The organism is Tsukamurella sp. TY48, assembly GCF_019656655.1.
Taxonomy (GTDB): Bacteria; Actinomycetota; Actinomycetes; order Mycobacteriales; family Mycobacteriaceae; genus Tsukamurella; species Tsukamurella strandjordii.
Window position 1 is genome coordinate 620,756 of record NZ_BPMV01000002.1, and the last position, 57,671, is coordinate 678,426.

Sequence of the window (57,671 nt, forward strand, 5' to 3'; positions counted from 1 at the left end):
CACCCACTCGCCCAGGGCCAGCTTGTTCTTCAGGCCCATCTCCCGCAGCGTCGGCGGGTGCAGGCGGATCGCCTTCTTCGCATCGGCACCGAACTCATCGGCCACGTGCGCGGCGAACTCGGCGTCCTGCGTGAGGCGGGCCACCTCGTACTCGTCCTTGTAGGCCATGAGCTTGTGCAGGTAGTGCGCCACGGCGGCGGTGAGATCCTCGGTGCCCCAGCGCTGCTCGGCGCGCAGCACGCGGGCCACATCGTCCACGTAGCGGGTGGCGTAGGACTTGTCCTGGTAGGCCACCAGCTCATCGACCCGCAGGCCGACCATGCGCGCCAGCTCTTCGGAGACCTCCCCGAGGCGCGCCGTCTGCCGGGCGGCGAACGGGCTCGGCTCCACCGGAGCAGGAGCGGGATGCAGCGCGTCGATCGCCGCGGTCACGCCGGCCGCATCGGCCACCGACTGGCGGCCGCGGCGGAAGGCCTGCAGGTTCTTGTCCACGGCCACGCCGTTGAGCTCGATGGCCCGCTCGATCGACGCCGAGGTGATGGGCAGCGCGCCGGTCTGGAAGGCGGCGCCCACCATGAACATGTTCGCGTACTGCTCGTCTCCGAACAGGGCCAGCGTGAGCGCGCCCGGATCGAGGTACACCGACCGCAGCGAGGCCCGGTCGATCGCCTCGTGGATGCTCCCCTGATCCGGGTAGCCCACCGCGGTGTCGATCACCATGGCGCCGGTGGGCACCTTGGTGGTGGAGACGATCGAGGTGGTGCGCTCGGGCGAGGCCACCTTGAGGTTCGCCGGATCGACACCCACGAGCCCGTCGCAGGAGAGGTACACGTCGCAGTCGCCCGAGGCCACCTTCGCGGCCTGTTCGACGTAACCGGCCGACACCTTGACGTCGGAGACCACAGCGCCGCCCTTCTGCGCCATGCCGGTCATGTCGACGGTGCGCGCCACGTGCCCGTCGAGCACGGTGGCCGTCGCCAGGATCTGCGAGACCGTGACCACACCCGTGCCGCCGATGCCGGTGACCCGGATCGAGAAGCCGTCGGCCTCGCGCCGCGCCTTCACGGGCTGCGCGACCGCGTCGGCGCTGATGTCCGGGACCGACTTGCGCACCTTGCCCGTGGCGCCCGGCGTGACCGTGACGAACGACGGGCAATCGCCCTTGAGGCACGAGAAGTCGAGGTTGCACGAGCTCTGGTCGATGCGGGTCTTACGGCCGAACTCCGAATCCACCGGGTGCACCGAGAGGCAGTTGCTCTTCTGGCCGCAGTCGCCGCAGCCCTCGCAGATCCGCTCGTTGATCACCACGCGCTGGTCCGGGGTGGGGTACTTGCCGCGCTTGCGCTTACGCCGCTTCTCGGCCGCGCAGTGCTGATCGTGCACCAGCACGGTGACGCCGTCGAGTTCGGCCAGCTCGCGCTGGATGTCCATCATGTCGGCGCGGTCGCGCACATCCACACCGGCGGGCATCCCGAGGGCCCTGGTGCGCTTCGGATCGTCGGAGGTGACGACCACCTTGGTGACCCGCTCGGCCAGCAGCAGGGTGCAGATCTGCGGCAGCGTCATCTCGCCCACCGGATCCTGGCCGCCCGTCATGGCGACGGTGCCGTTGAACAGCAGCTTGTAGGTGATCCGCTCCCCCGATGCCACGGACTGGCGCAGCGCCAGCGAGCCGGAGTGCATGAAGGTGCCGTCGCCGATGTTCTGCACGAAGTGCTTCTGGGTGACGAACGGGGCCATGCCCACCCACTGCGCGCCCTCGCCGCCCATCTGGCTGACGCCGGTCACATCGCCCACCTGCTGCGGGTCCATGAGCAGCACCATGGCGTGGCAGCCGATGCCGGCGCCCACCAGCGTGTCGTCGGAGACCTTGGTGGAGCTGTTGTGCGGGCACCCCGAGCAGAAGTACGGGCTGCGCACGGCGAGCGGCAGTTCGATCCGGGTGCGCTGGCGGGCCTTGCGGTCCAGCCAGTCCTTCGCGGCGGGCACCTGGTGCACGCGTGCGAGCCGGGAGGCGAGACCGCGGGTCACCGAGTCGACGTCGAGCTCGCCGAAGCGGGAGAACAGAGTGGAGCCGTCCTCGTTGGCCTTGCCGACGATGTTCGGCGCGCCGGGGTGCCGGAACAGGATGTCGCGCATCATGGTCTCGAGGAAGTCGCGCTTCTCCTCGACCACGATCACCTCGTCGAGCCCGTCGATGAACTCGTGCAGGATCTGCCGCTCGAACGGGTAGACCATGCCCATCTTGAGGATGCGGATGCCGAGCCTGTTCAGCTCGTCGTCGCCGATGCCGATGAGCCGCAACGACTCCCGCACATCCATGTAGGTCTTGCCGGCGGCCACGATGCCGATCCGGTCGTCGGCCGAGCCCACCTCGATGCGGTTGAGCCGGTTGATCCGGGCGTACTCGGTGGCGCGGGGCATCCGCACGGTGAGCTGGTTCTGCTCCAGCTCCATGAGATTGGCGCCCAGCAGCTTGCCCGACGGGACGTGTGGGCTGGTGCCCAGATCACCGTAGACGGGCAGGATGCGGTCGGGGTGCACATCGGCGGTCGAGGCGCCGTCGGCGACGTGCGCGGAGATCTTCAGCGAGGTCCACAGCCCCGAGACGCGGGACATGATCGCGGCGTGCACGCCGAGGTCGAGGATGTCCTGCGAGTCGGCCGGGTAGAGGATCGGCATGTACAGGTCCGCGAGCGCCATCTCGGAGGCGCAGGGCACCGTCGAACTCTTGGCACCCGGATCGTCGCCGACGAGGGCCACCGCGCCGCCCGTGGGGTGCGTGCCGATGAGGTTGGCGTGGCGCAGCGCGTCGGTGGCGCGGTCGAGGCCGGGGGCCTTGCCGTACCAGTAGCCGACCACACCGTCGACCCCCTCGGTGAGGTTGCCCACCTGGGCCGCGACCTGCGAGCCCATCACCGAGGTGGCGGCGAGCTCCTCGTTGAGGCCCGGCCGGTGCACCACGTTGTAGTCGCTGAGGTACTTGCCGCGCTTGGCGATCTCCAGGTCGTAGCCCGCGAGCGGCGAGCCCTCGTAGCCGGAGATGAACGAGGCGGTGCGGAGGTTCTGGCGGCGGTCCAGCCGCGCCCGGTCGCGCACCATGCGCACCAGCGCCTGAATGCCGGTGAGGTAGATCGTGCCCTGCTCGCGCGTGTACCGATCGTCGAGCGAAAAGGATTCGACGGAGGCCGATTGCCCGCCCCGGGGGTCCGCATCGTGGTCGCCCGCCAGGTCCCGTTCGGTGTTGCCACCGGGGAGCTTGTTGATCGGCGAGTTGGCGTCAAGGGTCACGGAAACCACCAGGCTTTCTGTTGTGCACTGCGATCCAGGGGTGGCGGATCGAGCGACGGGCTGTGTCGGTGGTCACAGCATAACGTGCAGCCGGGGAGAAATCACACGCCGCGGGGCCCCTCCCACGCGCCTGTCCGGGGTGACCGCCCGGGCCCGATACGCTCAGTGATCGTGAATCGCCGTACCGCTCGGATCGTCGCCGTCGTCACCGGCCTGGTGGGCCTGCTGCTCGCGATCGCCACGCCGCTGCTGCCCATCAAGCAGACCGCCGTGACGATCGACTGGCCGCAGGCCGGCTCGCCCGCCTCGGTGACCGCGCCGCTGACGATGTACAAGCCGCTCGACATGCGGGCCACGGTGCCGTGCGCGCTCATCGCCGCGCAGCCGATGGACAAGGAGACGGTGCTCCTCGCCACCACTCCGCCACCGGCGGGCGACCGGGCGCGCACCGTCGGTCTGTGGGTGACGACCGATGCCGAATCGGTGACGGTGCGCTCGCGCGGCGCGCTCGTGTACACCGTGCCGCGGCAGGACGCGGCCCGGTGCGGCGACCTGACGATCACCGTCGACGATCAGGCGGCGACCGCGAGCGCGGCCGGCCTGCCCGATCGCGGCGAGGTGCGCGGCGACTTCCGGCCGCAGGTAGTGGGCGTCTTCAGCGATCTGCCGCCGACGCAGGCCGGCCCACTGCCGAACGTGCACATCAACGTGGACTCGCGGTACACCTCCACACCGTCGCTGCTCAAGGGCCTCGCGATCGTGATCGGCGTGCTGTGCGTGCTGATCTCGATCGTCGCGCTGGCCGTGCTGGATCGGGCCGACGGTCGCAAGCGCCGCCACCTGATCCCCGGCCACTGGCTGCGTTTCGGGCTCGCCGACGCCGCCGTGATCGGCAGCCTGCTGGTGTGGCACATCATCGGCGCCCCCACCTCCGACGACGGCTACATCCTGGGGATGATCAAGGCGGCCCTGCACTCCGGCTACATGCCCGAGGTCTTCCGCTACTACGACGCGCCCTACGCCCCCTTCGGCATGCCCTTCTACGTGGTCGCCTGGATGAGCGAGCTCAGCGTGTCCAGCCCGTGGCTGCGGCTGCCGGCGCTGGTGTCGGGCATCATCGCCTGGCTGCTGATCTCCCGCGAGGTGCTCCCCCGGCTCGGCCTGAGCAAGCGCCGCGCGCCCCGCGATCACGCCCGCGGCCTGTGGGCGGCGGCGGCCGTCTTCACCCTGTTCTGGCTGACCTACAACCCCGGCCTGCGCCCCGAGCCGATCGTCGCGCTGGGAACCGTGCTCACCTGGTGCTGCGTGGAACGCACCATCGCCACCCAGCGGCTCGCGCCCGCGGGCGTCGGACTGATCGTGGCAGGGCTGACCCTGTCCGCCGCACCCACCGGCAGTTTCGCCTTCGTGGTCTTCCTCGTGGCCGCGGCGCCGCTGTGGAGGGCGGTGCGCGCCCACGTGGCCGCGAACGGCTACGCCGGCTCGCTGCTGCCGCTCGCCGCCGCCGGCGCCTCGGTGCTGTTCCTGATCTTCGGCGATCACGGGCTGATCGAGATGATCCAATCCACCAAGCTGCTGAGCACCGTCGGTCCGGCCGAGCCCTGGCACCGCGAGATCATCCGGTACGAGACCCTGTTCCAGCAGAACCCCAACGGCTCGGTGGCACGGCGGTTCTCGATGCTCGCGATGTTCCTCGCGGCGGCGGCCACCGCGGTCGCGCTGCTGTGGCGCCGCCGCATCCCGGGGATCGCCACCGGGCCCGCACGGCGGATCGTGGCCGCCATCGGCGTCTCGCTGCTGGTGATGGCCTTCAACCCCACCAAGTGGACGCATCACTTCGGCGCCTTCGCCACGCTCGGCGCCATGGTGGCCGCGGTGGCGGCCGTGGCCATCGGCCCGCGCGTGGTCCGGCGGCTGCAGTTCCGGCTGCTCTTCCTCGCCGCCGCCTCGGGCGCCGCGGCACTGGCCTTCGAATCGACCAACGGCTGGTTCTATCCCGGCAACTTCGGCATCCCCTGGGGCGGCGAAGAGCCGTCGATCGCGGGCATCAAGCTGGCCAGCGTCTTCGTGGCGCTCACCGTGGTGCTGCTCGCGGCCGCACTGGTGGTGCACGTGACCGGGTGGACGCCGCCGCCGTCGACACCCTCGGTGCGCCTGCCCGGGTGGGCCACCCCGATCACGCTGGTGGCCACGCTGATCATCGCGATGATCGGCGCGACCAACGCCGCGTCGATCCTGGTACAGCGGCCCGCCTACTCCTACGGACAGCAGAACCTGCAGTCGCTCGCGGGCAATCCGTGCGGCATGGCCGACGAGGTGCTCGCCGAGCGCGATGCGAACGCCGGTGTGCTCACGCCGATCGGGAACTCACCGCAGCCGCTGGTGGGCGAGGAGAACGAGAACTTCACGCCGAACGGTCTGGCGGGCGATCTCAACACCACCTCCCGCGGCGCAGCCGACCTGCTCAACACCGGCGACGCCGACACCACCGCGTCGAACACCGGTGGCACCGGCGGCGGCACGCTCACCACACCGGGCGTCAACGGCTCGACCGCGGCCCTGCCCTTCGGACTCGATTCGGCGCGCGTCCCGGTGGTGGGCAGCCGCCAGCAGGGCGCCAGCCAGCGCTCCGCGAAGGCCGTCTCCAGCTGGTACGCACTGCCCGCGGGCGGGGTGGACAAGCTGCTCACGATCAGCGTGGCTGGCCGCTTCGACCCGAGCAACCTGCAGCTCGAATTCGGTACCGGCACAGGAACGATCACACCCGTCGGATCGGTCACCCCGATCGACATCGGCCCCCCGCCGGCGTGGCGGAACTTGCGGGTGCCCGCCGACCAGGTGCCGCGCGGCGCCACGGCGGTGCGGGTGCGCGCGGAGGTCACGGCACCGTCGGAGCGCACCTGGGTGGCGTACACGCCGCCACGGGTCCCGCAGCTCACCACGCTGCAGGACCTGATCGGCGACGATCCCACGCTGGTCGACTGGGGCGCCGGCATCGGCTTCCCGTGCCAGCGGCAGTGGCGCGAGTTCGGCGGCATCGCCGAGCAGCCGCGGTGGCGGATCCAGCCGGAGCGCGATCTGGCCGCGGCGGCCACCACCACGTGGCAGGGCGGCGACGCCGGCGGTCCGCTGGGCTGGGCGCTGCTGCTGGCCAAGGCGCAGACCGTGCCGACCTACCTCGACAACGACTGGGGCCGGGAGTGGGGCGCGCTGGAGCGGTACCTGCCGTACGTGTCGGCGCCGCCCGCCGCCTACGGCCGCACCGACGTCACGCGGCAGGGCTGGTGGACGCCGGGACCGACGCCGGTGTAGCTACCGGCGGCTCGTGGGCACGTCGGGGTCGGGGCAGTGTCCCCGTCCCGGCGGAGGCCCGGCTACCAGCGGCTCTTGGGCACGTCGAACTCGGAACACAACGCCCGCCAGACATCGCGCGGGTCGACGCCGGATTCGATGGCCTCGTCGCCGGTCATGCCGAACTCTGTGAGCCGGTGGTCGCGCATCAGGGTCTCGCCCCGGAGGGTGCCGAACTCGGTGACGAGCAGTTCGCGGAAGTCGGTGAGACGCACCGGACCAGGCTACCGGTAGGCCTCGCACACCTGCACCGGGTCGGCGACCCGGTGCGCGGAGGAGGCCGCCGCGCGCGCGGCTGCGGCGTACGCCGGATCGCCGAGCACCGTGCGCACACCGTCGCGGATCGCGCCGGGGGTCGCGGGACGCACGAGGACGCCGCTCCCCTGCCGCGCCACCCGGTTCGCGAGTTCCCATTGATCGCCGCCGCCGGGCACCAGCACAACGGGGCGCCCGGCGGTGAGGGCCTTGGTGAGCATGCCGTGGCCGCTGCCGCACACCACCGCGTCGGCCTGTTCGAGCAGACGGTCCTGGCGGCCGAAGCCGCTGGCGACCCACGGCAGGTCGAACGCGGGCGGGTTGAGTCCGGAGACGGCGATCCGCACGCCTGCACCGTCGAGTCCGGCCACGGCGGTCTCGGCGAGGTCCTGCTCCCCCGTCGCCGCGGTCGACGGTGCCACCATCACCAGCGGATCGTCGCCGTCGGGAACCGGGCAGAGTTCCTCGGTGGGTTCGAGGGTCAGCGGCCCCACGAGGTGGGTCCGCGCGGGCCAGTCGGGCCGCGGCACCTCCAGCGCGGGAATGGTGGCGACGAGCCTGCCCTCGGGGCCCGGATCGCTCGCGGGAAGGCCGATTCCGGCGCGCGCCGCTTCGCGCTGGCGACGCCCGTTACGCAAGTCGCGAGCGGTGAAAGCGCGTAGGACGCAATCGCGGAGCAGTTCGCGCGGTGTGTTCCCCGGTGCGAGCCCGGCGCCGATCGGGGGCAGGCCCTTCGAGGGCAGGTACAGCGGGTGCGGGCTCAGTTCGAGCCACGGCAGGCTCAGGAGTTCGGCCGCCATCCCGCCGCCGGGCGTGAGGATGTCGGCCACCACGAGGTCGGGTTCGGCGGCGGCGAGCTCGGGCAGCAGGCGGGTGGCGATGTACGCGGCGCGGTCGTGGATCTTCGCGCCGGCGTCACCGTCGTCGTCACCGGGCCGGGCGGCGAGCCCCGGCAGTTCCCGGGTGTCGATTCCGCGGTGGGCGCCCACGCCCGCCCATTGCCGGCCGGTGAAGACCACCGCGGTGTGTCCGGCGGCGTTCAGCCGGAGAGCGAGCGCGAGGCCGGGCAGTGCATGCCCGGCCTCGGATCCGGCGACGATGGCGACGCGCACCCGCACTCCTTCCGTGCGGGCGGCCCCGCGGTCACAGGGTGGTGGAACTCTTCTTGCCCGAGCCCAGCCACTTGACCACCGAGACGATACCGATGATCACCAGTGCGATGAGGGCGAGTGGAAGCAGCGACTTGATGATCGCCGAAGCCACCATGAGGGCGATCCAGATGACGACGATCGCGCCGATGATCTTCCAGAACATTGCGGGTCCTTTCGATGGTGTGTGCGCCAGTTCTTTCACCATCCATACTGCCTCCGCCCGAGCGGGGAAGTCACGCGCTGAGCTGGGAGTTCGGGGAAAGATCGGGGTGAACCCTGAGCGGATCTACCAGCGATGCGGGTCGGGCACCGGGGGCAGCGCCTCGATGCCGTAGGCCCAGGCGCGGAGCCGTTCGGCGGTCTCCTGCAGGCGTGGCGTGGCGCGACTGAGGTCGTCGAAACGCGACGGTGAGCCCAGCGACTGCCGCGCGGCGGCCACGGTGGACGCGGCGGACCGCACCATGTCCTGGTAGGTGAGAATGCCCTCGTCGAGGCTGCGCAGCCCGTCGTCGAGGACGGCGCGCAGCATGATCGCGGACTCGCCCCCGCCGCTGATGGCGCGCTCCATGTCGACCAGTTGCTCGCTGTAGGAGATGATCGCGTCGGCCGAGGCCTCGGCGTCGTCGTCGAGCTCGGAGAGCGCATCGGGCGGGAGGGCGCCCGAGCGGTAGAGCACCGAGACCAGGGCGAGGAACTCCTGTTCGGCGTCGGCCAGGCGACGCACGGGGTCGTGCAGCGCGGACGACGCCGCGGGGATGGTGCGCCGGGCATAGGTGCGCGGCGGTACCGGGGTCTTGCGCAGGCGACGCAGCTTGCGCACCGCGTAGGCCGCGGGAACCACGATCACGGCGGTGATCGCGGTGGCGGTGCCGCCGACCACCGGTGCGGCAGCGGCGAATCCGCCGACGGAGACGACGGCCGACGCCGAGGTGGTGGCGGCCCAGCCGTTGACGGTGTGCCGCGCGTTACGGATGGCGCGCTGGTGCGCGATCTTCGGGTCGCGCCGCCGGGCCGCCTTGTCGCGGGCCTCGTCGACGGCGCGGGCGGCCGCCTCCATCGCGGTCGCCGAAGCGCCGATCGCGGAGGTGGCCATCCGTGCAGCGGAGGCCGCCACCGCCGAGAAGTCGGTGCGGTAGCGGCCTCCCTGGGAGCTCACGGCGCCCTTACTGTCCGGCGGGGTTCGGGCCGGCCTGGCCGGGCGCGGCCTGCGGTGCGGGGGCGGCCTGCGGTGCCGCGGGGGCACCGGCGATCTGACCGTTGGCCTGCATCGAAGCCCGGATCTGCTCCAGCCGCGAGTGCCCGGCCATCTGCACGGTGGCCTGCTGCACCTCTGCCATCCGGCCCTGGACCGAGTTCTGCGCGAGCTCGGTGGAGCCGAGGGCGTTGGCGTACCGCTTCTCGATCTTCTCCCGCACCTCGTCGAGGTTCGGGGTGTTGCCGGGCGCCGACAGCTGACCCATCTGGTTCAGCGAAGCGGAGACCTGCTCCTGCATCTTCGCCTGCTCCAGCTGGCTGAGCAGCTTGGTGCGCTCGGCGAGCTTGTTCTGCAGCTGCAGAGCGTTCTGCTCGACGGCGCGCTTGGCCTGGCCGGCGGCCTGCAGGGACTGATCGTGCAGGGCCTTGAGGTCCTCCACGCTCTGCTCCGCCGTCACCAGCTGCGCGGCGAAGGCCTCGGCCGCATTGGTGTACTCGGTGGCCTTGGCGGCGTCACCGGCGCCGGCGGCCTGATCGGCCAGCTGCACGGCCTGGCGGGTGTTGGCGGACAGCTTCTCCACCTCGGCCAGCTGGCGGTTGAGCTTCATCTCCAGCTGCCGCTGGTTGCCGATCACGGCTGCGGCCTGCTGGGACAGTGCCTGGTGCTGCCGCTGGGCGTCCTCGATCGCCTGCTGGATCTGCACCTTGGGATCGGCGTTCTCGTCGATCTTCGCGTTGAACAGCGCCATGAGGTAGCGCCAGCCCTTGACGAACGGGTTAGCCATCGGTCTACTACGCCTCCGTGTCGAAGTGTGTCCGGTCGGGTCGGCGCGGGCCCGAGTGGGCGACGTACCGACGTGATGTCCAATCTATCGGGTATCCGGGCCGTTGTGCGGCCCCGGACCGCGGGTTCAGGGATTTCCCCCGTACCCGCGGCCCGTGATCTCGGGTCAGGCGGCCGCCATGGCGGGGGCCGGGATGACCAGCTTCGGGAACGGCCGCATCGAGACGCTGGCCTGTGCCACCAGTTCGGCGACCTCCACGTCGAGTGCGCCGCAGATGGCGGCCAGCAGTTCGCTGGACGCCTCCTTCTGGCCGCGCTCGACCTCGGACAGGTAGCCCAAGCTGACCTGGGCCGCCGACGACACGTCCCGGAGCGTGCGTGCCTGGCGGACCCGCGTCTTGCGCAGATTCTCGCCGATCGCTTCGCGCAACAGTAGAGCCATGCTCACCTCCGATTCGTCGTTGAAACTTGATATCTGTTCACTCAACGCTGAGGAGGCCCGGTTGGTTCCCGTTTGCGGAATTTCCTTACGGATTCGGGTCGAGGACCCGGTCCCGGAGCTCCCGGAGCGCCGCGGAGACGGCGCCGTGCCGGACGGCGGAGCGGTCACCGTCGAGCCGCAGGGCGGTGACGGACGTGCCCGACGGTCCCGCGATGCCCAGGTAGACGGTGCCCACGGGCACGCCGTCCTGTTCGGTGGGGCCGGCCACCCCGGTGAGGCCGACGCCCCAGTCGGCACCACAGCGATCGCGGGCGCCGTCGGCGAGGAGGCGGGCGGTGTCCGGGTGCACGGGTCCGCATCGGTCGAGCACATCGGCCGGCACCCCGGCCAGGGTCGACTTGAGATCGGTGGCGTACACGATGAGGCCGCCGCGGAGCACCGCGCTGGCGCCGGGGACGTCGGCGATCGTGGCGGCGAACAGTCCGGCGGTGAGCGATTCCGCGGAGGCCACGGTCTGCTCGCGCGCGGTCAGGGCCGCGACGAGGCCGGCCGCCTCAGGTGCGGGCACGCCACCAGCTCACGAGGTAGTCGATGCCGGTCCACACCGTGACGATGACTGCGGCGCCCATGACGACTGCCTTCGGGAGGTCCATCCACGCGGGCAGCGGCATGAGGTAGAGGCCGATCGCGATCGTCTGCAGCATCGTCTTGAGCTTGCCGCCGCGACTGGCCGGGATCACGCCGTCACGGATCACGGCGAACCGGAAGACGGTGATGCCGAGTTCGCGGATCAGGATCACCACGGTCACCCACCACGGCAGATCGCCCAGCATCGACAGGCCGATCAGCGCGGCACCGGTGAGGGCCTTGTCGGCGATCGGGTCCATGAGCTTGCCGAAGTCGGTGATGAGGCCGTAGCGGCGAGCGATCTGGCCGTCCACGCGGTCGGTGAACATGGCCACCGCGAAGACGATGAAGGCGATCCACCGCCAGTGCGGATCGTGGCCGCCGTCGGCGAACAGGGCCACCAGGAAGACCGGCACGAGTACGATCCGAAGCACCGTGAGGGCGTTCGCCACATTCACATTGGAGACACGTGTGTCCGTGGGACTCACGCCATCCGGTGCACTCACGGCGCTAAGCCTATCGGGTCCGGGGATCGGCCCCCGCGCGCGCTAGTGTTTGGCGATGACCACCTCCGCCGCCGACGAGTTGCGTCGCGCCCGGACCTCCGACGTCCCCGCGATCAAGCGCCTCATCGACGTCTACGCGGGCCGGATCCTGCTGGAGAAGAACCTGGTCACGCTGTACGAGTCGATCCAGGAGTTCTGGGTGGCGCAGGTGGGCGGCGAGATCGTCGGCTGCGGTGCGCTGCACGTGCTGTGGTCGGATCTCGGTGAGATCCGCACGCTCGCGGTGGATCCGGCGGTCAAGGGGCACGGGATCGGGCACAAGATCGTGGCGCGCCTGCTCGACGAGGCGCGGTTCCTGGAGTTGCAGCGGGTGTTCGTGCTCACCTTCGAGACGGACTTCTTCGGGCGGCACGGCTTCGTGGAGATCGACGGCACGCCGGTGAGCGCCGAGGTGTACGCCGAACTGTGCCGCAGCTACGACCAGGGCGTCGCCGAGTTCCTCGACCTGAGCTACGTGAAGCCGAACACCCTCGGCAACACCCGGATGCTGGTGTCCCTCTAGCCCCACCCCGGCTCGACGGTGGGCCGGGTCGCTCCGGGGCCGCGCGTGAGCACGTCGATCAACCACCCGACGAGTATCGGGATCACCCAGGTGAACACGGCGAAACCGACCTGCATCGCGGCCGGCGCCCACTGGGTGACCGCGCCGAGCACCTGCTCCCCGACCACGTACTGCCACAGCGCCCAGGTGCCGATGCCCACGGGAACGGAGGCGATCCAGGCGATCCCGTCCCGGCGGGCGAGCCCCCACCCCGCGACCCCGGCGACCGTCATCACCACGCCGGTGAGCACCACGATCGCGTCGATGAAGCGATGGACCTCGCCCCGCGTGAGGGCCAGCCACAGCGCCACACCGGTATCGGTGAGTGCCACGAGCGTCCACGCGCCCACACCGGCCAGCCTGCCCGTCAGGCCCCTGCCGACCGCCGCGAGATACGCCAGAATCGGGAGGTACGGGAGGAGGGTGGCGGCCCACACCGTCGCCGCGGAGGCCGACGAGGGCATGCGATCCGCCACGACCGCGGCCACCGCGACGGACAGGATCGCGACCGCGCCGGAGCCGATCGCGACGGCCGGCCCCGTCGGACCGGGGCGTGCCGGGAGGGCGCGCGGGGGCGGCGATCCGGACGGTCCCGCGGGCGGAAATCCATAGGCGTTCACAGCCCGAAGTGTATGGCCGATTCGGTGAACCATGATTGACTCTTCGGGTGGACGTGATCGACGAATTGCGAGCGGCGGGTTGCGTGTTCGCCGACCAGGAAGCCGAGCTGCTCGCCTCGACCGCGACCGGCGCGGAACTCGAGGATCTGGTACGGCGACGTTGCTGTGGTGAACCGCTCGAGCACCTGCTGGGCTGGGTCGAATTCCGGGGTCGCCGGCTGGCCGTGGGCCCCGGAACCTTCGTGCCGCGCCGGCGCACCGAGCTGCTCGCCGAGCTCGCGGACGACGCCCGTCCGGCTGTCCTGGTCGAGCTGTGCTGCGGCGTGGCCCCCGTCGCCGCCACCTGCGCTGCGGAAGAGGCCTACGCGGTCGACATCGACCCGGTGCCCCTCGAATACGCCAGGCTCAATGCGCCCGGCGCCACGGTGCTCACCGGCGATCTGTACGCCTCACTCCCCCGCGAGCTGTCCGGCCGGGTGGACGTGATCGCGGCGAACGCCCCGTACGTCCCCACGGCGGCGATCGCGACGATGCCCGCCGAGGCCCGCGAGCACGAGCCGCGCGTGGCCCTCGACGGCGGCGCCGACGGATTGGCGGTGCATCGCAGGATCGCCGCCGAGGCGCGGATGTGGCTCGCGGACGGCGGCGTCGTCCTCATCGAGACGGGCCGCTACCAGGCCGAGTACACCGAGCGGCTGCTGCGCGCCGCCGGATTCGCCGCGCGCGTGGTCACCGATGCCGATCGCGGTTCCACGGTGGCCGTCGGCGTGCTCGAACCCGCGCACTGACCCGACTGCGCACCGAGACGACCGCGCGCCGAAACGACGAAGCCCGCCGGTCACCGTGGTGACGGACGGGGCTTCGCGCTGTCGGCCTACTCGGAGCCGGCGTCGATCGACTTCTTGTCGTCGTGCTTGGACTTGAGCAAGGACGCGATCGTGGTGATCGCGAGGACACCCATGATCACTGCCAGCGACAGGCCGGTCGAGATCTCCGGGACGGCCAGCGGCTGTCCACCGTTGATGAAGGGCAGCGTGTTCTCGTGCAGGGCGTGCAGCACCAGCTTCACGCCGATGAAGCCGAGCACGATCGACAGGCCGTAGGACAGGTACACCAGGCGGTCGAGCAGTCCGCCGATCAGGAAGAACAGCTGGCGCAGACCCATCAGCGCGAAGGCGTTGGCCATGAACACCAGGTAGGGCTCCTGGGTGAGGCCGTAGATCGCGGGGATCGAGTCGAACGCGAACAGCAGGTCGGTGAAACCGATCACGACCAGCGCCAGCAGCAGCGGCGTGGCGACCTTCTTGCCGTCGATCTTGGTGACCAGCTTGTCGCCGTCGTACTGATCGGTGGTGGGGACGATCTTCTTGAACAGCGAGGCCACGCGGCTCTCGCGCTTCTCCTCGTCGTCGATCGGCCCCTCGGGCGACGCGGCCTCCTTGACCAGCTTGAAGGCGGTGTAGATGAGGAAGATGCCGAACAGGTAGAACACCCAGCTGAACGCGGAGATGGCGGCGGCGCCCACGGCGATGAAGATGCCGCGCATGACCAGCGCCATCACGATGCCGATGAGCAGCACCTTCTGCTGGTACATCTTGGGAACGGCGAACTTCGCCATGATGATGACGAACACGAAGAGGTTGTCGACCGATAGCGCCTTCTCGGTGACGAACCCGGCGAAGAACTCTCCGCCGTACTGCGGCCCGGACACCACCCAGACGCCGATGCCGAAGATCACGGCCAGGCCGATGTAGACGGCGGTCCAGAAGCCGGACTCCTTCAGCGTGGGCTCGTGCGGGGTGCGCACGTGGGCGAAGAAGTCGAAGACGAACAGTCCCAGAACCACCAGGATGGAGACGACCCAGACAAGGGTTGAGACGTGCATTGCATATACCTCCGGTACAAGATCCGGAGGTCTCTCCCCACCCGACGATGCGGGTTCAGCGCGCCCGGGCGGATATCGATCCACCGTGATGACGATCGCGCTGCGAGCGGGATACTCCCCTCACAAATGCATGATCACTATAACAGTTAGAAGTCCGGTTCGCCGTCCGAGTCGTCCGCGCCGGCGTCGCCGCCGCCGCGCAGCACCATGAGCAGCCCGGGCAGCTCGTCGGGCGTGACGAGAACGTCGCGCGCCTTCGACCCCTCCGACGGGCCCACGATGTCGCGGGTCTCCATGAGGTCCATCAGACGGCCGGCCTTGGCGAAGCCCACGCGCAGCTTGCGCTGCAGCATCGAGGTGGAGCCGAACTGCGAGGTGACCACGAGCTCCACGGCCTGCAGGAAGACGTCGAGGTCGTCGCCGATGTCCGGGTCGACGTCCTTCTTCTCGACCTTGGTCTCGGTGACCCCGTTGGTGTAGTCGGGCTCGGCCTGGTTCTTCACGAAGTCGACGATGGAGCTGATCTCCTCGTCGGTGATGAAGGCGCCCTGCATGCGGGTGGTCTTGCCGCCCATGGGCAGGAACAGCGCATCGCCCATACCGATCAGCTTCTCGGCGCCGGGCTGGTCCAGGATGACCCGCGAGTCCGTGAGTGAGGACGTCGCGAACGCCAGGCGTGAGGGCACGTTGGTCTTGATCAGGCCGGTGACCACGTCGACCGACGGGCGCTGCGTGGCCAGCACCAGGTGGATGCCGGCGGCGCGGGCCTTCTGCGTGATCCGGACGATCGCCTCCTCGACGTCGCGCGGGGCGGTCATCATGAGGTCGGCGAGCTCGTCGACGATGGCGACGATGTAGGGGTACGGCCGGTACACGCGCTCGCTGCCGAGCGGGGTGGTGATCTCGCCCGACTTCACCTTCCGGTTGAAGTCGTCGATGTGCCGCACGCGCGAGGCCTGCATGTCCTTGTACCGCTGCTCCATCTCCTCGACCAGCCAGGACAGCGCGGCGGCCGCCTTCTTGGGGTCGGTGATGATGGGCGTGATGAGGTGCGGGATGCCCTCGTAGGGGGTGAGCTCGACCATCTTGGGGTCGATGAGGATCATCCGTACCTCGTCGGGCGTGGCCCGCGCGAGCAGCGAGACGAGCATCGAGTTCACGAAGCTCGACTTACCGGAGCCGGTGGAGCCGGCCACGAGCAGGTGGGGCATCTTGGCGAGGTTGGCGTTGACCATTTCGCCCTCGATGTCCTTGCCGAGGCCGATCACCAGCGGGTGCGTGTCCTTGCGGGTGCTGTCGGCGGCGAGGACGTCGGCCAGGCGCACCATCTCGCGGTCGGTGTTGGGCACCTCGATACCCACGGCCGATTTGCCGGGGATCGGGGCCAGCAGGCGCACGTTGTCGGTGGCGACCGCGTACGAGATGTTGCGGTGCAGCGCGGTGACCTTCTCCACCTTCACGCCGGGTCCGAGTTCCACCTCGTAGCGGGTCACGGTGGGGCCGCGGGTATAGCCGGTGACGGCGGCGTCGATCTTGAACTGCTCCATCACGCCGGTGATCGCGTCGATCATCGCGTCGTTGGCGCTGGTTCCGGCCTTGGCGGGCTCGCCCTCGATGAGGAGGTCGGCCGGGGGCAGGATGTAGTTCTCGTTGTCGATGGTGCGGGCCACGGTGAACTCGGCCGCCTTGGGGGCGGGCGGGGGCGTGTTGTCCTTGACCACGGGGGCGCGACGGGGCTTCGACGCGGCCTTCGGCGGAACCTCGACGGTCGGCTCGTCCGACGGTGCGGGATCGGCCCCGATCGGCGCGGTCACCTGGTCGGACAGGGCCTCGTCGGGCTCGGCTGGGGCGGTCTTGCGGCGGCTGCGCTTCGGCGGCGCGGGGTCCGCCGGGTAGTTCTCGTACGGGTCGCCGTAGGGCGACGCGGCGAGGCTCGCGGTGTCGGCCGGGCCGGAGTCGAAGGCGAAGGGCGAATCGAGATCGTCGTCGTCGAGCGGCTCCTCGTCGTCGCCGTACTGGCGGTCGAGGTCGACCCCGAAGTAGAACTTGAGGCGATCGATGATCTCGCGCACCGTCATTCCGCTCACCAGGAGCAGACCGAAGAGGGCGACGAGCACCAGCAGGGGCACCGAGATCCAGGCGGTGAAACCGTCGGTGAGCGGGCCGCCCACGATGTAGCCGAGGTATCCGCCCGCGGCGGCACGGTCGTCGAACTCGGCGGGGCGGCCGGCGCCGATGTGCAGCAGCCCGAGGAAGGCGAGAACGATGAGGGCACCGCCCACGCGGTGCCGCACGCGGGCTCCGGGGTTGTCGGGCCGGCGCATCATGATCACGCCGAGCGCGATGGCGAGCACCGGCACGAGCACCGAGAACCAGCCGACGACGGCGCGGACGGCGGTGGAGAAGAACGAGCCCACGGGCCCGCCCGCGTCGAAGTAGAGGGCGGCGCCGAGCACGATCGCGATGGCGAACAGCCCGAGCGCGAGCCCGTCACGCGAGTGGGTGCCGCTGTTGCGCGGCGTGCCCTCCGGGCCGGCGGTGGCGCTGAGCACCTCGGTCTCGGCGGTCTCCGACGGTGCGCGGCGCCCGCTGCGGACGGCGCCACCGACACCCCTGGCCAGCAGTTTCCAGCTGGCACCGAGTCCGCGGCCCACTCCCCTACCGGCGCTGGCGGCCAGGCCGGGGCCCTGCTTGGCGTTCTGCTTGGTCTGCTTCGCGGGGGTGCGCGGCGCGGTCTTACGGCCGCCGGCCGAGCTCGCGGCGCGGCCGCGGCTGCTCCCCGAACGGGAGTTCGCGGCGCTGCGCGCACGGGTGGTCGTCTTCGCTGCCATGGGGGCAGTCTATCGACACCTGCCCCATCTGTATCAAGTGCAACACAAGTAACAAGGTGGACGGCGCGTCGTCAGAGCGACCGCGCCACCGAACCGAGCCGGTCGATGTGCGGATCGTCGCCCTCGAAGGTGACCAGCGCCTCATCGCGCCCGTAGGCCCACATCGCGATCTCGCCGATCGCCCCGATCACGGCGACGTCGGGCCCCTTACCCGCGGTGACCAGCGTTCCGGCCTCGGTGGTGAGGCTGATCCGGAGCGGCGCACGCCGCAGCGTAAGCGCGGCGATCCGGGCGACGGCCGCGGCGAGGCCCTGTTCCACGCCGGGGTCCAGCCGGCGTGGCTTCCATCCCGGGGCGGCGCGGCGGATGTCCTCGGTGTGCACGAAGAATTCGCCGAGATTCGCCTGCTCGTCCACGAGCCGCAGCGGTGACAGCCGCGGCGGCCCGCCCGCGACGGTGGCCAGCAGGTCGTCGAACGGCCGGGCGGCGATGCTCTCCTGAACGCGGGCGGTGTGCCGGGCGAGCGGGCGCAGCAGGATGCCCGCCGCGGCGTCCGGGCGGGACTCGCGCAGGATCAGGTGGGCGAGCAGGTCCGTCACCGTCCAGTCGCCGCAGAGCGTGGGCGCGTCCGGACCGGCCGCGCGGGCCGCTTCGACGAGGGCGGCGCGTTCGATGCGTGCGGGCTTCACGCGGCCAACCCTAATCCTCATTGCGGGGCGGCATCGGGCCGCCGCCGAAGCGCCGCCCGATCGCGCCCCCGACGTTCCCCGATCTTTCACCTGACGCAATGAACTATGTCGTAGGATCCGTGGCATGACTGTGAATACCGCACGGGCTCGTCGCGCCCGCTTGGCCTCCGCCGGGGCGTTCGTCGCCGCGATCGCCACCGTCGGCACACTCGCCGCGCCCGCCGCGTCGGCGGCCCCGGTCAGCACCAACCTGCTGCTCGGCCCGGCGCAGTTCCCGGCCGGCTCCACCGACTACCGGGTGGACCCGAACGCGGCCACCGCCAAGGTGAAGATTCCGGAGTCCTCTCCCGCGGATTGCCGCGCGGCGGGCGATGGTCTCAACGCCACGCTGGCGTCGGTGAACGGCGCCGAGGCCACCGCACGCAACGGCTACTCGTTCATGTCCTCGGCCGTGCTGTCGCCGGTGGTCACCAACCAGTGGCGCGCTGTGGTCGAGCGCTGCGACGGCGGACAGCTCGCGACGCCGCCCGATCTGGTCCGGTACTCCCCCGTCGTGATGACGGCGCGCGAGGACGGCCGCATCGGCGCGGTCCAGGGCTTCGCCGACGTCAACGGATACACCGTGAACGTCTACGTCGAGGGCCTCAGCGCGACACCGGCGAACACCGATCGCTTCTGGGCCGTCTTCCGCGCACAGATCCAGAAGGTCCAGACCGGTCGCTGACCGGCTTCATCGATCCCAGGGGGGAACCAATGAACACTCGTCATCTCGTCGCCGCGGCCTCGATCGCCGGCGCCGTCGTCATCGGCCTGCCGGCGGTGGCTCAGGCCGCGCCGGTCGTGCCCGCGCAGGCGATTCTCGCGGCGAACGAATTCCCTTTCGGCAGTGTCGAATACAAGGTCTCGTCCGATATCGGGGCGCCGCCCGTGAAGGTCACCGGGGACTCTTCCTGCGAGCGTGCCTCGTACGATCTGGACAAGCGACTCGAAGGCGCGAAGAGCACGGACGCCGAGGCCGTGCGAGGCTCCAGCAAACTCGAAGCCAGCGTGAACGATCGTCCGATGGCCGACGCGATGCGCACCGTCTTCCGTGTGTGTGGAGCCGAATTGGGAGTGCAGCTCGCTATCGCGCCGCTCCCTGCCGACCTGAGTAGGTACAACGGATTCGTCTTCCTCTCGGAGTCCCGGGATTCGGCCATCGGCGTCGTCGACGTTCGTGGCGCTGCCGTCGGCGTCTCCGTGGACGGTCGTGGGAACCAGCCTGCGGACACCGACGCGTTCTGGCAGATTCTTCGCGCGCAGGTCGCCAAGGTGGAGCGGCAGCCGTGATCGTCCGACGGTTCGCCGCCGTCGGCGCCCTGACCTTCGCCGCGCTGTCCATCCCGGCGCTGGCGCAGGCGGCGCCGATCGTGCCCGCGCAAGCTGTCCTCGCCGCCAACGAATTCCCGCTCGGCAGCACCGGCTACAAGACCGACGATGCGACCATCGATTTCAACGGCGACGAGTCTGCGAACACCGCGTGCGACCGTGCGGTCCGCGACGCGGTGAAGTCGATCTCCGGTGTGAAAGCCGTGAGCGCAGAGGTCCTCCGAGGTACGACGAAGATCGAGTCGGGTGTGGTCGGTCGCGCGTACACCGCGCGAGTCGCCGAGATCGACGTGACGTGCGATGCCGATTCCAGCGGTAACGCACGGCCGCAGAAGCTCGCGGCGCCGCCCGACCTCGCCCGCTATCGGACCCACATCACCACCTACCGGGGCTCGTCCATCGACAGCTGGGTGGACGTACGCGGCGTCACGGTGTCCGTCCAGGCGCACGGGACGGACGGAACGCCGGTGGACGCGGACGCGTTCTGGCAGACGCTGCGCGCGCAGGTCGCCAAGGTGGAGCGGCAGCCGTGACGATCCGCTCGGTTCTCGCCGGCGGATCGGTCGCGGTCGTCGCGGCCGCTGCACTTCCAGCGATCGTGCAAGCGGCACCGGTCGTGCCGAAGGACGCGGTCCTCACGGCGCAGGAGTTTCCACCCGGCAGCCATGACTACAAGGCGTTCCCGATGACCTTTCCCGCGGTCGGCACCCGCCCCGCGAACAGCTCTCGCTGCGCGGTCAAGACCCACGAGCTGCAACAGCGGCTCGCAGGGTCGAGCGCAGTCGAGGCCGAGGCCTGGCGAGGCGACACGATGTACTACGCGTCGGTGTTCGGCCGCCCGGTGGCGGAGGTCCTCGGCGAGCAGAACGTGGCGTGCGACATGTCGCCGCGGGAACGGCGCGTCCCTGCACCCGCGGATCTCGCCCGCGTCAATCCCACGGCCTTCCGATCCGGATCGCAACGGATCGAGGCGACCGCCGAACTGCACGGTGTGACAGTCGGAGTCGTCGGCACGTCGCCCGACGGCAAGGTACTCGACACCGACACCTTCTGGGAGATCCTGCGCGCCCAGATCGCCAAGATCGAGCGCCAGTGACGCTACGGCGCCGAGCTGCCGTACCTCTGATCGCGTGTCTCGTCTTCGCGGGTTGCTCGGACAATGAGGAGCCGAAGAATCCTGTGGCCGGCCTCGCCCTCGACCAGGCGGAACTGCCGCCAGGAACAACGATTTCGATACGGCAGGACAGCTCCGCCTGGGGAAGCGGTACCACGTTGGGCGGCCCGGAACCCTGCTTCACGGCCACGAGGAACAAGGAGCGGGCGACCACCGGCACCTACTCTTCGTTGACCACCGGCATCTGGGACAACCTGAGCCTGGAGGGCGAGGTGTACGCGGAACCGCTCACGGCCGAATCGATTGTGCGCGCGCAAGCGTGCGTGCCCCAGGGGATGACGCTGTTCGTCGTGTCGCTCCCCGACGATCTTGTGCGCAAGCGCGCCAGCGTCTTCGAGTACCGCACACCGCAAAGCCGACTCGCCTCGATGAGCGGTTTCATCGAGGTCGAAGGCCGCTCCGTCCGATTCACGTCGGACAATGCCGCGTTACTCTACGGATCCGAGGGCGTCATCCCGCGGGAGGTCGATCGCGACCAGTTCTGGGAGCTCTTCCGTGCACAGATCGCGAAGGTGGAGCGGGCCCGCTAGCGAGCCCGCCCGGGGAGTCCTACTCCCCCACCACCATCACGGTCGGCACGATCATCGGGCGGCGCCGGTAGGTGTTGGAGACCCAGCGGCCCACGGCGCGCCGCACGGCCTGCGCGATGCGGTGCTGATCCTTGATGCCCTCGGCGGCGAGCTGCGCGATCGTCTCCTCGACCAGCTTCTCCGCCTCCTTGAGTGCGGTCGGATCGTCGGAGAAGCCGCGTCCGCTCACCTCGGGGGTGGTCACGGAGTTGCCCTCTTCGTCGATCACGATGCTGATCGCGATGAAGCCGCCCTCGCCGAGCACGAGGCGGTCCGACAGCGTCGACTCGCCCACATCGCCCACCGATGAGCCGTCCACGTACACGTGACCCACGGGCACCTGTCCCACGATCTTCGCGACACCGTCGACCAGGTCGACGACCACGCCGTCCTCGGCGAGCATGATCCGGTCCTTCGGAACGCCCGTGGCCTCGGCCAGCGCGGCGTTGGCGCGCAGGTGGCGCCACTCGCCGTGCACCGGCATCGCATTGCGCGGACGCACCGCGTTGTACAGGTACAGCAGCTCACCTGCGCTGGCGTGGCCGGACACGTGCACCTTCGCGCTCTGCTGCGTGACCACGGTGGCGCCCAGCTTCGCCAGGCCGTTGACCACGGCGAACACGGAGTTCTCGTTGCCCGGGATCAGCGAGCTCGCGAGCACCACGAGATCCTGCGGGGAAATGGTGATGTTGCGGTGCTCGCCGCGGGCCATCCGGGACAGCGCGGAGAGCGGTTCGCCCTGAGATCCGGTGGACACCAGCACGATCCGGTGATCGGGCAGCGAGGCGGCGGTGTCGAGATCGACCTCGACACCCTCCGGCACCCGCAGATAGCCCATGTCCTGGGCGATCTGCATGTTGCGCACCATGGAGCGGCCCACGAAGACCACACGCCGGTTGTGTGCCACGGCCACGTCGACGATCTGCTGGATGCGGTGCACGTGCGAGGCGAAGGACGCGACGATCACGCGGCCCTTGGCCCGGCCGATCACGTTGTCGAGCACGGGCCCGATCTCCCGCTCGGGGGTCACGAAGCCCGGGACCTCGGCGTTGGTGGAGTCCACCAGGAAGAGGTCGACGCCGGCATCGCCGAGGCGGGAGAAGCCGGCGAGGTCGGTGAGGCGGCCGTCGAGCGGCAGCTGGTCGAGCTTGATATCACCGGTGTGCAGGGCCACCTGGCCGCCGGCGTGGATCGCGACGGCGATCGCGTCGGGGATCGAGTGGTTCACGGCGAAGTACTCGCACTCGAACGGGCCGTGGCTGGTGGATTCGCCCTCGCGGACCTCGATCAGCTTGGGACGCAGACGGTGTTCGTCGCACTTCGCCTTGATCAGGGCGAGCGTGAACTTGGCGCCCACGATGGGGATGTCGGGCCGCAGACGCAGCAGGAAGGGCACGGCGCCGATGTGGTCCTCGTGGCCGTGAGTGAGGACGATCGCCTCGACGTCCTTGATCCGGTTCTCGATGTAGCGGAAGTCCGGGAGGATCAGGTCGACGCCGGGCTGCTGGTCCTCGGGGAAGAGCACGCCGCAGTCCACGATCAGGAGCTTGCCGTCGTACTCGAAGACGGTCATGTTGCGACCGATCTCCTTGATGCCGCCGAGCGCCACCACGCGCAGGCCGCCCTTGCGCAGCTTGGGCGGGGGCCCGAGCCGCTCGACCGCGGGCGACGGTGCGCTGCCGCGTGATCCGCGGTCGTTGCCGCGGCGTCCGCCACCGCCGCGCTTCCGGTCGCCCTTGGGCGCCGACTTCTGGGCCGGTGCCTGCTGCTCGGCAGCGGCCTTCTCCGGTGCGGCCTTGGCGGGCGCGGTCTTCGCGGGTGCCGTCTTCGCGGGCGCGGTCTTCGCGGCCGCCTTCGGCGCGTCCTCGACCACGACGCGGGCCGCCGAGGTGGAGATCACGGGCTTGGGCTCGGCGGGTGGGCCGGCCTGCCGGGTGACCTTCCGGCTCCGTCGGGTACTGCCTGCTGCGTCGTCTGTCATGTCTTAGAGAACCCCTGCCTGGGTCAGGAGCGCGGCGAGCCGGTCGCGCTGTTCACCGGTGGGCGGCACCTGCGGGAGGCGCGGAATGCCCATATCGAGGCCCTGGAGGGCCAGTGCTGCCTTCGAGAACGTGACGCCGCCCAGACCCGCCATGGCTTCGTACACCGGGCTGAGTGAGGCGTTGATCTCTTGGGCGCGGGCGACTTCACCCGCGAAGTAGGCGTCGCGCAGGGCGCGAAGCTGCGGTGCGACCACGTGGCCGATCACCGAGACGAATCCCGCCGCGCCCACGGAGAGCCACGGCAGGTTCAGCGGATCGTCGCCGGAGAGGTACTGCAGGCCGGTCTCCGCGATGAGGCGGGCGCCGGCGCCGAGGTCTCCCTTGGCGTCCTTCACACCCACGATGTTCTTGTGCTCGGCGAGCGCGCGGAGGGTGGCCGTCTCGATCGGGACCACGGAGCGCGGCGGAATGTCGTAGAGCAGGACGGGCAGGTCGGTGGCGTCGGCGACGGTGGTGAAGTGCGCCAGCAAGCCGGCCTGCGGCGGGCGCGAGTAGTACGGGGTCACCACGAGCAGGCCGTGTGCGCCGGCCTCGGCGGCGTCGCGCGCGAAGACGGCCGACTCCTCGGTGTCGTACGTGCCCACACCCGCGGTGATCTTCACGCGGTCGCCCACGGCCTCCAGGATTGCCTTGAGGAACTGGACCTTCTCCCACGGCTGCGTGGTGGGCGACTCACCGGTGGTCCCCGCGACGACGAGGCCGTCGACGCCCTGATCGGCGAGGTGCGACGCCAGCTTCTGCCCGGCTTCGAGGTCGAGGGTGCCGTCGGCCTTGTACGGAGTGACCATCGCGACGGAGATCGTGCCGAAGGGGGTGGTGGGCGATGTGGTCGCCGAGGTCGCACTCATAAGGGCTAAGGCTACCCACCCTCTCGGGGCGAATCCCTACTGGCTTGCCGTTCGCCGGTAGGTCAGGTGGCGGTACCGCAGGCCCGACGAGGAGTCGCGCCAGCCCGTGTCGTCGGTGAGCGCGAAGTCGTCGGGGATCGCCGGGGCCACGGTGTCACCGTCGATGTCGGCATCGACCTCGGTGACGGCCAGCAGGTCGGCCGACGGGAGTGCGGCGGCGTAGATCTCGCCGCCGCCCATCACCCAGAGGTCCTCGGTGTCCGGGAGCGTCAGATCGTGCTGGACCAGGGCACCGTCGGCCGACCAGGTGCGGTCCCGCGTGACGACGATGTTGGTGCGGCCGGGCAGCGGCCGGAACCGGGGCGGCAGCGAATCCCAGGTTTTGCGGCCCATGAGCATGGTGGCGCCGGCCGTGGTCTCGCGGAAGAACTTCATGTCCTCCGGGATGTGCCACGGAATCCCACCGTCGGCGCCGATCACGCCGCCGCGGGCCTGGGCCCAGATGAGCCCGATCACTAGACCGCCACCGGCGCCTTGATGGCGGGGTGGTGCTGGTAGTCGTGGACGGTGATGTCCTCGTAGGTGTAGTCGAAGATCGAATCGCGCGGCGCGAGTTCGAGCCGCGGGTACGGGTACGGGTCGCGGCGCAGTTGCTCGGTGACCTGCTCGACGTGGTTGTCGTAGATGTGGCAGTCGCCGCCGGTCCAGATGAACTCGCCCGGTTCGAGGCCGACCTGTGCGGCCACCATGTGGGTGAGCAGGGCGTAGCTGGCGATGTTGAAGGGCACGCCGAGGAACAGGTCGGCGCTGCGCTGGTACAGCTGGCAGCTCAGTTTGCCGTCGGCCGCGTAGAACTGGAAGAAGGCGTGGCACGGCGGCAGGGCCATGTTCTCGATCTCGCTCACGTTCCAGGCGGAGACGATGTTGCGCCGGCTGGACGGATCGGTGCGCAGCAGTTCGATGGCCTTGCTGATCTGGTCGATGTGCTCGCCGTTGGGGGTGGGCCAGCTGCGCCACTGCACGCCGTAGACGGGGCCGAGCTCGCCGTCCGCATCTGCCCACTCGTCCCAGATGGTGACGCCGTTGTCCTGCAACCACTTCACGTTCGAATCGCCGCGCAGGAACCACAGCAGCTCGTAGGCGATGGACTTCAGGTGCACGCGCTTGGTGGTGATCAGCGGGAAGCCCTGGGACAGGTCGTAGCGGAGCTGGCGCCCGAACACGCTGCGCGTGCCCGTACCGGTGCGGTCGGGGCGGTGCGTGCCGTTCTCCAGCACGTCGCGGAGCAGGTCTTCGTAGGGCGTCGCGATCACGCCCCCAGTCTAGGCGGGACCGCTGACAGGCTCACGAACGGCGCGCAGCAGGCGCAACTGGCCGATCTCGGCCACGTTCTTCATCAGCTCGGCGTTCACCCAGGCGAGCTGGTTCGCCACCGTCAGTCCGGCGTCCTGCGGCCACGGGAACGCGGACGGCTCGTCGAGCCGGGCTTCGGTCAGCCCGCCGAGCACCGTCAGCCATTCGTCGCGGAACCCGCGCAGCGAGGCCACGGCACCGTCGGGCCCGGGCCACCGGACGTCATCCCGCGATCGCGGCGGGGCGCCGCTGAGGTGGTCGACGGTGACGCTCATCCACGAGCCGAGGTGCCAGGCCACCCACGCGACGGTGGGGATGGGGATCGGGTCGGGTTCGGTGTCGGCCCAGTCCGGCGTCCAGGTGCCCGCGGAATCGCGGTGCATCGTCCAGCACTGCGGAGCCGGCTCCCAGAGGAAGTCCTCGGGCACCAGCTCGGCGAGGTGCACCTCGGCGAGCGACCAGGTGAAATCGAACTGCCACCGCAGGAGATCGAGCCGCGAATCGGACATGCCGGGATGGTAGACCGGCTCGATCACGGATCGGCGCAGCGGTGCCGATCTTCAGGCCATGAGCTGGGCGGCCACCGTGGCGCCCAGGTTCCAACATTCTTCGAGCTGCGCCTTGGTCGGCTTCCCCGACACCACGACGTGCGGCGATGCCTGCACCCAGCCCAAACCGGCGGTGATGGACTCCACCGCGCGGGAGGCACCCTCGGTGCCGTCGTTGCCGTGCAGGTACAGGCCGTAGGGCCGGCCCTGCGTGGAGTCCAGGCACGGGTAGTAGATCGTGTCGAAGGCGTGCTTGAGGGCCCCCGAGATGTAGCCGAGGTTCGCGGGCGAGCCGAGCACGAAGCCGTCGGCCGCGAGGACGTCGGGGGCGGTCACCGACAGCGCTGCGCGGCGCACCACCTCCACACCCTCGATCTCGGGGTCGGTGGCCCCGGCGAGCACCGCCTCGAACATCTCCTGGCAGTGCGGAGACGGCGTGTGGTGGATCACCAGGAGCACGGCCATCAGTGGCTCTTCTTCTCCATGGCGACGGCGCGCGTCATCCAGTCCCGGGCGCGGGAGCGGTCTCCGGCGTAGTCGTAGGCGCGGGCCAGCCGGTAGGCGTTCACCCAGGACTCGGGATCGTCCTCGTATTCGGCCTTGACCTGGGCGAACAGCGTGTCCGCCGCGTCCCGCTGCACACGGCCGGAGGGCATCGTGGGCAGGTCGCTGACATCCAGGTCGCGGCCCATGTCCTTGACCTGCGCGGCCAGCCGCTGGTGCGCGTAGCCGTTGCGCAGCACCGAGTACAGGATCCACAGCCCCACCAGACCCAGCAGGATCATGCCGGCGCCGAGGCCCAGGTTCGCTCCCCCGCCGCGACGCATGATCATCCACGCCCACACCCCGATGAGGCCGATGTACACCAGCATCGCGATCGAGAGGAAGCCGATCACCAGGAGCGGCCCCAGGTTGCTCCGCGCGGAGCTGCGTCCGGTCACAGGTCCATCAGCGGTTCGATGCCCACGGTGAGACCGGGGCGGTCCGAGATGCCGCGCACCGCGAGCAGCACGCCGGGAACGAAGGAGCTGCGATCGAGCGAATCGTGCCGGATGGTGAGGGTCTCGCCCTGGGTGCCCAGCAGCACCTCCTGGTGGGCGACGAGGCCCGCGACACGTACCGAGTGCACGCGCACACCGTCCACCCGGGCGCCGCGGGCGCGATCGAACTCGGCGGAGGTGGCGTCGGGCATCTTGCCGCGGCCGGCCTCTTCGCGGGCCTCGGCGATCAGCTCGGCGGTGCGGGTGGCGGTGCCCGACGGTGCGTCGGCCTTGTGGGGATGGTGCAGCTCGATCACCTCGACGGAGTCGAAGTACTTCGCGGCCTGCGCGGCGAACCGCATGCAGAGGACGGCGCCGATGGCGAAGTTGGGCGCGATGAGCACTCCGACGCCGGGCTTCTCGGCGAGCCAGCCGCGCACGGTGTCGAGCCGGTCGTCGGTGAAGCCGGTGGTGCCGACCACGGCGTGGATACCGTTGTCGATGAGGAACTTCAGGTTGTCCATCACCGCGTCGGGATGGGTGAAGTCGATGACCACCTGCGTGTTCGAGTCCAGGAACGCGGTCAACGTATCGCCCGCGTCCACGGCGGCGCTCAGCGCCAGATCGTCGGCCGCGTCCACCGCGTCCACCATCGAGCGGCCCACCTTGCCGCCGGATCCCAACACACCCACGTTCAGCATGGGGCCGACGATACCCTTCTGACGTGACCGCCCGACCAGACGTTCCCGACGAGTGGATCGACCGCCTCGCGGCGATCCTGGACGCCTTCCCCGAATGCGTCGCCGACCGCGCCTGGGTGGGCACCCGGTGGCGGGTCCGCGGTTCGACGGTGGCGCACGTCTTCGGCGGCGAGGATCAGCTGTTCCGATTGATCTTCCGGGCCGAGCCGGGCGAGGTCCCCGCGTTCGAGAACCTGGGCCATCCGTACTTCCGCACCGAGTGGGGCGCGACCACGGTGGGCATCATCGTCGACGAGGACACCGACTGGGACGAGGTCGCCGAGCTGCTCACCGACTCGTACTGCGTGCAGGCGCCGGAGTCGCTCGCGTCGCTCGTGGAGCGGCCGGGCCCGTGATCGTCCTAATGTTGCGACCATGAAGTCCACCATCCGCACCTGGCAGCCCGGGTCGTCGTCGCACTTCGACGTCGAGGAGAACTCCGACCCCGCGGTGATCGCGGAGGCGCTGTCCGATCAGTCCGGTCTCGCGTGGGTGGACGTGCTCGACCCGACGGACGAGTCCTTCGCACCGATCGCGGAGGCGTTGAACCTGGATCCGCTCGCTGTCGAGGACGCGCTCACGGTGCACGAGCGGCCGAAGTCGCTGCGCTACGACAACGCGCTGTTCGTGACGGCGTACACGGTTACCGAGGACGGCACCACCAGCCGGATCTCACTGTTCCTGTTCAAATGCGGCCTGCTCACGGTCCGGCTCGGCGCGGGGTTCGACGTCGCGGGGGCGGCTCACTCGATCGCCGAGAACGAGGTGCTGCTCAAACACGGGCCCTACGCGCTGGAACTGCTGCTGCTCGATTCGATCGTGGACGGGTACACGGTGCGGGTCACCGCGATCGACGAGCAGGTCGACGAGCTGGAGTCGGCGCTGTTCGACGACGGCCACGGCGGCGACGAGGTGGCGCAGGAGACCTTCACGCTGCACAAACAGGTCGGACAATTGCGCCGGATCGTGCAGCCGATGCGCGAGGTCTCGGGCGCGTTGCTGCGCCGGGTGTCCGCCGATCCGGACAAGCGCGAGCTGCTCCCCTACGCCGAGGACGTCCACGACCACACCATGCGCGCGGCCGACTGGACCGAGACCCTGCGCGACAACGTCGAATCCGTGCGGTCGACGAATCTGGCCCTGGTCGACAATCAGCTCAACACGGTGATGAAGAAGCTCACCAGCTGGGCGGCGATCATCGCCGTGCCCACCGCCGTGACCGGCTACTTCGGCCAGAACGTCCCGTATCCCGGTTCGGAGCAGGAGTGGGGCTGGGTGCTCAGCACGCTGACGATGATCATCCTGGCGGGCGGCCTGTACTGGATGTTCAAGCGCCGCAATTGGATCTAGCCGCGGTCGGGATGTCGACGCCGGAGGGCGGCGCGGGTCGCGTACTCGACGACGCGATGGACCAGTAGGAGCGGGAAGAGCCCCGCACCGAGTCCGGTCACGATCATCGACAGCGGTATCACCGTGAGAGTCGCGAGCGCGAACAGCGCCAGCGAGGCGCCGATCGTCGCGACCGGTCCCGAGCCCCTCGCGACGCGCGCGAGCACCGGGCGACGACGCGACGGGATTCGTCGGAGGTTGAAGGCCGCCCAGCCACCCCACAGCGCCGTCACGACCACCATGCCGATCAGCGGGATGATCGCCGACGACAGCGGGCCGCCGGTGGGGCGGGAGACGAGCACCGACGAGATGATCGCCACGATCATCGGCAGCGCGATGAACCAGCCGGTCCGCGCCAACGTGTTGTAGGCCACGACCTCGAGGTTGTAGCGGGCCACGCGATCGAGCGGATCGAGGGCGGCCGCACGCGCGTAGGTGTCGATCTCCGCGGCGTGCTTGCCCGGCCGGAATCGCTTCATCACCAGGCCACGGTTGTTGAGGGCGGCGGCGTTGTTCGGGTCGAGGCGCAGGGCCTCCTCGGTTGCTCGCCGTGCGGTGTCGCGGTCGCCGAGCCGGTGCGCCGCGAGCCCCAGGGTCACGTGATTCTCGGGTTCCTGCGGTTCGAGTTCCACCGCGGTCCTCGCCGCCATGTAGGCCTCGTTGACCAGGCGGGGATTCTGCGTCGCGAGGGCGAGTGCCGCCAGGGTGAGGTGGCTGCCCCAGATGTGCGGATGCGCCTTCACGAGTGCCCGGGCCCTGGTCAGCGCCTCCTGGTGGCGGCCCGCGTCGCTGTAGGCCCCGGCCAGGCACACCGCCGCGATGTAGTGATCGGGCGCGGCGCCGAGGGCGCGCGCGAAGGAGTCGATGGCGGCGGACTCGTCCCCGAGTCCGGCCTGCGCCTTGCCGAGGGCCACCAGCGCGTCGGGATCGGTGGGGTGCGCCGCGAGGAAGGCCCCGGCGAGCGCGGCGGCCGTGGCGAACTGCCGAGCCTCCAGGAGCAGGCCGAGTTTCTCCAGGGTGCGCGCGTCCTCGCCGATCGCATCGCCCAGCTGGTCGCGCTGGCCGGTCACCTGCGTCCCCGCGTGCGCAGGTACCGGACCAGATCGTCGTAGGCGCCGGATTCGTTGGAGAAGGTGGCCACGTTCTCGGCGGCCGAGAACCACTCCTCGCACGACGATCGGATCTGGCTCGCCGCCGTCAGCAGATCGGCGGTGGTGATCATCCGCGGCGTGCCGGTACGCACGGAGTCGAGAAGCGCGATCTCGGAAGCGCTCTCGCAGATGTGCGCGATGTCGGCTCCCGAGTATCCGTCCGTCCTGCGCACCAGCGCGGCAACGTCGATCCGTTCGATCGGACGCTCACGGAGGTGGTACTCGATGATCGCGGCGCGGGCGGGCGCGTCCGGCGGCGTCACCAGCACCATCCGGTCGAGCCGTCCGGGCCGGCGCAGTGCCAGGTCCACATCCCACGGCGTGTTGGTGGCGGCGAGCACGAAGACCCCCTCGTTCTCCGTGGCCGAATCGACCCCGTCCAGCTCGATGAGCAATTGGTTGATCACGGTACGCATCACGGTGGACTGGTGCCGGGATCGCTTGCCGCCGATCGCATCGAGCTCGTCGAACATGATCACGCAGGGCGCCTGCCGCCGCGCGGTCGCGAAGATCTCGTGCAGGTTCTTCTCGGAGTTGCCCAGGAATTGATCGAGGATGTCGCTCACGGTGACGGAGAGGAATCCGGCGCCCAGCTCACCGGCCACCGCCCGGGCGAGGAAGGTCTTACCGCAACCGGGCGGCCCGTACAGGAGCATGCCGCCGCGCAGCGACTTGCCGTACAGGCGGCGCAGTTCCGGGTTCCGCATCGGAGCGAGGAAGGCCGCCTCGAGCCGCTGCTTGACGTCGTGCATCCCGCCGACGTCGGCGAGGCGCAGCCCCTCGGGACCGTCCACCTGCCACAGCCCCGCCGCTCCCGCCTCGACGGCGGGCACCGCGATCATCTCCTCCGGGTCCTCGAACCGGGGCGGAATCACGTCGCGCACTTCGTCCTCCGCCGCCGCCCAGTCGAATCCGGGCTCAGGATCGGGCTCGTGCTCGGGCCGCGTGCCGGGCTCCTCCGCGGGCGCGGCGGGCGCCGGGCCACCGCCCATGGCGCGGGCCAGCAGCGCCCGGGCCGGGGCGTCCGACGGTGCGCGGCTCAGCGCGAGTGCCGCCTCGGCGACCGCTTCGTCCGCACGCCCGGCGTCCAGCAGCAGTTCGGCGTAGTGCACGCGCAGCGCCACATCGTCGGGCGCCGCGGCGACGGCGGCACGGAGGCTGGCGAGCAGGGGCGATTCCTCGGTCACGCCCGAATCCTATCGTGCACGATCCTCTACGACGGATTCGATGACTCGGATCACAGCCGGGCGGGGTCGTCGTCCAGCGGAGACCTGACCGGCGTGTGATCAGCGGTGCCGGGAAGCTGGAATCCGGGCCACCAGTTGGCGGTGCCGGCGATCTTCATGAAGGCGGGCACCAGCACCATCCGCACGAGGGTCGCGTCGAGGATCACGGCGAGCGCGAGTCCCACGCCCAACATCTTCATGAACGACACCTGCGAGGTACCGATCGCCGCGAAGACCACCGCCATGAGCAGGGCCGCCGCGGTGACCACCCGGGCGGTGCTCGCGATACCGCGGGCCACGGCCTCGTCGTTCGCCGCCCGGTCCTGCACCCCCATGCCGTCCCACTCCTCCTTGATCCGGGACAGCAGGAAGACCTCGTAGTCCATCGAGAGGCCGAAGGCGATGCAGAACATCAGCACCGGCATATCGGCGATGAGGTGCCCGGTCACGGTGGTGCCGAGGCCACCGAGGTTGCCCCACTGGAAGATCCACACCATCGCCCCGAAGGTCGCCGACAGTGAGAGCACGTTCATCACGAGCGCCTTGATCGGGAGCAGCACACTGCCGGTGAGCAGGAACAGCAGCAGGAAGGTGGTGACCGCGATCGCCAGCAGCACCTTCGGGACGGCGCCGAGGATCGAGTCGACCGCGTCCCGATCGGCCTGTGCCGCACCGGCGAACAGCACGTCTCCGGGCGGCTGGACGGCGCGCAGGGCGTCCAGTTGGGCCCGGCCGGCCTCCGACATCGGGTCGCGGTCGCTGGCCACCGTGAGCAGCAGCTTCGTCCCGGCCCGCGCGGTCGGATCGCCGTCGGCCACGCGCACACCGCGCTGCCAGGTGCCGTCGGGTCCGAGGACCGCTCCGGTGCCGTCGACCAGGGACAGCTCGCGGGCGTAGCCCTCGCTGCCCGACGGTGCGCCGTCGGGCAGCAGGATCAGCACATCGGCGGTGGGATTCGGGGTGAAGGAGCTCCGGAGTTCGTCGCCGACCCGGTGCGAGGAGGCCTCGCGCGGCAACACCCGGTCGTCGGGATAGCCGAGCTTCGCGGACAGGAACGGGGCGCCGAGCACGAGCAGCAGTGCGACGACACCGATCCCCAGCGGCAGGGCGCGGCGCTGCACGCCCCGGACGATGCCGTACCAGCGGGATTCTTCGGCGGGGCGGGGCCCGCGGCCCACCCGCCCCTTGTCGATCCGGTTCCCGAGCACGGTGAGCACGGCCGGCGTGATGATGAGCGTGGCGAGGGCGGTGAAGCCGACGACCACGAGTCCGGCGTACGCGAAGGACCGGAGGAAGTACATCGGGAACAGCACCATCGCGGCCAGGCTCAGCCCGACGGTGACGGCGGAGAAGACCACCGTGCGGCCCGCCGTGGTCATGGCAACGACGAGCGATTCGTCGCGGTCACCGCGCGCGGCCACCTCCTCGCGGTACCGGCTGACCACGAGCAGCGTGTAGTCGATGGCCAGTGCGAGGCTCATCGCGGTGATCAGGTTGAGGGCGAACACGGAGACGTCGGTGACTTCGGCGACGAGCCGCAGGAGACCGGAGGTGGCGATGATGGCGGCCACTCCGAGCACCACCGGGACCGCGGCGGCGACCAGTCCCCCGAACGCCCAGACCAGCACCAGGAAGGTGAGCGGGAGCGCCACGAGCTCGGCGCGCAGGAGGTCGCGGCCCGACTGCTCGTTGATCTGCTGGTAGGTGATGGTCTCGCCGCCCACATCGAGCCGGATCCCGGTGGGTGGCGGCGGCAGGGCGTCGACCAGTGCCTGCGCGTTCTTCGGGGCCTCACCGCTGCCGCCGGACACCGCCGCGACGATGAGCCCGGTGCGGCCGTCCGCCGAGGTCAGGCGTGCCTGTGCGGCCGGTCCCGACCAGGCGGAGGACACCCGCTGCACGGTCCGGTCGGCCTGGAGCCGTTCGCTGACCCGGGCGGCGTAGTCGGCGCCGACCGCCGGATCGGCGCCCTCGGGCGCGGTCAGCGCGAGCACCAGCGAGGATCCGCCGCGCCCGAACTGCTCGTCCAGGACGGCCTGCGCGCGAGCGGATTCGGCGGCCGGGTCCACGCTGCCGCCGCTCTTGAGGGCGCCGCCCACACCGGCGCCGAGCCAGCCGAGCACGATCAGCACCAGGCCGGCCAGGAGGAGCACGGTGCGCGGGCGGCGGATCACCGCCCGGGTGAGCGGTGCGATCAGGTTCACAGTGCGGCCACCAGCGCCCGCACGTCGTCCATCAGGCCCCGGCTGCGCAGGCGGTCGGCGTCGAAGAGCACCAGGAAATCGGCCATCTCGAAGTCCGGGTCGTACGAGGGGTCGCCGCAGATCAGGCCGCCGTACCGGATCGCCGTGGGGATGGTGGGCGGCACCAGTTCCTCGACTGTGCCGGCGGGCCGCGGTAAACGCGCCAGGGGGACGCCGTCGACCTCGACGGGGCGGCGGGGCACGGCGTACAGCTCGCCGACGGTGCGACTGTCGGTGTCGTCCACGTACCCCTGGGTGGCGCGGATCAGCGCGCCCCGGGGGTGCACGCCGTCCTCCATGCGGACCGACATGCAGCCCATCGCGTACTGGAACCCGGAGCGCTCGTAGAACTCCAGCAAGGCGATCCGCAGGAGCACGGAGACCACACCGCCGCGGAAGTCGGCCGCGATGGTGGCCCGGCCCCATTCCGCGACGTCGTCGGCGATCGCGGCGAACTGCGGGCTGAGCCGGAACATGGTCTCGGTGAACACCTCCCGCTGGTCCCGGGGTGCAGGCAGGATCACCCGGTAGCAGCCGACGATGCGGCCGGTGGGTTCGTGCCGCACCAGCAGTTGCGAGCTGTACGCGTCGAACCGGTCCACATCGATGGGGCGGCCGAGTCGTTCGCTCATCGTGGCACCGGGCAGCGGTGCGCCGAGCTCGGTGGAGAAGGCGTCGTAGCGCAACGCCTGCGCGAGTTCGACGTCCCGGGGATCGTCGGCGACGAAGACCGTGAACGGTGTGGTGGCGGTGGCGCGGAACAGCGGGCTGTCGGTGCGGCTCGTCATCGCTCCTCCTCGTGATCGTCGTGTTCGAGTGCGGCTGCGATCTCCCCCGCCCGGACGGCGGCGTTGGAGAGGAGTGTGGTGGCGAGGCCGTGGCCGGTCAGATCGGCGCCCTGTACGTACAGGCCCGGGACCTCACGGCCCTCGATCACGGCGCGGTGCGAGCGCGCGACCCGGACATCGGTCCCGTCCGGCGCCGCTGTGGACAGGCCGTGCAATCCGGCGGGACGGAAGCCGGTCGCGCAGATCACCGCGTCGAAGGGCGCGGTGCGTTCCTCGCCCGTGGTGGTGACGCGCACAGTCACATCGAGCAGGCCGTCGGCGGCGGGACCGCAGGCCGTCACCTCGCTGGTGCGGTGCACTCGCAGGCGGTGTTCGCCGCTGACCCGCTCGCGGTACCAGCGGGTGAACAGGTCCTCGGTGAGGGCGTGTTCCACGGCGCCGTAATTGGTGTTGGCATGGCGCCGCAGTAGGTCGTCCCGCACATGCGGCGGCGCGATCTGGAACTCGTCGACCACCTCGGGGTCGAAGATCTGGTTCACGAACGGGCTCTCGTCGACCGCGGCGAGACCGAAGCCGCGGAAGACCACGTCGACCGCGGCTCCGGCGTCATGCAGGTACGCGGCCACCTCGGCGGCCGACTGACCGCCTCCGACCACGAGGAACCGGCCCGCGTCGAGGCCTCCGCCGAGTCGGCGCCGCAGCTCGTCGACGCGGTCGAGCAGTTCGATCGCGTGGAAGACGCGCCCACTGTCGGCGTTGCTGCGCGCCCAGTCCGGAAGGCTCGCCTGCAGGCCCCGCGCGACGACCACGGACCGCGCCCAGACCGTGGAGACGGTGCCATCGCGACCGCGGTGGCGCACGGCGAACCGGGCGCCCGCGGGCGCGGTGGGTTCGGCCGCCTCGATGGCGGTCACTTCCTCGCCGTAGGCCACGACCCGGTCGAAGCGGCCGGCCGCCCACGCGAGGTAGTCGGCGAATTCGGCCCGTTCCGGGGTGAGTGTCGCGCGGTTGACGAAATCGACCAGCCGCCCGCGCGCCGCCAGGTAGGAGACGAAGGAGAAGGTGCTGTGCGGGTTGCGGAGCGTGGCGAGGTCCTTGAGAAAGCTGATCTGCATCGTGGTGCCCGGCAACAGCATTCCCGGGTGCCACTGGAAGCGGTCGCGGCGTTCGAGGAAGACGGCATCGGTCTCCGCCGCGGATTCCTCCAGCGCGATCGCCAAGGCGAGATTGGCGGGTCCGAAACCCACTCCCACTACATCGAAGACACGGGCGTCCGGTTCCGCGTCAGCGAGGACCGGAACCTCGGCCCCAACCCCCGATTTGGATCGCATCATCGTCCCTGACCTCCGGGCGGATGCCGTTGTCAGCGTCCCGCGTGGAGCGAATCTTAACTCCCCGAAGCAATGCGTACACTGTTCTCAATCAGGTGAATTCACCATTGTTTTCGGGATGCACGGGTGTATCGAACGCGGGCGGCTCCAAAGGCAGACGCGGGTTGTGCAAGTGAGCCACCAGACCCGTCCATCCGGTCTGGTGCGTGGCACCGAGTCCCTCGCCCGTATCGCCGTCGAAGTACTCGTAGAAGGTGGGGTGCTGGGACCACAGCGGATTGTCGCTCCCTTCGATCCGCGCGGCGTCGGCCGGCCGGCGGGCGCCGCCACCGTCGGCCCTGGTGACCGGGCGGAAGAGCCCCACCAGCCCACCGTCGATCACATCGGCCGCCTCCTCGAGCGTGCACAGGTTGTCCGAGCCGGTGGGGATGGCGATGGTGAACGCGTCGCCGAAGTGCCGGCCGTAGGTGCGCAGCTTGTCGGCCAGCAGCACGTTCACCGGGAACCACACGGGACCGCGCCAGTTCGAGTTGCCGCCGTACATCCCGGTGGTCGATTCGCCGGGCTCGTAGGCGATCGAGACGGAGTTGCCCTCGACATCCTCGGTCACCTGCTGCTCCGCCTTCGACAGCGAGCGGATGCCGTAGGGCGCCAGGAACTCCGCGGGGTCGAACATGCGCTCCAGCACGCGCCGCAGCCGGTCCGGATTCACCAGCGACAGCAGCATCTTCCGCTCGCCGCCCTCGCCGATGCTGTCGAGCAGCGGCTCCACCAGTTCGGGGCGGCGCTGGCGCAGCCAATTGAGCCGCGCGGTGACGTCGGGACACTTCTCGGCGATCCAGGTGGGCACGTCGGTGGCCCCCAGGATGGGGAGCAGCCCCACCATCGATCGCACCCGCATCGGCTGCGCGGTGCCATCGGGGCGCACCAGTACGTCGTAGAAGAAGCCGTCCTCGTCGTCCCACAGGGAGAGCCCGTGCGAGCCGAAATTGTAGGTGGCGCGGGAGATCTGCAGGAAGTGCTCGAGGAACTTGGTGGCGCAGTCCTGCCACGCCGGATCGTGCCGGGACAGTTCGAGCGCGATCTTGAACATCTGCTGGCAGTAGAAGGCCATCCAGCTGGTGGCGTCCGACTGCTCCAATCGATAGCCGGGCGGCAGCGGCGCCGAGCGGTTGAAGAAGCCGATGTTGTCCATGCCGAGGAAGCCGCCCTCGAAGACCCCCGCATCGTCGGAGCCCTTGCTGTTGACCCACCAGGAGAAGTTGAGCAGCAACTTGGTGAAGACGCGCACCAGGAAGTCGCGGTCGCGGTAGCCGTCGATGCGGTACACGTGCCATGCGGCCCAGGCGTGCACGGGCGGATTGACGTCGCTGAACTCCCATTCGTAGGCGGGGAGTTGGCCGTTGGGGTGCATCGCCCATTCGCGGCACATGAGCACCAGCTGTTCCTTGGCGAATTCGGCGTCCACGTGGGCCAACGGGATGCAGTGGAAGGCCAGGTCCCAGGCGGCGAACCAGGGGTACTCCCACTCGTCGGGCATCGAGATCACATCGGCCAGCGAGAAGTGCTTCCAGTTGGTGTTGCGGCGCCCCGGATCCGCCCGCTCGCGCGGCGAGGGGTCCACGGCCGGGTCGCCGTCGAGCCAGCTCTCCACGTCGTACCGGTAGAGCTGCTTGTTCCACAGCATGCCGGCGTAGGCGCGGCGCGCCACGTGCCGGTCCTCACCGGTCACGTCCTCGTGGATCACGGTGCCGTAGAACTCGTCGGCCTCGGCGCGGCGGTCGGCCAGCACGGCGGCGAAACCGGGACCGAAGGTATCCAGCGACGGTGCGCGGTGCGACAGGCGCAGCCGCACCGTCACGCTCTCCCCCGGCGGGACCGAGGCGAACCGGTACCAGAACGCGGCCTTGGTGCCGCGCCCCTCCGGATTGACCGCTGACTCGTCGCCGTGCACCACCCGCTTGTTGATCGCGTCCTTCGGATAGGGCGAGGCGTTCTCCGCGTTGCCGAACAACTCCACGCCGTCGGTCTCGTTGTCGCAGAAAAGGACTTCGGGTTCGCCCTCGGCCGCGAGGTAGTACTCGCCCAGCCACTGGTGCGTCACCCGGACGGCCTCCAGGCCGCCCGCGGCGAGCTCGGACTGCGGCAGCCGCGCGATCTCCCCGCGGCGGTCGTCGTGACCCCAGGCCCAGGTGTTGCGCAGCCACAGTTGCGGCAGCAGATCGAGCGGGGCGGGCGACGGGCCGTTGTTCACGGCTTCGATCTCCACGCAGATGTCGTCGGGGGCCGCCTTGCCGTAGCGCACGTGCACGTCGAAGAAGCGGTTGTCCGCGAGGATGCCGGTGTCGGCGAGCTCGAACTCACGCTGGGCGCGGTCGCGGGCCGCGTTCTCCTCGCGCAGCCGCTGGTAGGGGTACTCGGCCTGCGGATAGCGGTACATCCAGTGCATCCAGCTGTGCGTCGGCGTCCCGTCCACGGGCCACCAGTACTCCTTGACGTCCTCACCGTGGTTGCCCTGGGCGTTGGTGAGCCCGAACAGCCGTTCCTTGAGGATGGGGTCGTTGTGGTTCCATAGGCCCACGGCCAGGTTGAGGAAGCCGTAGCGATCGCAGATGCCGCCCAGCCCGTCCTCGCCCCACCGGTAGGCGCGGCGGTGCGCCTGCTCGAATCCGAAACTGGCCCAGGCATCGCCGTCGGCGCTGTAGTCCTCGCGGACGGTTCCCCACTGCCGCCCGGACAGGTACGGGCCCCACAGGCGCCAGGGCCCGTCGGGTCCGGGGCTCTCGGCGAGGCGGCGGTGTTCGGCTGTCGGCTCGGTCTCGCTCACGCGGAGAATCTTGCTACAGCAGCACCCGATGCGCAGGGCCGCGGCGCAATCACCGTCAGCGCAGCGCCGAGCGCGCCTGCGCCCGCATCTCCCAGAACAGGATCTCCGCGTCCGCGGTGGCGCGCACGTGCAGCTCTCCGGAGTCGACGGTGCGCAGGGCGTCACCCTCGGCGAGCAGCTCACCGTCGGCCTCGACGATGCCGGTCACCACGAACAGGTGCCCGAAGGGCGCGGGCGGGAGCGTGACCGCCTCGCCCGGGGCGAGGCGGGCGGCGTACAGGGCCGCGGCATCGTTGCCGATGGCGACCGCCGGCTCGTGCCCGGCGATCCCGGAGGCCACCGTGACCAGGCCGCGTCCGTCCAGCGCGACGTCGGCGGTGCGGTACTCGGGCTCACCTCCGGGTTCGTTCGGCGGGAGCCACATCTGGATCACGCGGGCCACGGTGCGCGTGGCGCGCGGGTTCTGTTCGCGGTGGTTGACGCCGGTCCCGGCACTCATCGCCTGGATCTGCCCGGCGCGCACGAGCCCCGTCGACCCCGATGAATCGTCGTGGTGGATCTCCCCCGCCACCACCCAGGTGACGATCTCGGCGTCGCGGTGGAAGTGCCGGTCGACGCCGGAGCCGGGGTCCACGAGATCGTCGTTGTGCACCAGGAGCTGGCCGTGCGCGTTGGCACCGAGGTCGAAGTTGCCGGTGAAGGGCATCGACTGCCGGGTGTACAACCCCTCGCCGCGCCAGTGGGTGCGGTCGGCCGCACGGATGACCCTGCTCTCGCTCACCCCATCACACTAGGCATAGGGCGCGCCCCCGGCCGATGACCACGGTGGATCACCGGCCGGGGGCGGCGGTACGAGTCCCGTTAGGGGGCAGCGATCACGACTTGGTGACCTTCAGTTCGACAGGATTCTGCAGACGCGAGACCTTCAAGGTGACCTCGGTCCCGGGCTGCACCGCCTGCCAGGCCTTCGTAAAGCTCGCCTGATCGGTCACCTTCACACTGCCGACTCCGACGATCACGTCATTCGCCTGGAGACCGCCCTCGGCGGCCGCCGACCCCGCGGGAACGTCTTTGACCAGCCGACCTTGACCGACCGGAAGGCCGACCACACTCGACACCGCCTCATCCGAGATACCCGTGAGCTTGGCACCGAGCCAATCGATCACCGACGTCTCCGCGGTGTTCGTGCTACTCGAACCCCGAAGACGAGTCGGCGGCGGGGTACCGGTCGTGCCGGGGCGGCCGAACTCGTTCATCGGAATGTTCCTGAAGCCCAGCCCGATCGCCGGCGAGTCGGGAGCCACGGTGAAGTCCAGGAGACCAGCCGTCTGCCACGGATTTCCCGCGACGAGCTCGGGGTCCGCGATGAGCGACGCGATGTCGGCCCCCTTAGCCCTCCAGGAATCCAGTGATCCCGGGAGGCTCACTGCGGATCCGTTGTTCCAGAAGAGGTTGGAATCGTAGACAGTCTTGGAGCGACGGGGATCCGCAGCGATGTCTCCGTGGTGACTGTACGGCCCGGATCCGAGAACGATGTTCCGCTCGATCGAGTCGCCGTTGTCTTCGAAGGACACCTGCTCGAAGATCCGCCCGCCGACCAGGATGTTGTTCTCCACGGTGCGTTCGAAGCCATCCCGCAGCTTGATCCCGGAGTTCAAGAGCAGGTTGTTCCTGACCACGTACCTGCTCGATCCGTCGTCGAGATCGATCGCCCAACTGCTGTTGTGCCAGATCCGGTTCTGCTCGATCGTGATGGGCTTGAGCACATCGGCCCGGACCGCGGCGCGCAGCTCCGCCGACGGCTTCGGCGTGTTCTTCGAGTAGCCGCCGCCGCTCGTGTTCGTGAACGGCCACCAGCGGTCGCGCCCCCAGGCGTTGATCGGACCGTGGTCGCCCGTCTCCTGGACGGTGTTCCAGATGTCGTTCTTACTCACGACGTGGCCGCCCCACGAGCCCTCGTTGAAGTTGATAGCGGCTCGAGGCGTGTCATGAATCGTGTTCTGGGTGATGGTGACGTCCTGAGCGAGCGATACTTGGACGCCCGCCACCTGCAACTCGTAGTTGCCGATGTCCGTGATGAGGTTCCGGCCCACGTGGATCTGACGGGGGTAGTCGTCGCTGGCCGGGCCCGACTCGCTGACGTCGAGCGTCTTCTGGAAGGAGTCGAAGTACGACGGGGACCTCATGGAACTGGCCAATCCGGCCACGACCACGGCACTCGCCCCGATCTCTCGGAACTCGTTGTCGTCGATCTTGTTTCCGATGTTCCTTCCGGTGAGCATCACAGCGTTGCCGCCGATCTGGCGGAACGTGGAGCCGACGACGTTGACCCTCTCCGTGTTGCTGAGGGTCACAGCCCCCTCCCGCACGATGCCCCAATCAGACAGCAGCATCTTCTCGTACTCACTGTTGAACAGGGTGCGGTGAGTTCTGGTGATTTCGATACCACTGAACGTGATGTCGTGCACCGCTCCTCGCTCGTCGCCTTCGGCGACGATCACTTTGTTCAGTTCGCCCAGCCCGATCGTGGAGCCGTTGGGATCTCGATCGCCGGCTTGGCGCAGGTACAGCTTGCCCGTATCGCGGTCGTAGAACCATTCACCGGGCGCATCCAACTCTTCCTGGATGTTCTCCACCATCCGCCTCTCGGCGTTGATACCGGACCCACGATTGTTGTCGCCTACCCACTGCAGTTCGGGTTTGCCATCGGCGTTGACGCCGGTGATCCGGAAGCTGTTTCCGCCCCATTCCTTGTCATGCTGGGCACGCACCAGGCCCGTCGTCGGGTTCTTCCAGGACTTCACCCGCTCGGGCGACAGCGCATCGCCGGCGTAGCCACCGAGAATCTTTCCCGGTGTCGGATCGAAGGGGTCTGCTGAAGGTTTCGTTGTCACTTCAGCTCAGTGATTGTTAGGCCGCGTTGGCGGCTGTGTAGATCATCTCAAATTCGATGGGTGTGAGCTTGCCGAGTGTGCGTTGTCGCCGGCGGCGGTGGTAGGTCCGTTCGATCCAGACGACGATTGCCGTCCGCAGTTCCTGGCGGGTGGTCCACTGCTGGCGGTCGAGGACGTTCTTCTGCAGCAGCGAGAAGAACGATTCCATCGCTGCGTTGTCCCCGGCGGAGCCGACCCTGCCCATCGAACCGCTGAGCTGAAACCTGTTGAGCTGCTCGGTGAACCGGCGTGATCGGAACTGGCTACCTCGATCCGAGTGCACTACGCATCCGGCAACCGCGGCAGGGCCACCGCGCCGGGTCACGGCGCTGTTGATGGCGTTGACCGCGATGCGGGTCTTCATCCGTTCGTCGATCGAGTATCCGACGATCCGATTCGCATAGACGTCTTTGACCGCGCACAGATACAACTTGCCCCTCGCGGGTGTGGTGCTCTGTGATATCAGTGAGCCACAAACGGTTCGGGGCCTCAGCGGAGAACTCGCGTTCTACCAGGTCGTCATGGACCGGCGGTCCGGGACGTTTGCCGCTGCCGCGCCGGCGGCTGTGCGCGGAGAACAGACCAGCTTGTGAGCACAGCCGCCACACTCGCCGCTCCGACACACTGTGACCGGCAGCGACGAGTTCGTCGGCGATGAACCGATACCCGAACTCCGGATCATCACGATGGACATCGACCGCAGCATTAGTCACCACCGCATCATCGACATCACGGTCACAGACTGGAACAGCGCTCCAGGCATAGAAGGCTTGGCGGGAGAACTTCAGAACCCGGCAGGTCACCGCGACGGCAATCCCGTCAGCGGCCAGCTCGCGGACCAGCGGGAACATCATTTTGGGGACGAACCGAGCTTCAGATTCGCCTGCGACAAATACGCCGCCGCCCGCCGAAGGACTTCATTCTCCTGCTCCAACAGCCGGATCCGCCGCCGCGCTTCCCGCAGCTCCTTCGCCTCGTCCCGGCTCACACCGGGACGAACACCGTCATCGACATCGTCTTGCCGCAGCCACCGCCGCAAACACGACTCCGCGATCCCGAAATCCTCCGCTACCTGTTTGAGCGAGACCTGCCCCGACCTGGCCACGCGGACCACATCAGCACGGAACTCCTCTGGATACGCCTTCGGCATGGTCGATCATCCTTCCAGCAACAGTCCGCAGACCGCTACAGATCAGGTGACAACTAGACCTTCAGCAGACCCAAGTTCGGGTACCGCGCGAGGATCTGGCGCTCCCCGTTCACCGAGAGTTGGTCGAAATCGAGGCCTGGCTGGAGCTGCGCGACGTACTGCCCCGGCTTCTCCCCCTTCTCCCACCGAGGCGCCAGGGTACGGCCGCCGGCAAGGATCGCCTTCTCCCCCGCCTGCGCCTTCCACACCACCGGCGACTTCTCCGATCCCGAGTCCTCAGGGCCGAAGCGCAAGGGAGCGTCGAGCGCGTACTCGCCACCCGCGAGAACGACCTCGATCCGCGCGTCGCTGTTGTTGCGCAATGTCTCGCGCACCTTCGCCTGCGCACCGACCAGGTTCGTCGGATCACCCTGCGTCCCATAGGAATCAGCACGTCCCGACGGCGCGGCGTGGATCACCACCGTGTCGGAGGTCCGGGCTTCGCCCACCCCAACGGCACTCCCCGCCTGCGCCGGTCCGCCGAGCGACGCCAGTGCTTGGATCGTGTTGTCGATACCGCGGAGGATGTTCTGGAAGCCCTCAACCAGCCCGAACTGGCGACTCGAGGCGCCGCCGATGAACGGGTCAAACCCGAAGAAGGTCTTCCCGGCGTCACCCTGAGCGACGCTCGGTGACGTCAGCGAGGTCAATGCAGGAACGCCCCACTCGGTCCCGCTCGCAGTCACCGACGGTTGGAAGCTTCCGTCCATCTCCGCCTCATCGGACCGGGCCGAGCCTCGGGAGCCGGTACCGATTCCCGAGCCGGCCCAGGACTCACGGTCGGCCCAGGGGCTCGACGGGGAGTCCTGCGAGGACGTCAGCCGAGTCACCAGATCAGCGAGGCGGGCCAGATTCTCGGCGCGGGTATCCGGCGTCGTGCCCGAGAGGTCTGTGGACGAGGTTCCAACGGACGGGTCCGATCCGGAGGTCGATACATCGGTCACTTCGGTGATGGCCGTGGCGCCGGCGCCGGATGACGGCGCCCCCGTCCCGGACGGTTCGGCTGCGTCGTCGCCGAGAGATGTCGTCGTGCGCGCCTCACCACTCGCCGAATCGGTGCCGGAATCAGAACGGCCGCTTGTGGTCTCCGCCCGATCGGACGACGCTGCACCACCGTCTGGATCCTGCGTGCCACTGATCTCACGAGCCGAATCCGAGGTGGTACCGGCTGCGCTCGACGTGGCGCCGGACGACGATCCGGCGGTGCTCTCGTCGGCGTCCGCTGTCGTCTCGCGGGCCGACGATCCCGTCGCCCCCGATGATGTGCCCGAGGATGCGGCGGACGAGCCGGTCGCATCCTCCACTCCGGCATCACTCTTCGAAGTCGCCTGCGAAGGCTGGCCGGACGACGAGCCGTCCGTTGCGGCCTTCCCCGATCCGGATGTGTCCGCAGACTCCGGCGAAGCGTCGGAACCGCTCGTCTTCGCATCATCACTGTCCGACGCGCTGTCCGTCGAATCCTGTGCCGCAGTGGAGTCGCCACTGGACGGTGCGCCGCTGTCAGCCCGCGCCGGCGCACTCACGGCCGCGAACAGTGCTCCACAGAACATCAGTGCACCGAACGCGATCCGAGACGCCGCTGCGAGCCAGGTTGCGGTTCGGCCACGCGCGCGTTTCTCGGATCGTCTCCGTCCGAGAGAGTTTCCTCGCCGCAGGATCACGCTCCCGATGGCGGCGCAGACCACCACGAGGAGTACGACAGCATATGCATCAGGGCTCATAACGAACGACCTTTACTGAAGTCCCAATAGAGATGGCGATGCGCAGTTCCCGACACCGCTTCGTGAAGAACAGAACCACAGATCGGATGATTAGGTCGCAAATTTGTCGCAAATGGTCGCCGATTCAGGGGCATTGCACCCAATCTGCTATTCCTTACGCGTCATAGATCCCATCTATCTGAGTCCTAGCTGCTCCGCGGCCGAACTGCGACAACCGGCCCGAGTCACAGCGGGGCCGAACCACGGACGTGTTCGAAGACCAGCGAGGTGTTGGTGCCGGCGATCTCCTCACGCGCACTGAGGTGTTCGACGAGGTGCCGTAGATCGTCGGTGTCGATGGCCGCCACGTGCAGCACGTAATCGTCGCCGCCGGCCAGGAAGTAGGCGTCGATCACGGGTGGCAGGTCGATCACCGATTCCACGAACTGGCGGATGCGGTGCCGGGCGGTGGAGCGCAGGCGCACGGAGATCATGGCGCGCAGCGGGCGACCCACGGCGGCGGGATCGACATCGGCGTAGAAGCCGCGGATCACGTTCGCCTCCACCAGGCGGCGCACCCGGGTGTGCACGGTGGAGGCGGCAAGACCGACCTCCTCGGCGAGCGCGGCGTTGGAGACCCGGCCGTCGCGCTGCAGCACCAGCAGGATGCGGCGGTCCACCTCATCGAGAAGCGGACGACGATCGTTCGGCAGCGGCGGGCGGTACGCGGAGTTCTGAGAATCTTCGTCTCCCATGGCCGAAGATTACAGAATCTCCTTCGGAGGGATTGTGCACTTGTCGATGTTTCTTCACACTTGTGACACAGGCCATAGCTCGCCCATCCCGTCCCGAACAGGAGCACACGATGCGTGTCGGAATCCCCACCGAGATCAAGAACAACGAGTACCGCGTGGCGATCACGCCCGGCGGCGTCGCCGAACTGGCGCGCCACGGCCACGACGTCCTGATCCAGCAGGGCGCGGGCCTGGGTTCGGCCATCAGCGACGACGACTTCACGGCGGCGGGTGCGCGCATCGTGCCCTCGGCCGACGACGTGTGGGGCGAGGCCGATCTGCTGCTCAAGGTCAAGGAGCCGATCGAACCGGAGTACGCGCGGATGCGTCCCGACCAGACGATCTTCACCTACCTGCACCTCGCGGCGTCACGCCCCTGCACCGATGCGCTGCTGGGCTCGAAGACCACGTCGATCGCCTACGAGACGGTGCAGCTGGCCGATGGCTCGCTCCCGCTGCTGGCCCCGATGTCCGAGGTGGCCGGCCGGCTCGCGCCGCAGGTGGGCAGCTATCACCTGATGCGCTCCAAGGGCGGCCGCGGCGTGCTCATGGGCGGCGTCCCCGGCACCGCGCCCGCGAAGGTCACCGTGCTCGGCGGCGGCGTGTCCGGCATCAACGCCGCGCAGATCGCGGCCGGCATGGGCGCCGATGTGACGGTCTTCGATCTCGACGTGCGCAAGATGCGCGCCGTGAACGCGCAGTTCGGCGGCCGCGTGCACACCAGTTACTCGACCTCGCTCGCGCTGGAGGAGGCCGTGGTGGAGTCCGATCTGGTGATCGGCGCCGTCCTGATCCCGGGCGCCGCCGCGCCGAAGCTGGTGTCCACCGAGCTGGTGCACCGCATGCGGCCCGGCGCCGTCCTGGTGGACATCGCGATCGACCAGGGCGGCTGCTTCGCCGACTCGCGCCCCACCACGCACGACGATCCGACCTTCACCGTGGGCGAGACGGTGTTCTACTGCGTGGCGAACATGCCCGGCGCCGTGCCCCGCACCTCCACCTTCGCCCTCACCGGCGCGACGCTGCCCTACGTGCTGAAGATCGCCGACAAGGGCTGGCGCGCCGCCTGCTCCGACGATCCGGCGCTCGCGGCCGGCCTCTCGACGCACGACGGGGAGCTGCTCAACGCCAGCGTGGGCGCAGCCCTCGACATCCCGGCCAAGACCCCGGAGTCGGTGCTGGGCTGAGCAACCCGCTCACCACTCCCCGGTATCGAGGTACTGCGCGAGGTTGCCCATCCGGCGCTGCACCGCGGCGATCTCGCGTACGCACTGTTCCAGCAGGCCGCGGTCGAGCGACGGGATCCGGCGGATCGACAGCACATCGCCGGGTGTGCGTCCCTTGGCCATCTGCCCCACCTGGTACTCCATTCGGATCCGCTCCAGGATGGAGAAGCAGTCGCGCAGCACCTCAGCCGAATCATCCGGCAGCACGGGCGAATCCGCACCGGCGGCGAGCCGGTTGCGGGTCTGCAGCTTGGTGGAACCGCGGCTGAGCGCCGCCCACCGGGCGATGTTCACCACGGGTACGAGGGCGTGCGCCTTGATGTCGAAGGTACCGCCGCGCAAGGAGATCACATCCCGCACGGAACGGATCCTGGCCTTGGCGGTGAGCGCCTCCCGGAGCATCAGCATGAAGGCGTGCTGATGCTCCGACAGGTGCTGGTACACGCCGGCCACCGGCTGCAGGGTGAGATCGCCCCACACCGGGCGCCCGTCCACCAGCAGCGAGGCCATCATCATGGCGTTGTTGGACAGCGGCGCGTCGATCCATTCGCCTGCCGCGTAGAGCCATTCGGACTCGGTGCGGCAGAACCTGGGCTTCGCGGCGATCGCCCCGTTGGTGTCCGACGGGATACCGCACTCCTCGAGCCGGTCGTGCACCGCGGTGGCGAGGGCGAGGGCGGCCGAACGCCGCTCCTCGACCTGCGCCTCGGTGGCGCCGGGCATATCGGTGAGGATGATGGCACTGTCGACGTCCGAGCTGGGCACCACCTCGCGCCGGGAGACGCTGCCCAGGGACAACCAGGTGAAATCGCCCTCGTGCAGCTCCGGGTGCACGGGCAGTTCGAGCTCGATACAGCGGCGCACCATGGCCTCGATCGCCACCGCCGCGACACCGGAGACGTGCCGCACCGGGGCGTGCTGCCGGGTGAGGACCGGGAAGATCTCGCGGATGGTCCGGCCGATGTCCGGCAGCTCCTCCGCCGGTGCCCGCTCGATCCGGCGCTGCAGCGCGAAGGTCGATGTGGTGGGCACGGTGAGGAAGTCGACGTCCTGGACCACGCCCTGCACGACCCCCTTCGGGTCGAGCACGGCCATGTAGTGCAGTTTGCGGTCGAGCATGTCGATCAGCACATCGCTCGACAGCGTGGTGGCCGGCACGCCGTGCAGCGGCGCCGTCATCACGGCGGAGACGGCATCGGTCACGGGTCTGGCCTGGGAGATCACCCGCGCCCGCAGGTCGTGATCGGTGACGATGCCCAGCGGCTCCCCGGCCCCGTTCTGCACCACGATGTAGCCCGATTTCGCCTCGGTCATCGCGGTGGCGGCCTCGCGGATGCTGATGGTGGGCGGGCAGGTGACGGGGTCGCGGAGCACGATCTCGCCCACGTTGCGCTCGCTGACCTGCTCCGACGACCGCCCCGGAGCCGGTTTGGCCAGCTCGGTGGCGAGGAAGGCGGCCCCGGCGGGCGTGGAGAACATGTCCGCCACCGCCCACGCCGGGAGCTGCAGCAGCGTCACGTCGGTCAGCGCCACCGCGCGGGGGCCGCCCTTGGCGCCCACCAGGATCACCACGTAGCCGAAGACGCCGCCCGGCCCCACCACCTCGTCGACATCGCCGCGGTCCACCGACGCCACGTTGGGCAGGTTCCACAGCCCCACCTGTCCGGAGAGCACCACATAGGCGTGCTCCGGCGACGCCGACATGCCGTCGAGGATCAGCACACCGCGGGCGTACTCGCTCACCGACGAATCGGCCACCAGCCGCGCCCGCTCCTCGTCCGGCAACCCGTCGAAGGGCGCGTGCTGCGAGAGGAATGCGAAGAGCTCCCCGAGGTCGGAGAAGTCGGTCATGCCCTATGTTTACACGCCGCCGCTGATGGATATCCGAAAGTCATCTCGCGGTAACACGTCCGCGGAACGGTTGCGGGGTCTACATTCCCATCCAGCGCACAACCCACCGCGCACCGTCACGTCGAGGAGAAAGACCCATCCATGACGAAACCCGTCGATAAGTTCGCCGCCGAGCAGGAGGGCTACAAGCAGACCCTCGGCCGGCGACACGTGCAGATGATCGCCATCGGTGGCGCCATCGGCACCGGCCTGTTCCTGGGCTCGGCCACCCGCCTCAACAGCACCGGCCCCGCCCTGCTGTTCAGCTACGCCTTCGTGGGCGTGATCGCCTTCTTCCTGATGCGGGCCCTGGGCGAGATGGTGCTGTACCGGCAGAGTTCCGGTGCCTTCGTCTCGTACGCCCGCGAGTTCTTCGGCGAGGGCGCGGCGTTCGCGGCCGGCTGGCTGTACTGGATCTTCTGGGCACTGACGGGCGTCGCGGAACTGTCCGCGGTGGCCAAGTACACGAAGAAGTGGATAGACGCCCCGAACTGGGTCACGGTGATCATCGCTCTGGCGATCGTGCTGGTGATCAACCTGCTCTCGGCGCGCGCCTTCGGTGAATTCGAGTTCTGGGCATCGATCCTCAAGGTCGGCGCCATCGTGATGTTCCTCGTCGTGGGACTGGTGCTGGTGATCGGCCAGGTGACCATCAAGGGCAAGGAGGCCGATCCCGCGCTCGGCATCCCCGCTCAACCCGAACACCAGGCCGGCTTCTCCAACCTGTGGAGCAACCCCGGCGGCTTCTGGCCGCACAGCGAGACCTTCGGCTGGCTCGCGCCCATCGTCGTGATGTCGGGCGTCGTCTTCGCCTACGCCGCCATCGAAATGGTGGGCATCGCCGCCGGCGAGATGCAGAACCCGCAGCGCGAGGTGCCCAAGGCCGTGAACTCGGTGATCCTGCGTATCGCCGTGTTCTACTGCGGCTCGATCTTCCTGCTCGTGTGCATCCTGCCCACCAGCCAGTACGGCGTCACGGACAACCAGGGCAACTACTCCTCGCCCTTCGTCACGGTCTTCGAGCGGCTCGGCATCGGCTGGATGGCCGACTTGATCAACGCGGTACTGATCATCGCCGCGATGAGCTCGCTCAACGCGGGCCTGTACACCACCGGCCGCATGCTGCGCAGCCTCGCCGCCAGCCGCGAGGCGCCGAAGATGTTCATGAACATGAGCAAGTCCGGCGTGCCGGCCACCGGCATCCTGGTGACCTCGCTGTTCTACGTGGCCGGTGCCGTCCTCAACGCGCTGGTCCCCGGCAAGGCCTTCGACATCGCCCTGGAAGCGTCCGCGATCGCCGTCGTGGGCGTGTGGTCGATGATCTTCATCTGCCACATCCGCTACCGGAAGCTGTCCGACGCCGGTCTCGTCCCGTCGAGCTCGTTCCGGGCGCCGTGGGCCCCGTTCATGAGTTACGTGGGCCTGGCCTTCCTGTTCTTCGTGATCGTCGGCATGGCCTACTCGGGCTGGAAGAGCGCCGACGCGTTCTGGGACAAGACCAACTTCATCGTGGTGCTGATCGGCGTGCCGGTGTTCGTGGCCGTGCTCTCGCTCAGCTGGCTGATCATCCGGCCGCGCGTCTCCGACCACCTGGGCGGCGATATGGCGGCGAAGTGGTCGCTCAAGGACGCGGTGGTGAACAAGGTGACGCACGCGAACGACAAGCAGGACTGACGGTGCGCCGAACGCCCGCGGGGTCACCGACCTCGCGGGCGTTCGGCATTCACCGCCGGTTCACCCGGCGCGGCTACCGTTCCGCCATGCGAATCAGCTCACCCGCCCTGCGCCGGATCGCCGCTGCGGCCGCCACCGTCACCGTCGTCGTCGGAGGGGCCGCGCTGGCCGCTCCCGTGCAGGCGGCCCCGTCGTCCTCCTTCGACCTGCAGTCGCATCGCGGCGGCCGGGGCGAGCACACCGAGGAATCGCTGTACGGCTTCGCCCGTTCCGTGGAGCTGGGGGTGAGCACGCTCGAACTCGACATCGTGCTCACCAAGGACAAGGTGCCGCTGATCTGGCACGACCCCACGGTGCAGGCCGACAAGTGCAGCGACACCGCCGCGGCCACACCGGGCGACCCGCAGTTCCCCTACGTGGGCAAGACGATCCACGATCTCACCTACGCCCAGGTGCGAACGCTGCGGTGCGATAAGAAGCTGCCGAAGTTCCCGGACGCGAAAGTGGTCGAGGGCAACCGCATCGCCACGCTCCCCCAGCTCTTCGATCTGGTGGCGGGCTACCGGGGCAACACGATCCGCTACAACATCGAGACCAAGATCGAGGCCGAGGACCGGTCGAAGTCGGCGCAGCCGCAGGAGTTCGTGGACCGCATCCTGGGCGCCGCCCGCACGGCCGGTGTCCTGGACCGGATCACGGTGCAGAGCTTCGACTGGCGCTCGCTGCCGCTGGTGCGCGCCCAGGCCCCGTCGGTGCCGCTGGTGGCCCTCTACGACGCCACCACCTGGAAGAAGAACTCGGCCTGGCTGGGCCCGGTGAGCTACGAGAAGTTCGACGGTGACGTGGTGCGCGCCGTGAAGGCGGCCGGATTCGACGTGCTGTCGCCCGACTACGAGCTCTCCGATGCGAAGCTCGTGACCGCGGCGCACGCCGCCGGCCTGCAGGTGATCCCGTGGACCGTGAACGAGGCGGCGGAGATGCGCCGCCAGATCGGCTACGGCGTGGACGGCATCATCACCGACTACCCGACGCGGCTGCGCGGCGTGCTCGCCGCCGAGGGGAAGCCCGTGCCCCCGGCGTACCGCACGTAGCGCACACGAAAGGCGGCGTCCCTCGACCCGAGGGGCGCCGCCTTTCGTCTGTGGCTATCCCGCGTAGCTCGCGATCGCGGTCCCCACGATGCCGGTGATCTGCACGGTGATCGCGCCCTTGCCCGGCTTCACCTGGAAGGTGCCGTCGTATTCGGACCGGGCCGAACCCGAGGCGCCGGTGGTGGCGTTCTGCCAGAACAGCAGGCGATCGGACAGGTCGACGCCCTTGATTCCCTCGCACCGCTCCTTGGGCAGCGGCGACGGCGGAATGCCGATCACGCCCAGCTCGTGGCGGGCGATCACACAGTTGGTGCGCACGAGCAGGCTCCCGGCGTCGTTGTAGTCACCGACCCAGGTCACGGTGGCGTTCGGGGCGTCGGTCCGAATCGAGGTACCGCCGGTGACGGTGCCGCGGAAGATGACCGAGCCGGCCGCATTCGCCGAGGCCGGCACGAGCGTGACGACCGCTCCGACGGCGGCGACGGAGGCGACCGCAAGACGTGCGAACGATGTCATTGGCATTCCTTTGATCATGGAATCGTTTTTGGCATTGCAAAGCGTACAACCCCGTCCGATTCCACGGACCGCCAACCCGACAATTCGCCACGGCCGAGAACACCCCCGGTCGAGGAAATGCGCGATTCAGATCGAAAGTTTTGTCACCGAACGACAGCTTTCCCGCGCGCGGAAATCATCCCAGCCAATTACGCACCGATGCGGGTAGCCCCCGCTTGCCGCGGTGCGGCCCGAGGACCGCTCCCCCGAAGGGCCGCGACAGCAGATCCCGCGCAACGCGGTTCACATCATCCGCGGACACCCGGTCGATGGTCGCCAGCGTCCGGGTCACCGTGCGCTGGTTCTGGTAGTTGATCTCGCTGCGACCGATCCGATGCATCCGGGACTGCACGTCCTCGAGCCCCAGCACCAGCCCGCCGCGCAGAGATCCCTTGGCACGCGCCAGTTCCGCCGGGGTGAGACCGTTGTCGCGCACGTCCTCCAGCACCGCCCGGGCGACCGCGGCGACCTCGCCGAGCCGCTCCGGCGAGCACCCGGCGTACACCGAGAAGGCACCGGTGTCCGCGTAGGTGTCCACGGCGGAGTACACCGTGTAAGCCAGACCGCGTTGCTCCCGGATCTCCTGGAACAGACGCGAACTCAGCCCGCCACCGATCGCCGTGTTGAGCACCGAGAGCGCCCACCGATCGGGATGGAACCGGCCGTACGCGCGAGTCCCGGCCACCAGGTGCGACTGCTCGCCCTCGCGGCCCACCACGGTGAGCGACGGCGCCTTCGGCGCCCGCCGGATCCCGGAACGCACCGGCGCCGATTCCCGCGCACCGTCGAGCCGGCCGGCGAAAGCCTTGCGCGCCAACCGGACCACCTGCGCGTGCGTCACATTGCCGGCGACGGCCAGCACCATCCGCTCGGGTGTGTAGCGACGCCGGTGGAATCCGCGCAGCCGCGCGGCGGTCATCGCCGAGACCGACTCCTCGGTGCCGAGCACGGGCCGCGCCAGCGGATGATCGCCGAACAGCGCGGCCGTGGCCGCCTCGTTGGCGAGGTCCTCCGGATCGTCGTCGCGCATGGCGAGCTCCTCGAGGACCACCTCGCGTTCGACGTCGACGTCGAGCGGGCGGCACAGGCCGCCGAGCACCACATCGGTGACGACGTCGACGGCCAGCTCGAGATCGGTGTCGAGCACGTGCGCGTAGTAGCACGTGTGCTCCTTCGAGGTGAAGGCGTTGATCTCGCCGCCCACCGCGTCCATCTCGGCTGCCAGCGACGCCGCATCACGGTGCGGAGTCGCCTTGAACAGCAGGTGTTCCAGGAAATGCGCCGAGCCCGCCGAGGCGGGGTGCTCGTCGCGCGAGCCGACCGCCACCCACAGGCCGACGGCGGCGGACCGGGAACCCGGCACCGTCTCCGTGACCACCCGCAGGCCGCCGGGCAGCACACTACGACGGACGGGGGCACCCGATCCGGATGCCCCCGCCCGCGCAGCCTGCGTTTTCAGGCCGCTCAGTGCTACGCCTCGGTCGCCGCGGCGTCCGACTCGGCGGCCGGAGCCGCCTCCTCGACCACGGGGATCAGGCTGATCTTGCCGCGCTCGTCGATGTCCGCGATCTCCACCTGCAGCTTGCTGCCGACGTTGACCACGTCCTCGACCTTGTTCACGCGCTTGCCGTTGCCCAGCTTGCTGATGTGCACCAGGCCGTCACGGCCGGGCACCAGCGAGACGAAGGCACCGAACGCCGTGGTCTTGACCACGGTGCCCAGGAAGCGCTCGCCCACCTTCGGCAGCTGCGGGTTGGCGATGGCGTTGATCCGGTCGATCGCCGCCTGTGCCGACGGGCCGTCGGCCGCACCGACGAACACGGTGCCGTCATCCTCGATGGAGATGTTGGCGCCGGTCTCCTCGGTGATGGAGTTGATCGTCTTGCCCTTGGGGCCGATGACCTCACCGATCTTGTCCACGGGCACCTTGATGGTGGTGATCCGCGGGGCGTACGGGCTCATCTCGTCGGGCGCGTCGATCGCCTCGGCCATGACCTCGAGGATCGTGGTGCGAGCGTCCTTGGCCTGCGCCAGGGCGCCGGCCAGGACCTGCGAGGGGATGCCGTCGAGCTTGGTGTCGAGCTGCAGCGCGGTGACGAAGTCACTGGTGCCCGCCACCTTGAAGTCCATGTCGCCGAAGGCGTCCTCGGCACCGAGGATGTCGGTCAGGGCTACGTAGCGGGCCTGACCGTCGACCTCGTCGGACACCAGGCCCATGGCGATACCCGCGACGGGGGCCTTCAGCGGCACACCGGCGTTGAGCAGCGACATGGTCGAGGCGCACACCGAGCCCATCGACGTGGAACCGTTGGAGCTCAGCGCCTCCGAGACCTGACGGATGGCGTAGGGGAACTCCTCCACCGACGGCAGCACGGGCACCAGTGCGCGCTCGGCGAGCGCGCCGTGGCCGATCTCGCGACGCTTCGGGCTGCCCACGCGGCCGGTCTCACCGGTCGAGTACGGCGGGAAGTTGTAGTGGTGCATGTAGCGCTTGCTCTTCTCGGGTCCGAGCGAGTCGATCTGCTGCGCCATCTTCACCATGTCCAGCGTGGTGACACCCAGGATCTGGGTCTCGCCGCGCTCGAACAGCGCGCTGCCGTGCGCGCGCGGGATCACGGCGATCTCGGCGCTCAGCGAGCGGATGTCGGTGATGCCACGGCCGTCGATGCGGAAGTGGTCGGTGAGGATGCGCTTGCGCACCAGCTTCTTGGTCAGCGAGCGGAAGGCCGCGCCGATCTCGCCCTCGCGGCCCTCGAACTTCGGGCCCAGCTCCTCGAGCACCTCACCCTTGAGGGCGTCGGTGGCGGCGTCGCGCTCCTGCTTGCCGGCGATCGACAGTGCGGCGTCCAGCTTGGCCGAGGCAGCAGCCTCGACGGCGGCGAAGACGTCGTCCTGGTAGGCCGGGAACAGCGGGAACTCGCCGGTGGGCTTGGCAGCGCGCGCGGCCAGCTCCTTCTGCGCCTCGCACAGTGCGGCGATGAAGGGCTTGGCGGCCTCGAGGCCCTCGGCCACGACGGCCTCGGTCGGCGCGGTGGCGCCGCCCGCGACGAGCTCGATGACGTTCTCGGTGGCCTCGGCCTCGACCATCATGATCGCGACGTCGGCGTCCTTGCCGGAGCCCGAGACGATGCGACCCGCGACGACCATGTCGAAGACGGCGCCCTCGAGCTGCTCGACGGTCGGGAAGGCGACCCACTGGCCGTCGATCAGGGCGACGCGCACGCCGCCGACGGGGCCGGAGAAGGGCAGGCCCGCGATCTGGGTGGACGCGGAGGCGGCGTTGATGGCCACCACGTCGTACAGGTCCTTGGGATCGAGCGAGAGCACGGTCACGACGACCTGGATCTCGTTACGCAGGCCGTCGACGAAGGACGGGCGCAGCGGCCGGTCGATCAGGCGGCAGGTGAGGATCGCGTCGGTCGACGGGCGACCCTCGCGACGGAAGAACGAGCCGGGGATGCGGCCCGCGGCGTACATGCGCTCCTCGACGTCCACCGTGAGGGGGAAGAAGTCGAAGTGCTCCTTGGGGTGCTTGCTGTGCGCCGTGGTCGACAGCAGCATGGTCTCGTCGTCGAGGTAGGCGGCGACGGCACCGGCGGCCTGCAGCGCGAACCGGCCGGTCTCGAACCGGATGGTGCGCTTGCCGAACGAACCGTTGTCGATGACGGCGACGGCTTCGGTGATGTCGTCGTCCAGTTCGACCTGGATGTTGTCGGACATGAAGTGAAGTGGAACCTTTCGGACACAGGACCGTCCGTGCCCGGCCACGCGCAGTTGCGCACGGCCTCGTCATTCGACGCGGCGGCGGAGCGCCCCGGTGCGGTCATCGATCGAAGCCGTCGGAATCTCCGCGGACAGCGTGCTGTCGCAGGACTCCGGCGGCCACTACCGAGGACCACCCCGCAGGGAGTGACACCGTGGTGGCGCTTCGCATCGTCGTGACCGGCTTTCACCGGCGCCGACGTCGGACGGACCTGTGTCAAGGCTATCATTTGGAGTCTTTTCCACGTGAGTCGTACACGCCGGTACGCACACGCCGAGAGAGGTAGCCGATGCAGCAGAGCGTCCGCGAGCGGACCAACGAGGCCACCGCCACCTGGCTGGCGCGGGCCATGTTCTTCGCGGCCGTCGTTTCGCTGCTCGGCGCGGTGATCCGCGGCGACCGCTTCTTCAACTTCACGGCCGACATCCTGGGCGTGTTCGGCATCCCCGCCTTCCCCAGCCTCCTGTTCGTCGCGCTGCTCACGGTGCTCAGCGGAGCGCTCCGGCGGCGGCTCCGCGCGGCGCACACCGTGGCCTGTGCGCTGATGGCCCTCGAGGTCGCCGCGAACGTCCTCGTGCTCGGCCTCATCGTCACCGAGGAACTGGGCGACGAGGGGTCCGCGCGCGTCCCGTGGCTGGTGGCGAACTACTTCGAGGTCCGCTACTCCCTCCCGGGAGCGGCCCTGGCCGCGGCGGTCAGCGCGGCGACGCTGGCCCTGGCGATCTCAGCCCGGCCTGCCTTCCCGGCGCGTCTCGCGCACGGCTCGCGCCGCGCCGCGATCGGCGTGCTCACCGGCGGCCTGCTGCTGTCGTACCTCATCACGCTCGCGCTCACCTTCACCTTCCCGGGCAGGCTGCGCGGCCCCGTCGAGATCGCGGTGTGGGCCCTGCGCTCCACCTTCGGCGTCTCCCTCCCCCGGCGGCTCGACCTGATGCTCAACGGACACTCGGGACCGCCCTGGATCTACTCCTTCGCCGGTGTCATGTCGGCGACGGTGCTGATCCTGGCCCTGATGGCGTTCTGGCGGGCCGGCCGCGGCGACGAGCTGATGACCGAGCCCGAGGAGCTGGAAGTACGGCGCCTGCTGCTGACCTACGGCGAGGACGATTCGCTGGGCTACTTCGCCACCCGGCGCGACAAGTCGGTGATCGCCGCGCCCGACCGTCGGGCCGTGGTCACGAGCCGGGTGGTCGGTCCGGTCTCCATGGCCAGCGCCGACCCGATCGGCGACCGGGAATCCTGGCGCGCCGCGGTGAACGCCTGGCTGGAGGACTGCCGCCGGCACAGCCTGTACCCGGCCGTCCTGGCGGCGAGCGCCGACGGCGCCGCCGTCTACGAGGACGCCGGGCTGCGCACCCTCAACATCGGTGACGAGGCGATCATCCACGTCGACCGGTTCACGCTCAAGGGCCGCGACATGCGCGCGGTGCGGCAGGCCGTGACCCGCGTGAGCACCGCCGGCTACACCCTGCGCGTGCGTCGCCATGCCGACCTCACCGCGGAGGAACTGAGCCAGGTGGCGCAGCTCGCCGAGAAGTGGCGCGGCGAGGAGACCGAGCGCGGTTTCTCCATGGCACTCAACCGGATCGGCGATCCCGTGGACGGACGGTGCGTGCTGGTCACGGCCCACGACGCCACCGGTGAGGTGCGCGGCCTGCTCAGCTTCGTCCCGTGGGGCACCCGCGGCCTCTCGCTCGATCTGATGCGCCGCGACCGCAACGCCGAGAACGGCCTCAACGAGTTCATGGTGGCCAAGCTGGTGGAGCAGAGCGCCGAGATCGGCATCCGGCGGATCTCGTTGAACTTCGCCGTCTTCCGCGCGGTCTTCTTCGAGGCCGACCGGGTCGGCGCGGGACCGGTCACACGGATGGTGGATTCGGTCCTGAGTTTCGCCTCGAAGTTCTACCAGCTCGAGACGCTGTACCGGTCGAACGACAAGTACCGGCCCGACTGGGTGCCCCGGATCCTCTGCTACGACCCGTCGCTCACCGCAGTCCGCGCGGGCATCGCGGTCGGCACCGCCGAGGGCTTCCTCCCCCAGATCGGCCCGAA

General features: G+C 69.4%; 50 protein-coding genes and 1 pseudogene (2 of these 51 running past the window's edge). 15 read left to right on the forward strand and 36 right to left on the reverse strand.

Annotated features, from left to right (window positions below; all coding sequences use genetic code 11):
- Positions 1-3,231, reverse strand: partial view of an indolepyruvate ferredoxin oxidoreductase family protein gene (locus TTY48_RS18815; protein ID WP_220659628.1) — the 5' portion only. The gene continues 297 nt to the left of window position 1, outside the view; only the first 3,231 of its 3,528 coding nucleotides appear in the window; its start codon is at positions 3,229-3,231; its stop codon lies beyond the left edge, outside the window.
- A gap of 231 nt (positions 3,232-3,462) precedes the next feature.
- Between TTY48_RS18815 and TTY48_RS18820 the strand changes: the two genes are divergently transcribed.
- Positions 3,463-6,603: an arabinosyltransferase domain-containing protein gene (locus TTY48_RS18820; protein ID WP_220659162.1), complete on the forward strand. Its 3,141-nt coding sequence runs from the start codon at positions 3,463-3,465 to the stop codon at positions 6,601-6,603.
- A gap of 62 nt (positions 6,604-6,665) precedes the next feature.
- Here the strand turns inward: TTY48_RS18820 and TTY48_RS18825 are convergent, their stop codons facing one another.
- From TTY48_RS18825 to pgsA, 8 genes are all read right to left on the reverse strand, one after another.
- Entirely contained in the window at positions 6,666-6,857 is a 192-nt protein-coding gene (locus TTY48_RS18825) for a DUF3046 domain-containing protein (protein ID WP_220659163.1), read from the reverse strand.
- Between the two features lie 9 nt (positions 6,858-6,866).
- Complete coding sequence (locus TTY48_RS18830) at positions 6,867-8,009, reverse strand: glycosyltransferase (RefSeq protein ID WP_220659164.1); 1,143 nt, start codon at positions 8,007-8,009, stop codon at positions 6,867-6,869.
- Between the two features lie 31 nt (positions 8,010-8,040).
- The gene (locus TTY48_RS18835) at positions 8,041-8,211 is read right to left on the reverse strand and encodes a hypothetical protein (RefSeq protein WP_220659165.1); all 171 of its coding nucleotides are present in this window, start codon (positions 8,209-8,211) and stop codon (positions 8,041-8,043) included.
- A 123-nt stretch (positions 8,212-8,334) separates the two neighbouring features.
- The gene (locus tag TTY48_RS18840) at positions 8,335-9,204 is read right to left on the reverse strand and encodes a hypothetical protein (RefSeq protein ID WP_220659166.1); all 870 of its coding nucleotides are present in this window, start codon (positions 9,202-9,204) and stop codon (positions 8,335-8,337) included.
- Between the two features lie 7 nt (positions 9,205-9,211).
- On the reverse strand, positions 9,212-10,027 hold the full coding sequence (locus TTY48_RS18845; protein WP_220659167.1) for a PspA/IM30 family protein: 816 nt from the start codon (positions 10,025-10,027) through the stop codon (positions 9,212-9,214).
- A gap of 165 nt (positions 10,028-10,192) precedes the next feature.
- Positions 10,193-10,468 (reverse strand): helix-turn-helix domain-containing protein, encoded by a 276-nt coding sequence (locus TTY48_RS18850; RefSeq protein WP_220659168.1) that lies wholly within the window; start codon positions 10,466-10,468, stop codon positions 10,193-10,195.
- A gap of 85 nt (positions 10,469-10,553) precedes the next feature.
- Positions 10,554-11,036, reverse strand: a complete 483-nt coding sequence (locus TTY48_RS18855; protein WP_220659169.1) for a CinA family protein — start codon at positions 11,034-11,036, stop codon at positions 10,554-10,556.
- On the reverse strand, positions 11,023-11,601 hold the full coding sequence (gene pgsA, locus TTY48_RS18860; RefSeq protein WP_220659170.1) for a CDP-diacylglycerol--glycerol-3-phosphate 3-phosphatidyltransferase: 579 nt from the start codon (positions 11,599-11,601) through the stop codon (positions 11,023-11,025). The genes TTY48_RS18855 and pgsA overlap by 14 nt, the downstream gene beginning before the upstream one ends.
- 55 nt (positions 11,602-11,656) lie before the next feature.
- Between pgsA and TTY48_RS18865 the strand changes: the two genes are divergently transcribed.
- On the forward strand, positions 11,657-12,163 hold the full coding sequence (locus TTY48_RS18865; RefSeq protein WP_344185652.1) for an amino-acid N-acetyltransferase: 507 nt from the start codon (positions 11,657-11,659) through the stop codon (positions 12,161-12,163).
- On the opposite strand, the gene TTY48_RS18870 is transcribed toward TTY48_RS18865, so the two are convergent.
- A complete protein-coding gene (locus tag TTY48_RS18870; protein ID WP_220659171.1) occupies positions 12,160-12,822 on the reverse strand; it encodes a hypothetical protein in 663 nt (220 codons plus the stop codon). The genes TTY48_RS18865 and TTY48_RS18870 overlap by 4 nt on opposite strands.
- A gap of 47 nt (positions 12,823-12,869) precedes the next feature.
- On the opposite strand from TTY48_RS18870, the gene TTY48_RS18875 reads away from it, so the two are divergent.
- Positions 12,870-13,610: a putative protein N(5)-glutamine methyltransferase gene (locus TTY48_RS18875; protein WP_220659172.1), complete on the forward strand. Its 741-nt coding sequence runs from the start codon at positions 12,870-12,872 to the stop codon at positions 13,608-13,610.
- 86 nt (positions 13,611-13,696) lie between these two features.
- Here TTY48_RS18875 and TTY48_RS18880 read toward each other — a convergent pair whose 3' ends face one another.
- From TTY48_RS18880 to TTY48_RS18890, 3 genes are all read right to left on the reverse strand, one after another.
- Complete coding sequence (locus TTY48_RS18880; RefSeq protein WP_220659173.1) at positions 13,697-14,707, reverse strand: TerC family protein; 1,011 nt, start codon at positions 14,705-14,707, stop codon at positions 13,697-13,699.
- Positions 14,708-14,853: 146 nt separating this feature from the next.
- The gene (locus TTY48_RS18885) at positions 14,854-17,538 is read right to left on the reverse strand and encodes a DNA translocase FtsK (protein ID WP_220659174.1); all 2,685 of its coding nucleotides are present in this window, start codon (positions 17,536-17,538) and stop codon (positions 14,854-14,856) included.
- Between the two features lie 71 nt (positions 17,539-17,609).
- Positions 17,610-18,227, reverse strand: coding sequence for a TIGR03085 family metal-binding protein (locus tag TTY48_RS18890; RefSeq protein WP_220659175.1), 618 nt, complete (start codon positions 18,225-18,227; stop codon positions 17,610-17,612).
- Positions 18,228-18,351: 124 nt separating this feature from the next.
- On the opposite strand from TTY48_RS18890, the gene TTY48_RS18895 reads away from it, so the two are divergent.
- The 5 genes from TTY48_RS18895 (at position 18,352) to TTY48_RS18915 (ending at position 21,299) form a co-directional block, all read left to right on the forward strand.
- Entirely contained in the window at positions 18,352-18,951 is a 600-nt protein-coding gene (locus tag TTY48_RS18895; RefSeq protein WP_220659176.1) for a hypothetical protein, read from the forward strand.
- A 29-nt stretch (positions 18,952-18,980) separates the two neighbouring features.
- The gene (locus TTY48_RS18900) at positions 18,981-19,556 is read left to right on the forward strand and encodes a hypothetical protein (RefSeq protein ID WP_220659177.1); all 576 of its coding nucleotides are present in this window, start codon (positions 18,981-18,983) and stop codon (positions 19,554-19,556) included.
- Positions 19,553-20,128, forward strand: a complete 576-nt coding sequence (locus tag TTY48_RS18905; protein ID WP_220659178.1) for a hypothetical protein — start codon at positions 19,553-19,555, stop codon at positions 20,126-20,128. Before TTY48_RS18900 ends, TTY48_RS18905 begins: the two co-directional genes overlap by 4 nt.
- Entirely contained in the window at positions 20,125-20,691 is a 567-nt protein-coding gene (locus tag TTY48_RS18910; protein WP_220659179.1) for a hypothetical protein, read from the forward strand. Before TTY48_RS18905 ends, TTY48_RS18910 begins: the two co-directional genes overlap by 4 nt.
- A gap of 83 nt (positions 20,692-20,774) precedes the next feature.
- A complete protein-coding gene (locus TTY48_RS18915; protein ID WP_220659180.1) occupies positions 20,775-21,299 on the forward strand; it encodes a hypothetical protein in 525 nt (174 codons plus the stop codon).
- Positions 21,300-21,318: 19 nt separating this feature from the next.
- Here TTY48_RS18915 and TTY48_RS18920 read toward each other — a convergent pair whose 3' ends face one another.
- The 8 genes from TTY48_RS18920 to dapB are packed head-to-tail and all read right to left on the reverse strand — an operon-like array spanning position 21,319 to position 27,810.
- Entirely contained in the window at positions 21,319-23,319 is a 2,001-nt protein-coding gene (locus TTY48_RS18920; protein ID WP_255585827.1) for a ribonuclease J, read from the reverse strand.
- A gap of 3 nt (positions 23,320-23,322) precedes the next feature.
- Positions 23,323-24,228, reverse strand: a complete 906-nt coding sequence (dapA, locus tag TTY48_RS18925; protein ID WP_220659181.1) for a 4-hydroxy-tetrahydrodipicolinate synthase — start codon at positions 24,226-24,228, stop codon at positions 23,323-23,325.
- A gap of 36 nt (positions 24,229-24,264) precedes the next feature.
- Positions 24,265-24,744, reverse strand: coding sequence for a dihydrofolate reductase (locus TTY48_RS18930; protein ID WP_220659182.1), 480 nt, complete (start codon positions 24,742-24,744; stop codon positions 24,265-24,267).
- Positions 24,744-25,541, reverse strand: a complete 798-nt coding sequence (locus TTY48_RS18935) for a thymidylate synthase (RefSeq protein ID WP_220659183.1) — start codon at positions 25,539-25,541, stop codon at positions 24,744-24,746. The genes TTY48_RS18930 and TTY48_RS18935 overlap by 1 nt, the downstream gene beginning before the upstream one ends.
- A 9-nt stretch (positions 25,542-25,550) precedes the next feature.
- Positions 25,551-26,090, reverse strand: a complete 540-nt coding sequence (locus TTY48_RS18940; RefSeq protein WP_220659184.1) for a DinB family protein — start codon at positions 26,088-26,090, stop codon at positions 25,551-25,553.
- Positions 26,091-26,141: 51 nt separating this feature from the next.
- The gene (locus TTY48_RS18945; protein ID WP_220659185.1) at positions 26,142-26,594 is read right to left on the reverse strand and encodes a flavodoxin family protein; all 453 of its coding nucleotides are present in this window, start codon (positions 26,592-26,594) and stop codon (positions 26,142-26,144) included.
- Positions 26,594-27,070, reverse strand: coding sequence for a hypothetical protein (locus tag TTY48_RS18950; RefSeq protein WP_220659186.1), 477 nt, complete (start codon positions 27,068-27,070; stop codon positions 26,594-26,596). The genes TTY48_RS18945 and TTY48_RS18950 overlap by 1 nt, the downstream gene beginning before the upstream one ends.
- Positions 27,067-27,810 (reverse strand): 4-hydroxy-tetrahydrodipicolinate reductase, encoded by a 744-nt coding sequence (gene dapB, locus TTY48_RS18955; protein WP_220659187.1) that lies wholly within the window; start codon positions 27,808-27,810, stop codon positions 27,067-27,069. The genes TTY48_RS18950 and dapB overlap by 4 nt, the downstream gene beginning before the upstream one ends.
- A gap of 23 nt (positions 27,811-27,833) precedes the next feature.
- Between dapB and TTY48_RS18960 the strand changes: the two genes are divergently transcribed.
- Together TTY48_RS18960 and TTY48_RS18965 are read left to right on the forward strand one after the other, a co-directional pair.
- Positions 27,834-28,205 carry an MmcQ/YjbR family DNA-binding protein gene (locus TTY48_RS18960; RefSeq protein WP_220659188.1) on the forward strand — a complete coding sequence of 124 codons (372 nt, stop codon included), beginning with the start codon at positions 27,834-27,836 and terminating at the stop codon, positions 28,203-28,205.
- A gap of 19 nt (positions 28,206-28,224) precedes the next feature.
- A complete protein-coding gene (locus TTY48_RS18965; RefSeq protein WP_220659189.1) occupies positions 28,225-29,199 on the forward strand; it encodes a magnesium transporter CorA family protein in 975 nt (324 codons plus the stop codon).
- On the opposite strand, the gene TTY48_RS18970 is transcribed toward TTY48_RS18965, so the two are convergent.
- The 10 genes and pseudogenes from TTY48_RS18970 to TTY48_RS19015 all read right to left on the reverse strand — a co-directional run bounded on the left by TTY48_RS18970 (position 29,196) and on the right by TTY48_RS19015 (position 43,636).
- Positions 29,196-30,308 (reverse strand): tetratricopeptide repeat protein, encoded by a 1,113-nt coding sequence (locus TTY48_RS18970; protein ID WP_220659190.1) that lies wholly within the window; start codon positions 30,306-30,308, stop codon positions 29,196-29,198. The genes TTY48_RS18965 and TTY48_RS18970 overlap by 4 nt on opposite strands.
- Positions 30,305-31,576, reverse strand: a complete 1,272-nt coding sequence (locus tag TTY48_RS18975) for a 26S protease regulatory subunit (protein WP_220659191.1) — start codon at positions 31,574-31,576, stop codon at positions 30,305-30,307. Before TTY48_RS18975 ends, TTY48_RS18970 begins: the two co-directional genes overlap by 4 nt.
- A gap of 50 nt (positions 31,577-31,626) precedes the next feature.
- Positions 31,627-33,819: an MMPL family transporter gene (locus TTY48_RS18980; protein WP_220659192.1), complete on the reverse strand. Its 2,193-nt coding sequence runs from the start codon at positions 33,817-33,819 to the stop codon at positions 31,627-31,629.
- Entirely contained in the window at positions 33,816-34,646 is an 831-nt protein-coding gene (locus TTY48_RS18985; RefSeq protein WP_220659193.1) for a GNAT family N-acetyltransferase, read from the reverse strand. Before TTY48_RS18985 ends, TTY48_RS18980 begins: the two co-directional genes overlap by 4 nt.
- The gene (locus TTY48_RS18990; RefSeq protein WP_308443065.1) at positions 34,643-35,980 is read right to left on the reverse strand and encodes a lysine N(6)-hydroxylase/L-ornithine N(5)-oxygenase family protein; all 1,338 of its coding nucleotides are present in this window, start codon (positions 35,978-35,980) and stop codon (positions 34,643-34,645) included. The genes TTY48_RS18985 and TTY48_RS18990 overlap by 4 nt, the downstream gene beginning before the upstream one ends.
- An 88-nt stretch (positions 35,981-36,068) precedes the next feature.
- Positions 36,069-38,804 (reverse strand): glucosidase, encoded by a 2,736-nt coding sequence (locus TTY48_RS18995; RefSeq protein WP_255585830.1) that lies wholly within the window; start codon positions 38,802-38,804, stop codon positions 36,069-36,071.
- Positions 38,805-38,859: 55 nt separating this feature from the next.
- The gene (locus TTY48_RS19000) at positions 38,860-39,585 is read right to left on the reverse strand and encodes a pirin family protein (RefSeq protein ID WP_220659195.1); all 726 of its coding nucleotides are present in this window, start codon (positions 39,583-39,585) and stop codon (positions 38,860-38,862) included.
- 94 nt (positions 39,586-39,679) lie between these two features.
- Positions 39,680-41,698 carry a PDZ domain-containing protein gene (locus TTY48_RS19005; RefSeq protein WP_220659196.1) on the reverse strand — a complete coding sequence of 673 codons (2,019 nt, stop codon included), beginning with the start codon at positions 41,696-41,698 and terminating at the stop codon, positions 39,680-39,682.
- Between the two features lie 16 nt (positions 41,699-41,714).
- Positions 41,715-42,887, reverse strand: a pseudogene (locus TTY48_RS19010) (IS3 family transposase).
- Between the two features lie 53 nt (positions 42,888-42,940).
- Complete coding sequence (locus TTY48_RS19015; RefSeq protein WP_220659197.1) at positions 42,941-43,636, reverse strand: hypothetical protein; 696 nt, start codon at positions 43,634-43,636, stop codon at positions 42,941-42,943.
- A 418-nt stretch (positions 43,637-44,054) separates the two neighbouring features.
- On the opposite strand from TTY48_RS19015, the gene TTY48_RS19020 reads away from it, so the two are divergent.
- Positions 44,055-44,666, forward strand: a complete 612-nt coding sequence (locus TTY48_RS19020) for a hypothetical protein (RefSeq protein WP_220659198.1) — start codon at positions 44,055-44,057, stop codon at positions 44,664-44,666.
- A 205-nt stretch (positions 44,667-44,871) separates the two neighbouring features.
- Here TTY48_RS19020 and TTY48_RS19025 read toward each other — a convergent pair whose 3' ends face one another.
- Positions 44,872-45,381: an Lrp/AsnC family transcriptional regulator gene (locus tag TTY48_RS19025; RefSeq protein WP_220659199.1), complete on the reverse strand. Its 510-nt coding sequence runs from the start codon at positions 45,379-45,381 to the stop codon at positions 44,872-44,874.
- A 110-nt stretch (positions 45,382-45,491) separates the two neighbouring features.
- Here TTY48_RS19025 and ald point away from each other — a divergent pair, with 110 nt between their 5' ends.
- A complete protein-coding gene (ald, locus tag TTY48_RS19030) occupies positions 45,492-46,607 on the forward strand; it encodes an alanine dehydrogenase (protein WP_220659200.1) in 1,116 nt (371 codons plus the stop codon).
- Positions 46,608-46,616: 9 nt separating this feature from the next.
- Here ald and TTY48_RS19035 read toward each other — a convergent pair whose 3' ends face one another.
- Entirely contained in the window at positions 46,617-48,497 is a 1,881-nt protein-coding gene (locus tag TTY48_RS19035; RefSeq protein WP_220659201.1) for a DUF294 nucleotidyltransferase-like domain-containing protein, read from the reverse strand.
- A gap of 141 nt (positions 48,498-48,638) precedes the next feature.
- Here TTY48_RS19035 and TTY48_RS19040 point away from each other — a divergent pair, with 141 nt between their 5' ends.
- Together TTY48_RS19040 and TTY48_RS19045 are read left to right on the forward strand one after the other, a co-directional pair.
- Positions 48,639-50,210, forward strand: a complete 1,572-nt coding sequence (locus TTY48_RS19040; protein ID WP_220659202.1) for an amino acid permease — start codon at positions 48,639-48,641, stop codon at positions 50,208-50,210.
- 86 nt (positions 50,211-50,296) lie between these two features.
- Entirely contained in the window at positions 50,297-51,301 is a 1,005-nt protein-coding gene (locus TTY48_RS19045; protein WP_220659203.1) for a glycerophosphodiester phosphodiesterase, read from the forward strand.
- 54 nt (positions 51,302-51,355) lie between these two features.
- Here TTY48_RS19045 and TTY48_RS19050 read toward each other — a convergent pair whose 3' ends face one another.
- The 3 genes from TTY48_RS19050 to TTY48_RS19060 form a co-directional block, all read right to left on the reverse strand.
- A complete protein-coding gene (locus TTY48_RS19050; RefSeq protein ID WP_220659204.1) occupies positions 51,356-51,817 on the reverse strand; it encodes a hypothetical protein in 462 nt (153 codons plus the stop codon).
- 175 nt (positions 51,818-51,992) lie between these two features.
- On the reverse strand, positions 51,993-53,324 hold the full coding sequence (locus TTY48_RS19055) for a pitrilysin family protein (protein ID WP_220659632.1): 1,332 nt from the start codon (positions 53,322-53,324) through the stop codon (positions 51,993-51,995).
- A gap of 2 nt (positions 53,325-53,326) precedes the next feature.
- Complete coding sequence (locus TTY48_RS19060; RefSeq protein ID WP_220659205.1) at positions 53,327-55,576, reverse strand: polyribonucleotide nucleotidyltransferase; 2,250 nt, start codon at positions 55,574-55,576, stop codon at positions 53,327-53,329.
- A gap of 332 nt (positions 55,577-55,908) precedes the next feature.
- Here TTY48_RS19060 and lysX point away from each other — a divergent pair, with 332 nt between their 5' ends.
- Positions 55,909-57,671, forward strand: the 5' portion of a protein-coding gene (lysX, locus tag TTY48_RS19065) for a bifunctional lysylphosphatidylglycerol synthetase/lysine--tRNA ligase LysX (RefSeq protein ID WP_220659206.1). Its footprint extends 1,597 nt past the window's final position; 1,763 of the gene's 3,360 nt are visible here — the first part of the coding sequence; its start codon is at positions 55,909-55,911; its stop codon lies beyond the right edge, outside the window.

What these genes read in the sequence shown, in the direction of transcription:
- TTY48_RS18965 (WP_220659189.1), top strand. Translation starts at nt 28,225, where the DNA reads ATGAAGTCCACCATCCGCACCTGGCAGCCCGGGTCGTCGTCGCACTTC.
- TTY48_RS19025 (WP_220659199.1), bottom strand. Translation starts at nt 45,381, where the DNA reads ATGGGAGACGAAGATTCTCAGAACTCCGCGTACCGCCCGCCGCTGCCG.
- TTY48_RS19060 (WP_220659205.1), bottom strand. Translation starts at nt 55,576, where the DNA reads ATGTCCGACAACATCCAGGTCGAACTGGACGACGACATCACCGAAGCC.
- TTY48_RS18990 (WP_308443065.1), bottom strand. Translation starts at nt 35,980, where the DNA reads ATGATGCGATCCAAATCGGGGGTTGGGGCCGAGGTTCCGGTCCTCGCT.
- TTY48_RS19035 (WP_220659201.1), bottom strand. Translation starts at nt 48,497, where the DNA reads ATGACCGACTTCTCCGACCTCGGGGAGCTCTTCGCATTCCTCTCGCAG.
- TTY48_RS19050 (WP_220659204.1), bottom strand. Translation starts at nt 51,817, where the DNA reads ATGACATCGTTCGCACGTCTTGCGGTCGCCTCCGTCGCCGCCGTCGGA.
- ald (WP_220659200.1), top strand. Translation starts at nt 45,492, where the DNA reads ATGCGTGTCGGAATCCCCACCGAGATCAAGAACAACGAGTACCGCGTG.
- TTY48_RS18880 (WP_220659173.1), bottom strand. Translation starts at nt 14,707, where the DNA reads ATGCACGTCTCAACCCTTGTCTGGGTCGTCTCCATCCTGGTGGTTCTG.
- TTY48_RS18850 (WP_220659168.1), bottom strand. Translation starts at nt 10,468, where the DNA reads ATGGCTCTACTGTTGCGCGAAGCGATCGGCGAGAATCTGCGCAAGACG.
- TTY48_RS18945 (WP_220659185.1), bottom strand. Translation starts at nt 26,594, where the DNA reads ATGGCCGTGCTCCTGGTGATCCACCACACGCCGTCTCCGCACTGCCAG.
- TTY48_RS18885 (WP_220659174.1), bottom strand. Translation starts at nt 17,538, where the DNA reads ATGGCAGCGAAGACGACCACCCGTGCGCGCAGCGCCGCGAACTCCCGT.
- dapB (WP_220659187.1), bottom strand. Translation starts at nt 27,810, where the DNA reads ATGCTGAACGTGGGTGTGTTGGGATCCGGCGGCAAGGTGGGCCGCTCG.
- TTY48_RS19045 (WP_220659203.1), top strand. Translation starts at nt 50,297, where the DNA reads ATGCGAATCAGCTCACCCGCCCTGCGCCGGATCGCCGCTGCGGCCGCC.
- TTY48_RS18845 (WP_220659167.1), bottom strand. Translation starts at nt 10,027, where the DNA reads ATGGCTAACCCGTTCGTCAAGGGCTGGCGCTACCTCATGGCGCTGTTC.
- TTY48_RS18985 (WP_220659193.1), bottom strand. Translation starts at nt 34,646, where the DNA reads ATGACGAGCCGCACCGACAGCCCGCTGTTCCGCGCCACCGCCACCACA.
- TTY48_RS18865 (WP_344185652.1), top strand. Translation starts at nt 11,657, where the DNA reads ATGACCACCTCCGCCGCCGACGAGTTGCGTCGCGCCCGGACCTCCGAC.
- TTY48_RS19015 (WP_220659197.1), bottom strand. Translation starts at nt 43,636, where the DNA reads ATGGACGGAAGCTTCCAACCGTCGGTGACTGCGAGCGGGACCGAGTGG.
- TTY48_RS18900 (WP_220659177.1), top strand. Translation starts at nt 18,981, where the DNA reads ATGAACACTCGTCATCTCGTCGCCGCGGCCTCGATCGCCGGCGCCGTC.
- dapA (WP_220659181.1), bottom strand. Translation starts at nt 24,228, where the DNA reads ATGAGTGCGACCTCGGCGACCACATCGCCCACCACCCCCTTCGGCACG.
- TTY48_RS18835 (WP_220659165.1), bottom strand. Translation starts at nt 8,211, where the DNA reads ATGTTCTGGAAGATCATCGGCGCGATCGTCGTCATCTGGATCGCCCTC.
- TTY48_RS18895 (WP_220659176.1), top strand. Translation starts at nt 18,352, where the DNA reads ATGACTGTGAATACCGCACGGGCTCGTCGCGCCCGCTTGGCCTCCGCC.
- TTY48_RS18920 (WP_255585827.1), bottom strand. Translation starts at nt 23,319, where the DNA reads ATGACAGACGACGCAGCAGGCAGTACCCGACGGAGCCGGAAGGTCACC.
- TTY48_RS19040 (WP_220659202.1), top strand. Translation starts at nt 48,639, where the DNA reads ATGACGAAACCCGTCGATAAGTTCGCCGCCGAGCAGGAGGGCTACAAG.
- TTY48_RS18940 (WP_220659184.1), bottom strand. Translation starts at nt 26,090, where the DNA reads ATGTCCGATTCGCGGCTCGATCTCCTGCGGTGGCAGTTCGATTTCACC.